Raw genomic sequence first — 57671 nt, forward strand, 5'->3', positions numbered from 1 at the left:
TATTCTTGATGGGGCTATTACATATACTTCGGACAGTTAACAGAATATGGATAGTGCATATTTAACAGGGTAGGCACTATGCATCTTAATGGCATTAGTTTGCTTTTAATTCAGCTTCAATATTGATCCACATTATTTTCCATGCTGCACTGTTAGAATCAATAGCTGTATAGAAAAGAAATTTATCATCTGCTGTGACGTAGGGATTGCCCTGACCTTTGTTATTTATTTTGTCGCTTAACTTTTTGGTGTTTGTCCATTTGCCAAAACCATCCTTAAAAGTCACAAAAAGGTCGAGTTCTTCACCAATAGAGGCAAATATTAAATAATCTTCAGTTGGAGAAATGTAGGGGGTACATTTTCCAATTGGGGTATCTAGTTCGATTAAGGCTTTTTGTGCCGCTTCAAAATTGCCGTCTACCTGTTTTGAAAAATAGATATCCATTTCACTGAAATCCAAGTTACTGGCGTGAAAGTACATGGTGCCAAAGCTCGAAATAGAAGGGTGAGAAACCAGTTTGTTTTCAACATTTGGAATATTTAAAAACACGGGCTTGCTCCATTTTCCATCGATTTTAATGCATGACCAGATATGCCAGGTTTCCGGAATCCCTTTCATGTTGGAGGGTCGGGTTGAACTAAAGAAAAGTACCTTGCCATCGGGAGAGAAACTCATTCCATGCTCACTGTATTTGCTGTTGAAAAAAGCTTGTTCTGGTTCTGACCAACTTCCATTCTCCTTTTTTTGCATAAATACATCGAACCGTTCAAACTGCTTGTCTGAGACGGTGAAGTAGTATTCATTTAAACCGGGATTAAATGTCCCTTTATGAATGAACTTGTCATTTGGTATTTCCCAGGGTTTAAACTCAATTGGGGTACCACCTGGAATACTGTTAGTTAAAAAATCCATTTAACGTGGAAATAGAAGCGAATACTATTTTTTATCATTTGAATTGAGCGAATGCTCATTGTAAGCTAAGAGGGAGTGCTTTTATAAGCCAATTTTATTTAGCTACTGGTCTTATCCCAAAAATCAATAAATATCCTATCATCCAAAATTCCCCGATTGTTGCGGGAAGAATTAAAATCCGATTGTATGGAAAGTCAATGCCCATGTAATTAATAACGGTACTAAGTAGGTATCCAATACCACCAAGGAAAATGACCCTACCTAGCCAAATAGGCATTCTTTGGGATTTGATTACTATGTACCCCATTGGGAATAGCCAAAGTCCAAAGAAAAGACCACCAACACCCCATGCGTTTGTGATGATACTTTGAAATATCTGTATTAATAAAATCTTGTCATCTAGAGCCTGCAAGGATGAATTTGCTATGCCTATAGCAGAAGCCATAGAAATTGCACTAATCATAATTGCTACTGAATTAACTACACCCCAAATACCAAGTGTCCAAGCAGCCCATTCATTGATTGTTTTAAATAGCCTATAAAACCATACAGCAGCCAGGGCCTGAGATACAACAATTAAAAACTCAAAAAGAAGTCGAAATCTTGCCGTGGATTCAAGAGTGCTTAAGTTTGTTAGGGTTTCTTCTGGGTTTCCGGCGATAAAAATTTGAGGATGAAACACCATAAATCCCAATATTCCAGAAATAGCCAGCATTAAATACCAAATTCCTGTAATTCTTGCTGTTTGGACAGACTGGTTTTGTGTGATATTCATAGGGCTAGTGTGAGTATTCTTTCAAGTTAAAAAATTATTCCAGAAAGGTCTGGCAATAAAAAAGTATTGACTGGGGTTTTGGATGGTTAAAGATTACTTATGGGATGGTAACGGTTTGGCTATGCGCAGTGTCCCGAAGGGCATTGCGTATAGGTTTTGTTGGCATTAGTTACAGTAATACTCAATAGCTCGGTCAAGAACATCTCGTTTTATATTGGTGAAGTTCTTGTGCGTAATAGGAACTAATAAATCCATAGGTGCTGGATTCCCCTGAAGCATCTTACCATGCTTATCTATAGTCTTCGCATAAGGGATATTAATTTTAAATAGCTCTTTTCCAGCAATGCTAGGTTTTTCCTGAGCATTTCCATAGTAGACTCTGTCTAGATTCCCCTTTTCATCAATGTAGTAAACCACGGAGATCAAGGAATAGGTTAAGTCCGCACCTTGAGGTTGTCCAGCTACCAATGCTCCTCCAAATTCTTTAAAACGAAAAACAAAATCATCTGCTGAACTTCCTGTACCGTCATTGGTGAGAATGATTATCTTCTCAAATTTAGAAGTCACATCATTGTTGGGCTGTATAGTTCCTAATCCACATTCATCGTCTGCCTGGCAAAAGTCACCTCTTGCAGGCAAGAAATCGCCATAATCAACTTTGTCATATACCCCATTCTCCCGAATTGAATTGTACCAATTTTCAGCGTTAGGATTGAAGTAATTAAGTGCGTCACGGGTTAAGGAATCTTCCATTAGTTCAGTTTTACGATACTGGACTCGTGTATCAGTAAATGGTGCGGGGCAGAACATTTTGACAAATGGCGTGTTTTCATTTCCTCCTAGGTTATCCTGCAAATCAAAGATCAGATAATTTGTTTTATCCTTAATAGACTCCAAACCTCTCATGAGAAGTTTAACATCTTTACACATTGTAGAATCACTTATTTCTTCTAGTGGTCCTGAACAGTTTATATCGCCCCCAAATCCTTGCAAATAGATGAAGTTCTTTATCTTGATCAGTGCTATATCATTTTTCTTTAGCAATGCTACTTTATACCCCTTTTCGACAGTTTCCCAGTCTTCGTAACCGTCAAGTTTTAAACCATCAAAAAAGATATCTTCATCAGATGGTTCTACAGTGATGTAATGAACAGAGTCAATTCCTTGATCTTCATATGATACCAAAAAAGGAATTTCGCCACTCACACGCAAGTAGCGCTGATTGAAATAGGAACTGAATTCTTTTAGTACAGCATTTGATTTAATCTTTGTTGTCTTATAATTCGAAAAGTCCCAAAATATTTCTTCTATTGGTTCATCATTAATTGAAACGATTCTGTTGCCATTTTCAACATTATAGAAGCTAATATCAGGGTAAGTATACCCAAGTTTAACATTGCTCTCATATTCGACATAAGGTTTTCCTGTCTTTTCTATTGGATATAAAAACTCTAAATGTGAATGTCCATTAAGATATCCGCGACTAAATTGTAAAAAGAGTTTTTTAAGCTCTTTTGGCGTGACACTCTTATTCCAGTTTTTTTTATGAAAGGCTTGGTAGTCTTCCCAGGAGACTTCTTTATTGTTATCTCGAGTAAGCCTCATCTCAGCATCAAAGTATTCAATATCTGAAATCATCATCTCAAATAGTGAATGGGTTTGCTTTTTGTTTAATAAAGGTTTATTTATTGGGCTAAAAGAGACAATTAGCATTAATAGGAATGTCGAAAGTAGTAGTCTTATCATTGTTTTATAAATATTTTGTCCAAAAAGTGAAAACAACCTCTATTTGAGAGTTTCCCCTTTTATGTTGTTTTAATTAATGCCAACGTTTAGTATATGAAAAGTAGCGGGTTTTAACGCACTAACTTTTCAGTTTTACATTGACCTTTGTTTTATGTTTATACTTTTGTTTTAGCACTTACACCGCTATTTTTTATATACGTTGTTATAGCCTTTTATTAAATCTTTTCTTCTGACATAGAAAATAATCATCATCATAATTGATAAATAGAATATAAAAACCCAAAAGGTGTTCATGCTTCCAGTAAACTCAGGTAAAATAAGCAGATAATTAAAAGCGGCGTTAGCACCGATATGAGCCAGTATAGATGTTAGTACGCTTTTTGTATAGTAATAAATCCAACTAATAAAAAGTGTTCCCAGAATAACCCATAATAAAAAAACCATAAAGTTCATTTGTAAGGGAACCCCTGTCCCGATCAGATATGCCGGAAAATGCCAGAAACCCCATATTAAACCAAGTATTATACTTGAATAGAACAGATTGAATTTATTCATCAATCTTGGAAGTAAAAACCCTCTCCAGCCATATTCCTCTCCAAGTGCTATTAATATGATAACAACAATTTGAGGCATCAGTTGATAAGTTCTTAAGCTAAACTTTGAAATATCAAAATTCAAGGATGTGAGCATAGCTAAAGATCCAACGAGAGGAATTCCAATCAAGGAAAGAAGAAGCCATTTGATTCTCGTTTTCTTAATTGTTTGTTTAATAAATAATTCATAAACACCTTTCTTTCCTTTATTGATTGCAGTAAAAACAAGAGCAAGAATTGATGGTGTAAAAACAGATAATATGGATAAGTTGGAATTATTTGTTTCGTAAGAGATATAACAAATTAATGAACTCAAGCCTATAGCAATTGTGGAGAATAAGATGATTTCTTTTTTTTCTTGCGTACTCATGCTTTATATAATTTTGACAGATGTGAAAATAGTCATATATTTTCTGTGATTTAATTTTTATTTACTTGTCAACTAACTCATTCAGTTTCTTCATAGTTTGAATTGGCTATAACTTACTTATTTACGCCATAAAATGGCGGATAGCGTTCTGTTTTGGGTGGCTAAGCGCCATAAAGCGCTAAGGATTATGGCGTTTATTTTTTTATAAATCATTAAATGGAGATTTCGTTGATAAATGTGTATCGGCTAATCTGTCACAGGCAGTTCTTCTGTCGTTTTACTCTAGTTATATCTGAATCGCTTCTATATTAATCGAGGCTTATTTTCACTTTTCACAAATGCAGTTTCACCAAAGTAAAAATCGACCACAATCAATTTATTAAAAAAATCTCCAAAAATCGCCCTTATTTAATAAAAATGATCAGGGTTATACCAATCAAAAAAGCTCCGAGGTTTCCCCCGGAGCTTTCCTGATTTCAGAATTTTTCAATTTACCATTCAGTATGAAATATTCCCTCTCGATCAGTGCGCTCGTAGGTATGCGAGCCGAAATGGTCTCGCTGAGCTTGGATCAAATTAAGCGGAAGGCGTCCGCTACTAAAGGCATCAAAGTAGCTGATAGTCGTGAGCAGGCCCGGCATAGCAATACCTCCTGCGATAGCTAGTTGAGCGGTCTTTCGTACTGCATCCAAGGTTCCTTGTACTTTCTCCACAAAGCCCGGAGCCAGCAAGAGGTTTTCCAATTCAGGCTTAGCTTCAAAGGCTTCGGCAATATCCGCCAATAAACCTGCCCGAATGATACAGCCTGCACGCCAGATTTTCGCAATCTGGGATAGATTCAACTCATAGCCATATTCTTTGGATGCTACCGCCAGTTGGTGCAAGCCCTGGGTGTAAGAAATGATGAAGGCGAAATAAAGGGCTTGTTCGCTCAAGCTGATCAATTCTTCCTTATCCAAAGCAGGCATTTCCGGATGAGAATAGAGTGCATCTGCCTTTTCACGATCTGCTTTCAATGCGGAAATCTCCCGCATACTGACAGCCATATCAATGGTTGGTACCGGAATCCCTAGGTCCATGGCATTTTGAGAAGTCCATTTTCCAGTTCCCTTTTGCTTGGCCTTGTCCAAAATCATATCCACCAAGCGACCATTTCCCAATTCGTCTTCTTTGAGGAAAATCTCAGCTGTGATTTCTACCAAGAAGGACTGCAGCCTTCCCTTATTCCAGGAATCAAATACCTGATGCAATTCATCATTGGAAAGTCCAGCTCCCCGATGAAGAAGGTCATAAACTTCCGAGGTCAATTGCATCATGGCATATTCGATCCCATTGTGAACCATTTTCACATAGTTACCGGCAGACTTAGGCCCCAAATAAGCCACGCAAGGCTCGCCTTGGAACTTGGCAGCAACGGCTTCGAAGATGGGACGCACATGCTCATAAGCTTCCCGGTTTCCTCCGGGCATGATACTCGGTCCACGTCGAGCTCCTTTGGCGCCGCCGGATACACCCGAACCGAAGAAATGAATGCCTTTTTCACTCAAATAGGCATCCCGACGGTCCGTATCCGTGAAAAATGAATTTCCTCCATCGATGATAATATCTCCTTGATCCAAGTGAGGGAGTAGTTGATCAATGACTTGGTCAACGATTTTTCCGGCAGGTACCAGCAACATGATCTTACGGGGACTGCCAAGGGCTTGCACAAAAGTGGCCAAATCCTGCGTGGCATCGACCCGATTCAGGTCTCCTCCTTCCTCCTTTAGCGCATCCACTTTTTCACGGTCCAGGTCATAGCCAAATGCCGAAAAACCATGGTCTGCGACATTCAGAATAAAATTCCGCCCCATGACACCTAATCCGATCAAACCAAAATCATATTGCGTGTTTTGCATGATTGTCAATTTTCTGTTTTAAAATATTTGGCACTCTTATTCCCTACTGCCTCAGATTCTCACAAATACACTTATTTTTGTACACGGATCCAAAATTAACCGATTGATTGATGTCTTGCTGGATTTTGGAAAAAAACCTTGATTCTTGCTCTTTTCCATGTGCCACTTCGCTAAAATAGTCTGCTCCCGATGAAAAAAATACCCAATCAGATGCTGATAATCTTCGGGGCATCCGGTGACCTGACAACCCGTAAGCTCATTCCTGCTATTTTTGATCTTTACAAAGATGGACACCTTCCTGAATCATTTGCCGTGCTAGGGGTGAGCCGAAGTCATCTTTCCAATAAGGAGTTTCGGGATAAATCCATCTGGAAAAGTCCTTTTCTGCAAAAAGCCATTGCAAAGCAGGAAGATGATTTCATTAAAACCTTTGCTGAAAAGTTTCACTACCATGATTTGGGAAGTGATTACGATAGAAGTTATGATGACTTAGCTCAAAAGATTGCCGAGCTGAATGAACAATACCAAACGCAGGGCAATTATATTTTTTACCTTTCCACTCCTCCCAGTTTGTATGGGACCATCGCCAAAAACCTCAATGAGGCAAACCTAAGCCAAGAAAATGGTGGCTTCAGGAGATTGATTGTGGAAAAGCCTTTTGGCTATGATCTGGAATCTGCCAAGAAACTGAACGAAACCCTGCATCATTATTTTGAAGAAAAGCAGGTCTATCGAATCGATCATTATTTAGGAAAGGAGACGGTGCAGAATCTGCTCGTTACCCGTTTTTCAAATTCCATTTTTGAGCCGCTTTGGAATCGCCGCTACATTCACCATGTAGAAATCACCAATGCCGAGACCGTTGGTGTGGAAAAGCGTGGAGGCTATTATGACAAGTCTGGGGCTCTACGGGATATGTTCCAAAGCCACTTGCTTCAGATTGTTTCCCTTATCGTGATGGAGCCGCCGATCAGTGCTGATGCGGAGGAAATCCGGGATGAAAAAGTGAAGGCTTTGAAATCTCTCCGAATCATGAAATCCGATGAAGAAATCATCAAGAATACTTTGCGAGGGCAATATGTGACTACTCAGATTGAGGGGAGAACACACAAAGGATATCGGGAAGAGGAAGGAGTCAATCCGGAATCGACTACGGAAACCTTCGCTGCAATCAAGTTTTATGTGGATAACTGGCGCTGGAAGGGTGTTCCCTTCTATGTTCGTACTGGTAAGGCCATGCCAACTAAGGTGACGGAAGCGGTCATTCACTTCAAAACTCCTCCTCATGAGGTATTTATGAGTCAGGATGCTTTCCGCAAGGACAACAAGCTCATTATCCGTATTCAACCAAATGAGGGAATTCTGATCAAATTTGGTGTGAAAGTTCCGGGTTTAGGCTTCCATGTGGATCAGGCAAATATGGAATTCTACTATTCAGATCTTGAGTCCGCTCAGGTCATGGATGCTTATGAGCGCCTGCTTTTGGATGCCATGCAGGGTGATACCACGCTTTATGCTCGGGCTGATGAAGTGGAGGCGGCCTGGCGATTTGTGGATCCTATCTTGAAATGCTGGGAAAATAATCCTGCCGTCAATACCTATGGATATTCCGTGGGTACTTGGGGTCCGCGCAACTCCGATGAGATGATTGAGGATAGTTTTGGTTGGAGAAATCCAGGAGACCATCTGACCGATGAGACCGGATTCTGTATTCTTTGTTAATTGAAAATAGAATTTAATGGAAACCCGAATTTTTGAATCCAAGGAATCAGTAGCCAAAGCTTTTTGCGAGTATTTGGTAGACTTGATCGCATCAAAGTCCAAGGCCCATATTGCCCTATCAGGAGGCAGCACGCCTAAAATCGTTTTTGACGAATTGGCCGCACATTATTCAGATCAGATTGAATGGAATAAGGTTTTCCTGTATTGGGGAGATGAGCGCTGTGTGGAGCCGACTGACTCCGAAAGCAATTACAAAATGACTAGGGACCATCTTTTGTCTAAGGTCCGAATTCCTGAGGTCAATATTTTTAGAATTCAGGGAGAAAGTAACCCCGAGTCTGAAGCGGTTCGCTATGGAAGAGTTTTGGATGAGCAATTGTCTATGGTAGGCGGTTTGCCTCAATTTGACTTGGTGATATTAGGAATGGGTGACGATGGCCATACGGCGTCAATTTTTCCTGATTCCATTTCTAAATGGGATGAACCTACTAATTGTGTGGCGGTAGCTCATCCTGTTTCGGGACAGATTCGCGTTTCGCTGACTGGCCGAATTATCAACCATGCCAAAGAGGTGGCTTTCTTAGTGACAGGAAAAGGGAAAGCCGAAAAGGTACAGGAAATCCTTCAAAACCAGCCTTCGGCAAAAGCTTATCCTGCCAGTTTGGTACAACCAGAGAGCGGAAAATTGATTTGGTTTTTAGATCAAGAAGCAGCGAGTTTGCTTTAATCCCCAAACAAGGATCCCATTCCGGGATTAGGTTTGATTTTCAGGTGCTTATATGCCAATTCTGTGGCGACTCGACCCCGGGCCGTGCGCTTCATATATCCTTCTTGAATTAAAAAGGGCTCATACACTTCTTCGATGGTCTCGGCTTCTTCCCCACAAGCCGTGGCGATGGTTCCCAATCCTACCGGTCCACCTTTGAACTTTTCAATGATGGTGAGCAAGATGCGGTTGTCCATTTCATCCAATCCATGCTCATCCACGTCGAGTGCATTGAGTGCTAGTTTGGCGATATCTAAAGTGATTTTTCCATTCCCTTTCACCTCTGCAAAATCTCGAGTCCTACGTAAAAGCATATTGGCAATACGTGGTGTGCCACGGCTTCTTCGGGCGATTTCGAAGGCGGCAACTTCCTCTATGGGAGTTTCCAAAATTCCAGCTGAGCGACTCACGATGTCTGTTAATAATTTGGCATCGTAGTATTCCAATCGGGAATTGATACCAAAACGCGCACGAAGCGGTGAAGTAAGCAAACCGGAACGGGTGGTGGCCCCGATCAGGGTAAAAGGATTGAGGGAAATCTGAACGGAACGGGCATTCGGACCACTATCCAGCATAATATCGATTCGAAAATCCTCCATAGCAGAATACAGGTATTCTTCCACGATGGGATTGAGTCGGTGGATTTCATCGATAAAAAGTACATCCCCTTCTTCCAAATTAGTGAGGAGTCCAGCCAAGTCTGAAGGTTTGTCCAAAACAGGCCCCGAAGTGATTTTGATGCCAGCCTCCAATTCATTGGCGATTATATGGCTGAGAGTGGTTTTTCCCAATCCGGGAGGGCCATGAAGCAAGACATGATCGAGTGGTTCGCTTCGCTTTTTGGCAGCGAGAACAAAGACTTTGAGGTTTTCCACGATTTTGGCTTGTCCTGTGAAATCATCAAAATTCAGCGGCCTCAGTGCCCGCTCAAATTCCCGGTCTTTTGGACTCAGGCTTTCTTCATCACCACTTAGATAGTCTTCTCTCATGAGTTTGCTTTGTCACAAATATAGAAAATAACACATGCGAGCGATTAGATTTTCCAAGGCTTCAAGGAGAGGCAAGCTAAAAAATGCCCTAAATTTGAAGCAGATATTCCTACAAGCTATGCGATCCAACCAACAAAAAAACATTATTTATTCGCTTGTCCTTTTGCTTATGGTTTTGGCCGTGTACCTCTGGCGAAACCAAGGGCAAGAACCCAACGACTTCCAACAGCAGCAGGTAGCTTCTGAACAGAAGATTACCATCACCGGGCAAACGATGGGCACAACCTATCAAATTACCTATTTGGATTCGGAAGTAAGAAATTTGAAAAACTCGGTGGATTCCTTGCTGCAAATCTTTAATCAAAGTCTCTCTACCTACATTCCGGATTCGGAGATTAGCAGATTCAATCGAGAGGATAGTTTGGTATTTGAACTACCCTATTTTTCACAAGTCCTGAAAGCCTCCAAAGAAATTTATCAAAAAACTGGAGGGGCTTTTGACCCGACGGTAGGCCCTTTGGTGAATGTTTGGGGTTTTGGACCAGGTGGACCTGAATTGAAGGACTCGGTTGATATCCAGAATTTGTTGAGCAAGGTAGGTTTTGAAAAAGTGCAGTTTAATGATACGCTGGTTTATAAATTAGTAGAGGGGATCTATTTGGATTTTTCAGCTATCGCCAAAGGACAAGGGGTGGATGTGGTAGCCCAGTTTCTTGCTTCAAAAGGGCTGGAAAATTACTTGGTTGAGATTGGAGGAGAGTTGGTTGCGAGAGGAATGAATGACAAAGGTGAAATTTGGAAAGTGGGAGTCAACCGCCCAGATGAAAATTCATCTTCGTCGGATCTTTATTCCATCATTGCCCTTGATAACAAAGCGATGGCGACCTCAGGGAATTACCGCAATTTTTATGTGCGGGATTCGGTAAAGATTTCTCATACCATTAATCCCAAAACAGGCTTTCCTGTTCGACATAATTTGCTTTCTGCTACGGTGCTCGGGCCGGATTGTATGACTGCGGATGCTTTTGCCACCGCCATGATGGTAATGGGGCTTGAAAAAGCTATTGCCTTGGATGAGGAATTGGATGAGATTGAGATCTTTTTGATCTATAGCGATGAGGCAGGCAATTATCAGAGCTATGTGAGTGAAAGCTTGAAGCCTTATCTCTCCTTTATGACGGATTAAAGGAAGGGGGTTAAATAAATGCAACATTATTGAATTTTCTTACCTTTGCGGTGGTTTACAAGCAAGGCCGAAATCATAGCGGTCCTGTCAAAGCATGGTAATTAATTTCATTCTTCTCTTTTTCACAGTACTTCTGGCCGGTTCCTTGGTGTTTTTTGCGCCGGCATTTAAGGAAAGATATTTCAAGCTTTTTCTGGTTTTTGCGGGATCATACCTTTTCTCTATTACCATTTTGCATATTATTCCGGAGCTTTTTGACAATGCCTTCGATAGTGGCAAAATGGGGTTGTACATCTTGATTGGTTTCTTGCTCCAACAGCTTCTCGAATACCTATCAAGTGGGATTGAGCATGGACATATTCACTTGCCACATGGTCCCAAATCCAAGGGGGTTTTGACGGTGATGTTGGGTTTGTTTATTCATGCTTTTTTGGAGGGAACCTTGCTTTCTCATAGCTCTCTGATGGGGGAAACAGGTGGGCATGTACACAATGAAAACACCCTGCTTTTAGGAATTATATTGCACAAAGGTCCAGCTGCATTTGCCTTGGCGGCAGTTCTTTCTCAGGTACTTTCCAAGCGTTGGACTTTCATTCTTTTGGTGGTTTTTGCCCTAGCTTCTCCTTTGGGGATGATTTTGAGTACTTATATCTTCCAAAGTGGATTGTTGGAAACCAAATGGATTGGAGTGCTCTTTGGCTTAGTTTCCGGTGGCTTTTTACATATTTCCACCACCATCTTTTTTGAAAGTAGTCCCCACCATAAACTTCAGTTGAACAAGCTTTTGGTGAGTTTCTTAGCTGCTGGATTGGCTATACTTTCTGAGTTTTTACTTTAAGGAGTAGGATGAAATTTTTTTAAAAGTCCTCCTAAAATTTCAAATTTTTATATAAAAGCGGTTGGAAATCCCTAGAAGTACCTGCTACTTTATAGGATAAATGATGTTCTGACCAAATAAGCTATGCCCATCGATCCCAAACAGAAAACAAAAGTTTACTGGAAGAAGAATTTACAAACCTTGGTAGTCCTGCTATTGATCTGGTTTTTAGTCTCTTTTGGCTGTGGAATTTTGTGGGTAGAAGAGCTCAATTCCATTCAACTCGGAGGGTTTAAATTGGGCTTTTGGTTTGCTCAGCAAGGGTCAATTTATGTCTTTGTTCTGCTGATTTTTGCCTATGTGTATTGGATGAATCGGCTCGATCGGAAGTTTGATGTGGATGAAGAATAAAGCTGATTGAAATGGAAATTCTAACCTGGACATACATACTGGTAGGCCTGACATTCGCCCTTTACATTGGAATTGCGATTTGGTCTCGTGCCGGCTCAACGAAGGAATTTTACGTAGCGGGTGGAGGCGTTTCTCCCCTCGCCAATGGAATGGCAACTGCGGCAGACTGGATGTCGGCAGCTTCTTTCATTTCTATGGCGGGTTTAATCGCTTTTGCAGGATATGATGGTTCTGTCTATTTGATGGGTTGGACCGGAGGCTATGTGCTTCTAGCTCTTTTATTGGCTCCTTACCTTAGGAAATTCGGAAAATTCACCGTCCCTGACTTTGTGGGAGATCGCTACTATTCCAACACTGCACGGGTGGTAGCGGTGATTTGTGCCTTATTTATCTCCTTTGTCTATGTCGCTGGTCAAATGCGCGGAGTGGGAATTGTCTTCTCCCGTTATTTGGAAGTCCCTATCGAGTGGGGCGTGGTGATTGGGATGATCATCGTGTTTTTCTATGCGGTTTTGGGTGGAATGAAAGGAATTACTTATACCCAAGTTGCCCAATATTGTGTACTCATTTTCGCTTACATGGTTCCTGCCATTTTCATTTCCATGCAATTAACCGGGAATCCTATTCCACAATTGGGCTTTGGGGGCGAAGTGGAGGCAGGAGTATCCTTGCTGGACAAATTAGATGGAGTGCTGGATGATTCGGGATTTGCTGCCTACACAGATGGACGAAAAAGCATGACCGATATGTTCATGATCACCTTGGCATTGATGGTAGGGACTGCTGGTCTTCCTCATGTGATTGTTAGATTTTTTACTGTTCCACGGGTGAAAGATGCTCGGCTTTCTGCGGGATATGCCTTGGTATTCATTGCTATTTTGTACACAACTGCCCCGGCGGTCGCGGCTTTTGGAATCTACAATGCAATCAATAGTACCTCTGAAAAGCCTGTTTCAGAATTACCTACTTGGGTTCAAACCTGGCAGAAAACCAACCTGATCCAAGTGGATGATAAAAATGGAGATGGAATCGTTCAATACCTTCCTGACCCTAGTCAAAATGAGTTGCAGATTGACAAGGATATTATGGTTTTGGCTAGTCCTGAAATCGCCGAGCTTCCAAATTGGGTGGTCGGTCTTGTGGCTGCAGGTGCAATGGCAGCGGCCTTATCCACAGCGGCAGGATTGCTTTTGGTAATTTCGACCTCTGTCTCCCGGGATTTATTTAAGACTTTCCGGCCGGAAATCACCGAGAAGAAAGAGTTGATGATTGCACGAATAGCCGCGGCCGGTGCGGTGATTTTGGCGGGCTATTTCGGGGTTAACCCACCTGGATTTGTGGCTCAAGTCGTGGCATTTGCTTTTGGATTGGCGGCAGCATCCTTTTTTCCTGTTATCCTATTGGGTATCTTTTCTTCTCGAATAAATAAGGAAGGCGCAATTTCCGGCATGTTGGTCGGATTGGTCTTTACCTTAGGCTATATTACCTATTTCAAATTCATCAGCCCCGAGCTGAATACCGCCGAATATTGGTGGTTTGGTGTATCACCAGAAGGAATTGGCTCGATTGGGATGATTTTGAATTTTATCGTTTGTGTGGTGGTGTCCCGGTTTACGCCTGCACCGCCGGCTTCCATTCAGGAAATGATCGAAGAAATTCGAATTCCTCGGGGAGCAGGCAAAGCGATTGACCATTGATTGATTTCTATTTTAATAATAATAAACCATTTGAACCATGAGTGACCGATTACATACCCTAAGCGGCTATTTATACGAGTACCAAAAAAGCGTGAGCCAGCCAGAGGAATTTTGGGCACGAATTGCTGATTCCTTCTTTTGGAGAAAACGCTGGAATAAAACCCTGGATTGGAACTTCGAAAAACCAGATGTCAAGTGGTTTGTAAACGGTAAGCTGAACATCACCGAGAATATCTTCGAACGGCAGCTTTTTACCCATGCGAATCAGGCAGCTATCATCTGGGAGCCCAATGATCCAGAAGAAGCTACTCGTACACTGACTTATCGGGAATTGTATAAAGAAGTGAATCGATTTGCCAATGCTCTCAAATCCAAGGGTATCCAAAAAGGTGACCGGGTGATTATCTACATGCCGATGGTACCCGAAGCAGCTGTGGCTATGCTGGCCTGCGCTCGAATCGGAGCTATACATTCTGTCGTTTTTGCCGGCTTCAGCGCATCCGCCTTGGCAGATCGAATTCAAGATTGTAAAGCAAAAGCTGTTTTGACTTCAGATGGAAATTTCAGGGGAAATAAGAAAATTCCTGTAAAAGCCGTTGTGGATGAAGCCCTAGAAAAAGTAAGTGTCGAGACGGTAATCGTCTACCAAAGAACCCAACAGGAAGTGACCATGAAAGCAGGTCGAGACTTCTGGTGGCACGATGTGGTTGCCAACGAATCTACCGAAAACAAAGCCGAGGAGATGGATTCTGAGGATATGCTCTTTATTCTTTACACATCCGGATCTACAGGCAAGCCAAAAGGAGTGGTTCATACAACTGGAGGTTATATGGTTTACACCAAGTATTCCTTCGAAAATGTCTTCCAATATTCTCCAGGTGATATTTATTGGTGTACTGCTGATATTGGCTGGATTACCGGTCATTCCTACATTGTTTATGGGCCCTTATTAGCTGGCGCTACCACCCTCATGTTTGAGGGCGTGCCTACCTATCCTAATCCGGGAAGATTCTGGCAGATTGTGGAAAAGCATAAAGTCAATCAGTTTTATACTGCCCCAACAGCAATTCGAGCACTTCAGGCCTTTGGAACTGAGCCGGTAGAAGGTTATGATTTGAGTTCCTTGAAAGTCTTGGGTTCTGTAGGAGAACCGATTAATGAGGAAGCTTGGCATTGGTATCATACCCATATCGGGAAAGGACATTGTCCAATTGTAGATACTTGGTGGCAGACTGAAACAGGTGGAATTATGGTTTCCCCTTTAGCGGGAATTACACCCACCAAACCTGCCTATGCTACACTACCGCTTCCTGGTATTCAGCTTTGCATCGTGGATGCTGATGGAAAGGAGTTAACCGGAAATGGTGTGGAGGGAAATCTTTGCATCAAATTCCCTTGGCCATCCATGATTCGTACAACCTATGGAGATCATGAGCGATGCAGGAATACCTATTTCTCTACCTATAAGGGCATGTATTTTACAGGAGATGGTGTGAAGCGGGATCATGATGGCTATTACCGTATCCTCGGACGTGTAGATGATGTGATTAATGTTTCTGGTCATAGAATGGGAACTGCTGAGGTTGAAAATGCCATCAACGAGCATCCATTGGTGATTGAATCTGCAGTGGTGGGCTATCCCCACGAAGTCAAAGGTCAAGGAATCTATGCCTATGTGATCTGCGATATGAAAAATCGAACGGAGGAAAATCTGGTCAATGAGATTAAGGATACGGTTTCTAAGATTATTGGTCCAATCGCCAAACCGGATAAGATTCAGATTGTACCGGGATTGCCAAAAACCCGTTCAGGAAAAATCATGCGTAGAATTCTTCGCAAAGTTGCAGAAGGAATCACCGAAAATATGGGTGATACCAGTACGTTGCTTGATCCGGAAGTAGTCAATCAGATTATTCAGGGAAGGAAATAAAATATAAAGGGGCTGGATTTCTAGCTCCTTTTCTAGTCTTTGGGAGAGGAGTCCTCTTCCTCTGCATCAAGTTCAATGGAAGAAACAATTGAAACCGGAGAATCCATTTCCTGCTTGTAGAAATTATGAACACCAACCATAAAAGCGACAATCAAGGCCCATAGGAGCCTTCTAATTGGTCGGATGAATTGGGAAAATGATTTCATTTAAATAATTTGAAGCAAGTCAAGTACAAAAAGTTAACCAAATAAATTTTTGCCAGTTTGGCAGAAAAAATTCCAAAATACCCTCTTTCCTTTTCCAATGAGTAATGTCATCATCAATCGCGTGGCAGAGTTTCTTCGGAGACATCCTCCTTTTTCCTTTTTGGAAGAAGAGGATTTGTTGGGAATTGCCAGGGCGGTTGTAATCAGTTATTTGGCGAAGGATGAAGTTCTTTTCCGCAAAGGAGATCCGGCAAATCCCCATTTTTTTATTCTAAAAGAAGGACAGATTCTTTTACAGGAAGATGGAGAAATCCGTGAATACTGTGATGTAGGGGACCTTTTTGGGGTATTGGCATTGCTTGGTAAAAGGCCTTATGTTTTGGATGCTGTGGCGGGAGAAAACTCCCTCGTTTATGCAGTTCCTGTAGAGGAATTTGAAAAACTTCTCCAAAAGAATCCAAAGGTTTCCTTGTATTTCGCTGCTGGTTTTGCAGCGGGGCAGGTAGTTTTTCGTACGGATTTGGGCCAGGGGCAAAAAGCTAGAGAAGTTTTCAGCCGAAATGAACAGGATCATTCTTTATTGATTTTTTCCGGCCAAAGTACCATTCAAATCACCAAGAATGTCCTCACTTGCTCTCCTTCGGATTCAGTCCAAGAAGCAGCTAAGCGAATGGATAAACAGCAGGTGAGTAGCATTGTCATTTGCGATGAGTCGGACTTTCCAATCGGTATACTAACGGATAAAGATTTGCGCAGTAAGGTTTTGGCAAAGGGGCTTTCTCCTAGTCAGCCTGTTTCGGAGATCATGTCCTCTCCGGTCATCACCAAGAAACCTGATAGTGATTTTTCAGAGCTGTATCTCAGCATGATTAAGAATCGGCTTCATCACTTGGTCCTGACAGAAGATGGAACACCCAAAAGTCGGGTCTGTGGGATTTTTTCGGATCATGATGTGCTGCTTTCCATGGGGAATTCACCGGCAGTATTGATCCATGCTCTAATCAATGCAAAAAGCAGTGAAGAAATGGGGCAGATTCGTGATCGAGCCGAAACCATGCTTCGATACTACTTAGAGAATGAAGTCTCTATGGATTTTGTGGCGGGAGTTATGACCGAAATCAATGATGTGATCATTCAGCAGGCCATTGATGAAGGACAAAAGCAATTGCTTCCGGATTTTCCGGAATTTGAAGTTGTTCCATTTGCTTTTTTATCTATGGGTTCAGAAGGTAGAGAAGAGCAGCTATTGCGAACCGATCAGGACAATGCTTTAGTCTATGGGGACGTTCCCGATAAACTGAAGGAAAAAGCGAAAGATTATTTCTTGCACCTGGGGACCTACGTTGTAGAGACCCTTTTGACCTGCGGCTTTGCTTCCTGTCCGGGAGAAATCATGGCTTCCAATCCCAAATGGGTTTTGCCAATATCGTCTTGGAAGGCACAATTTTCTGAGTGGATTCTTCATCCAAACCCAGAAGCCTTGATGAAATCCTCCATCTTTTTTGATTTCCGGGTAGTGAAAGGGAGCCGATCTTTGGGTGATGAGTTGAGTAATCACATCTTCGATGAGATCAAGAAGAAACCTATTTTTCTCAATTTCTTAGCCCAGAATGCCTTGCAAAACCCGCCTCCTTTGGGCTTCTTCCGCAATTTTTTGGTGGAGAAATCGGGTGAGCATCGCGATCAGTTTGACATCAAAGCCAGAGCCATGTTGCCTTTGACGGACTTAGCTCGCTTGCTTATTTTATACCATGGAATTCCAGGAGTCAACAATACCTTCAAGCGCTTTGAAAAATTGGCGGAGATTGAACCCAACTATACGGAATTGTTCACTCAGGCAGGAAAAGCCTATGAAATATTGATGCGTATGCGGGCCTTGGAAGGCTTGCAGCAAAATTCCAGCGGGAGATTTATCGCCCCTGAAAAATTGGGAAAAATCCAGCGGCATTTGCTTAAAAACTCCTTTGCTCCAATTCAGGAGCTCCAAGAAATCGTTCAGGTTCGTTTTCAATTGGATTATTTTCGATCATGAGTTGGTGGCCCTTTCGATCTGAATCCAAAAAGCAGGATTTTGTAGAAGAATACCTTAGCCTTTTTGAAAAATCTATTCCGGGTATTCGGAAGATTTCCCAATTGGGTTTTGTGGTTTTGGATACGGAAACAACTGGTCTAGATCCCAAAAATGATTATGTGATTTCTTTTGGAGCAATCAAGATCCAAAAGGGGAAAATCCTTGTTGAAACCGCTATCGAATGCTACCCTGAGTCCCCAAAGGAAGGTGGAGAAACGGCCAATATTCATGGATTGGTTCAAAGGGAAAACCTGCTTAAGCCAAAAGCATTTTCTCAAAAGCTATTAGAATACATAGGCCCTTCGATTTTGGTGGGACATCATTTGAATTTTGACTTGGAAATGCTTCAAAAGATTTGTAGCTCCTCAGGACTTAAGAACTTTCTGAATCAAAGCCTCGATACCTTAGAATTAGCAGTTAGACTGGAGCATGGACCTCATGTGAATTGGCAGCAGATTCCTATGAAGGAATACAGTTTGGATGCTCTCTGTGAGCGCTATCAAATTCCAAGCGATGATCGTCATACGGCAGGAGGAGACGCTTTTTTGACCGCTCAGCTTTTATTGAAATTGTTGAAAGTGGCTGAGAAAAAAGGAATAAGCAACTATCAGCAATTGTTTCGCTGACTATTTCCAAATCACTTCAATTTCACCATCAGCTTGGATATGAATTCGCAATTGGTCTTTCAAAGGATAAAACCCGTTTGGACTTAATGTCAAATTTTTGACTTTTAAATCTGCTAAGGGAGTTTGTAAGCTCAGTCTATCGGAAAAGGACTCGGAAGTAGAAAGAAGTAATTCTTCAAGAGGGAAAACCGCCTCTGCTTCTATTCTGCGGATTATTTTACGCTTTTTCACAGCAACAGCCCATTTGGCTTTGGCATTATCACTGATCAGTTTAAAGTTGAGATCGGATACTTTTAGCTCTTGTGATCGTGCATCGAATTCCGGCTTCCCCACCACAAATAGCTCTCCCTCAATTTCTTCCCCGTTGTTTCGTATAGCCTTGAAGTCCATTTCGATTTTGAGCAATTCTCCAAATCCACCTGTCTTAAAATTTGAAAGTTCCATCAAGGTCTTTCTATCCACCCGAACGGATTTGTTTCCCAAAAAACTTTCCAGCTCCTGATCGATGGTGGAATAGTCAATACTCAAAGGAAGTAAAGCCTGAAGTAGGTTTTCATCTGAGGGATTGGGACTCAAATCGGGTAGCGGAAAAGCTCGGGATGGCATTGCATCCGACGGGTGGGATTGGATTATTCCTTGAAGGCCTAGACGCAAGCCAAGTTGGTTTTCACCAGCTAAAATCTCTTCGAAATTGACTTCTTGAGGTTGAATTGAAAATCCAAGTTCCTGCCCTTCCCAACTTACGGTAAAGGGTTTGCCCACCTGCTCCCAAAGTAAATTGACCCAAGGTTTCAACGGAGCCAATTCATTTTCAGGGCCTAGGTTTTGGGCAGCCCATTGATTGATCTGTTTTTCAAGGGTGCCAGATAAATCTACCCCCATTCCAAGCACCTCCAATTTCAATTCGCCCCCAAGGTCCAAAAGCTCAAAATCCTCTAGGTATAGAGCCCAATTTTCCTTGACTTCTGGATTTATCAAAAAGGAAGGCGCTAGTTCTCGATTAATGGGAACTCTTCGACGAAATAAGTTACCCAATCCTCCCTGCTGCAATCCAAATTCCCCTTCAATTTGTAAAGGAACTGTTAATTTCAAGCGCTCATCATCCAAAGAAGCCCATTGGATTTTTCCATTTCGACGTATTTCCAAGTCTCCTTCTATTCCATTTCCAAACTGCATATTTTCCTCTTGAACCAGGGTTTGGGGAACTTGAGAATTGATCAGCCTATCCAAGGTTTTTGCAGGCATTTGTGTGGCTAGGTTCACTTGAGAATTTGCCTTAGGAACGACCGGACTTGGACCGGGAGAAGTAATATCCAGGCTTTTGCAGGAATAAAACAAAAACAGGGAACTAAATAAGTAAAGGGTGTATTTTTGCAAATGAATTGCGTTTGAATTATTCATGAATCAAATCTAGGCTGATTAGAAAAGCTGAGGCTAAAATTAAGATCATAACGTATGAATTGGCAAAAACTGACCCAAGTTGAGCAAATTGAGGAAATAAAGAGGCAAAGTATGGATCGGCCTGTCCTGATTTTTAAGCATAGTACGCGTTGCTCTATAAGCAGTATGTCTTTGGATCGGCTTACTCGGAATTGGCAAAGTGAGGATGATGAAAAAGTGACTGCCTTTTTTTTGGATCTGATTTCATATCGAGACCTATCCAATCAAGTAGCTCGAGAGTTTGGAGTGCCTCACCAATCTCCGCAGGTGATTTTGGTGAAAGAAGGGCAAGTGGTTTATGAGGACAGTCATTTTGGAATCTCTTATCAGGGAATTATGAGTAGGATTTGAGGGAAAATCAAATTAGAATTTTGCCATTTATCCTTCAAATTCTCCATTCTTATTTTTTAGTAAATCCGAATTAAACCTTCCCCTTTGTCAATGAGTCAAAGAAGCTGAACTTTGTCTTTCTATGAAAAATTATTCAGTATTCTTTTTATTGGTTTTCAGCTTATTAGCAGCGCAACCTGTTTTAGCGCAACGAAACCAAAGTGGAGACCGTCCTGAGCGAAAACTTACCGGTATCGTTATGGATGGTACGATCAATAAGCCCATGGTGGGGGCCAATGTACAAATCAAGACCCTTGCGGATTCCCTACTTCGTGGAACAGTCACAGACGGTCAGGGAAAATTTGAACTTGTGCGGCCTGACATCCCACAAGTGAAAATCGAAATCACCTTCATTGGCTATCAGAAAATTTCCAAAGTACACAGCCTTCGTGATCCAAGTGATCTGGGAACCTTCGTGCTTCTCGAAGACACCAAGGAACTTGGAGAAGTTTTGATTGAGGGCCAAGTTCCAGTAGGTGAGCAGCGAGGTGATACGACTTCCTTCAATGCCAATGCTTTCAAAACCATGGAAAATGCACAGGCGGAGGATTTGATTCGAAAAATGCCGGGCATTACCATGCAGGGAGGTCAGTTGCAGGCGCAAGGTGAGGCTGTTCAACGAGTCCTGGTGGATGGAAGAGAATTCTTCGGTTCGGACCCAAGTATTGCTTTGCGAAACTTGCCTGCCGATGCGATCGAGCGAGTGGAAGTTTTGGATCAACGTTCAGATCAAAGCCGATTGACAGGATTTGACGACGGAAATTATACCAAGACGATTAATATCATTTTGAGAGAGGATCGAAAAAATGGTCAATTCGGAAGGGTCTATGCGGGCTATGGTACCGATGACCGCTATTCGGCTGGAGGAAGCTTAAACTTCTTCAGTGGAGATAGGCGCTTTTCGATTTTAGGTCTGACCAATAATGTCAATCAGCAAAACTTCTCCTCTCAGGACTTAGCGGGAGTTACTGCCAATTCCTCAGGAGGAGGTAGAGGTGGATTCCGTGGAGGCGGTGGTCGATGGGGAGGCGGAGGAAACAACTTCTTCGTCGGAAATGATATTGGTATCATTCAGACCAATGCCATTGGTCTTAATTACAGTGATAAATGGGGTAAAAAAGTCAATGTAACCGGAAGTTATTTCTTCAATAATACCAATAATACCCTACAGCAAATTACGAATGAGGAGCGGATTATTTCTGAGACGCAAAGCCAGTTTTATCAAGAAAACCTGATCAATAGTGTAGATAATTACAACCACCGAGCTAATGCTCGAATCGAGGCTGATTTGAATGAAAAGAACAGCATCATTATCACACCAAGTCTTTCATTCCAAACCAACAAAACCTTTAGTGACCGGGATGCATTGACTTTGGGAAATGCAGGTGATTCGCTTTCTGCCCTAAGATCCATTTCGGATGCAGAAACCAAGGCATTTAATGTGTCAAACAATATCACTTATCGCTATAAATTCGACAAACCAAGAAGAACACTTTCTACAGATATCTCTACCACTTGGAATAATCGTGACCAATTATCCGATTTGACGGCAGCGAGTAGGGATTACAATAGAAATTTATTGGATACCACCATTCAGAGGACAGACGCCTTGAATGACGGATTTAATTATCGGGTGAACGTCACCTTGACCGAACCATTGGGTGAGAAAGCCATGGGTACCTTTGGTTACCAAGTCTCCAACAATAAGACCATGGCGGATCAAAAAACCCGGGTTTTCAATGATGAAAACCTGCCTGTTTTGGATACCGCATTGAGTAATGAGTTTAATAACAAATTCATCACACAGCGTCTTCGAAGTGGCTATGCTTACAATAACAACGGATATAGCATCAATCTAAACTTGGATTATCAGTTTGCCCGTTTGGACAATGAGGCATTCTTCCCAACTGAGGGTGTTTTCAAGCGTGATTTCAACAATATCCTTCCTAGTGCGAACATCAATTACAGAAATCGGGAGACAGGATTTTCTTGGAGAATTCGTTACCGCACAGATACAGATGAGCCTAGTGTAAGTGAGCTTCAAAATGTGATCAATAACCAAAACCCGCTAAACTTAAGGGTAGGTAATCCAAACCTTGGGCAGAGTTATAATCACAATATCTTCGCGAATATCGCTAAGGTGAACCTGGAGAAATCTAAGACCTTCTTCACCTTTATCAACTATTCGGCAACAAGCAATTTTATCGGTAATAGCACTTTCGTCGCAACACAGGATACACTGATCAATGGAGAAGTGCTTCTTCGTCCGGGTGGACAGATTTCTCAGCCGGTCAACTTGGATGGAAACTGGAGAGTTCGAGCTTTTGCAACCTACGGAATGCCAATTCCTAAGTTGAAGTTACAGTTCAATACAAATACCAGATTAGGCTTTAATCGTACTCCAGGTATGATCAATGGTGAGAAAAACCTCAACGATAATATTGACATTAGTCAAGGAATCACCCTTAGCTCCAACATCAGTAAGAATGTGGATTTCTCGGTAAGTACGACTGGTACTTATACTATCGTAAACTCCAGCTTGCAAGCCAATTTGGATCAAAACTATTACATCCAAGAATCTAACATTCGCCTGTATTTCTCTCCAAACAATGGAAAGCTCTTCGTAGGAAATAACATCAACAACATGTTGTATAGTGGACTTTCAGAAGGGTTTGACCAGTCAGTTTGGCTTTGGAATATAGAGGGTGGCTTCCGTTTTGCGAAAAATAACAAAGCCGAGTTGAAGGTCGTGATCTTTGATTTGCTGAACCAAAATAACAGCATCAGCAGAACGATTTCTGATGTGGCGATTACTGACGTGTTTACTAATGTCTTGACCCGCTATGGCATGCTGACCTTCACTTATATCATTGGTAACTTCAAGGAGCCAGAACCAGATGATAGTCCATGGAGAAGAATGCGTCCAGGAGGAGGAAGAACCTGGTAATAATCCAAAAAACCATTAAAATAGAAGTAGCCTAGGTTGAAAAATCTGGGCTATTTTCTTTTTCAAGAGTAACTTCTGCCATTTACACCTCTTCAAAAACTTAAAAATTGTAGCTTTGTGGCTTTAGAAAGGAAATATCCATGCATCAGGAAAAAATTGAAGCGATAAAAGCTGCCATCGCGGCGGCTGATGCCCAAAATGCAGATGAGTTAGAGGCCTATCGAATGAAGTTCATCTCCAAAAAAAGTGTGGTAGGTGAACTTTTTGCTGCCATGGGTCAAATCCCCAATGAAGAGAAACGTGCTTACGGCCAATTGGTCAACAGCGTAAAGCAACTCGCAGAAGCTAAGTTCCAGGAGCTTATTGAGAAGGTAAATACTGCCAATAAAAAAGCAAAATCAGCTGATCTGGATTTGACACTTCCTCCTTCCAATCATGCGATTGGGGGAATCCATCCATTGACTGCTACCCGTCAGCGCATCATTGAGATTTTTGAACGCATCGGATTCAATCTTTCTGAAGGCCCGGAAATCGAAGACGACTGGCATAATTTCACGGCTTTGAATTTCCCAGAAAATCACCCTGCGCGAGAAATGCAGGATACCTTCTTTATCGAGAAGAATCCGGATATCGCGCTTCGGACACACACCTCATCTGTGCAGGTTCGAGTGATGGAAAATCAAAAACCACCGATCCGAACGCTTTCCCCGGGTAGAGTGTACCGGAATGAAGCTATCTCTGCCCGTGCTCACTGTATTTTCCACCAAGTGGAAGGATTATATGTGGATGAAAATGTAGGTTTTGCGGATTTGAAGAACACGCTTTATCACTTCGCCAAGGAAATGTTTGGTAAAGGTACCAAAGTGCGTTTCCGTCCTTCTTTCTTCCCTTTCACCGAACCAAGTGCAGAGATTGATATTTCCTGTCTGCTATGTGGAGGAGCAGGCTGTAATGTTTGTAAAGGAACAGGCTGGGTTGAAATCGGAGGTTCTGGAATGGTAGATCCTCATGTCCTAGAAAATTGTGGTATCGATTCCAAAAAGTTTACGGGCTTTGCTTTCGGAATGGGTATTGAACGAATTGCCATGCTGAAGTATCAGATCAAGGATTTACGCTTGTTTACCGAAAATGATGTCCGGTTTTTAAAGCAGTTTCGATCGATTCTTTAGAGCTTAAATTCAGCATAAACTATCAATCCCCGCTTGATTCAAACAGGCGGGGATTTTTCTTTTTTGGTTTTTGAATATGGTTTATCCTAAGTTGATCAGCTAGGATTTTTCCTAAAATCGTCTATTTTGCATTAGGGTTAATTATTTGAAACCTACTGAAAAATAACCTTCTAGCGCTATGAAAAAGATTTTTTTGATGGCATTGATCGGCAGCGTACTTCTAAGCTGCAGCCAGAAAAATCAAGAAGTTGAAGAGCAGGAAAACCCTGCTGAAATTGTCGCTGAATCACCTGATGAGTCGCAATCATCTGTTTTTGGAAACTATGTCGATGAGGGCTATGCACAACGCGATCAAGGGTATGATTGGGTATCAGTAGCAGTCAAGCCCGGAAAGGATGGTAGCATTTCCATTTCCGTACGATCTAGAGCCGATCGAAAAAAACCAACCTGTACCTATGACACCAAAGCCTACCCCTTATCCGAAAATCAATACCCAAGCTATCAGGATGGGAAGCAGATTGTTTTTTCTTTTCAGGATGGAAGCCTTCAAATATCCACAGAGAATGCAGCAGATAATGGAATTTTATCCTTCTTCTGTAGTGGAGGAGCTACGCTGGAAGGAACGTATCAAAAGATTGATGGAGAATTGGATACGGAACAAATTGACCCTACGCTTTTTTCCAAAGTGTTAAATCTTCAAGGAATAGGCTTCAATGTGACTTCAGTAAAGGAGGAAGATGCGACCAAGTTAACGGTCTTTACTTTTGGCTTGAAAGAGCAGGAATACAATGAATCCTTTGACCTGGTTGGCGAACAAGTTGTGGATGCAGAAGTAGAAGACCTAGATTCGGATGGCTCCCCGGAATTGATGGTTTACACGGTTTCAGATGGAAGCGGTAGCTATGGGAATGTGTATGGTTTCTCAGTAAACAATCTAAAATCCATGAGTCAGGTGTATTTTCCCCCCACTTCTGAAAACCCAGATATCAGTCAGGGCTATATGGGACATGATGAATTTGCTTTGGTTGAAACTCGCCTTGTTCAGCGATTTCCTATCTATTTGGAAGGCGATTCCAATGCAAATCCTACAGGTGGGATACGACAAGTTTCATACAAACTGATTCCCGGTGAGGCTATGAAAAAGTTTGATGTTGATCAGGTTAATGAATTTGAAAAATAAACAATGAAATCACTATTTAATGACCGCTATTCTCTTCTTGTCATATTCTTAGGAATAATCGCCGCAGGCTTTGTTCATTGGCCAATTCCTTATAAGGAGGTCATTATGTCTAGCCAGCCATATATTTTGAAGATGGGGATTGCTGGTATTGTTGTTGGAGTGATTGGTGGAATATTAAAAAAGAAAGCACCTCTCAACACTGCTGTACTAGTTTCCCTTGGTTTTGCACTTGCAATCTTTTTCCGAGTGGTTTATGATTCTTTTGCATTAGGACCTACCTATCATAACCTTTGGCCCTTTGAGATTTTATTTATTGAAATAATTGCCTTCCCTTCTTCCTTATTGGGAGCTGGAGTAATGAGCTTGATTAACAAGTTCATCATTAAAAATTAGACCATCGTAAAACCTTGTTAAAGAAAAAAATAGCCTGTGGATCGATTAACCACAGGCTATTTTATTAACTCGGTTTTTGTGACGTCCACCTTCGAAATCTGTAGTAAGGAAGGTTTCCACCATATTTTCGGTATCTTGAAAATTGACAAATCTCGCAGGTATTGCGATTACATTGGCATTGTTGTGTCGTCTAGCCAAGGAAGCTAAAGCAGTATTCCAGCAAAGAGCAGCACGAATTCCCTGATGTTTGTTTGCTGTCATAGCTACGCCGTTTCCGCTTCCACAAATTACAATTCCTTGGTCAAACTCTCCCTTTTCGATCGCAGTACAAAGGGGATGAACATAATCTGGATAGTCTACCGAAGCATCAGAGAAAGGACCAAAATCCTTCACCTCATATCCCTGCTTTTTGAGCTTTTCGACTAACATTTCCTTGTACTCAAAGCCGGCATGGTCCCCGCCGATTGCAATTCTCTTCGCCATGTGTTTATAAGTTTTAATCGTTTTCTTCTTCTCTTTCCCGCTCGTATTCAGCTTCCTTCAATGCTCGTTTCTTTTCTAGTCGCTTTGCAATGTTGATTCCTGCTTCATAAAGCACCAAAATAGGCATTGCAATAAGCAATTGGCTGATCACGTCAGGAGGAGTAATGACTGCTGCCAAAACCAAAATCACGACAATCGCATGACGCCGGTAAGTTCGCAGCATTCCTGATGTTACCAATCCTGACATGGAGAGGAAATAAATGACCACAGGAAGTTGGAACATAATGGCCGAAGCCAAAACCAACATGGTCAATGTAGTAACATATGATGTAATGTCAAATTCATTCAGAATGGAAGGGTCCAACTGGTAGTTGGACAAGAAGTTGATAGAAAGCGGCGAAAGGATGTAATATCCGAATGCTGCTCCCAAGAAGAAAAGCAAACTCACAAAGAATACTGCTCCACGGGCAGCTTGCTTTTCCTGGTCATAGAGTCCCGGACTGATAAATCGCCAAACTTCCCAAAAAACATAAGGAAAGGCGACAATGAATCCCACCACAAAACTGGATGTCATGTGCATGGAAAACTGTCCGGTCATCTGACGGCTTTGTATGGTGAAGGGAAGTTCATCAATGCAAAGAGCCGGCATATTTACAAAGCTGGACAAATCACAAAGAACCCGATAGGTAAAGAAGTCTATCTTCGAAGGTCCTAGGATAACTATCCCGAATACAATACTCTTGGCTAAGAATGCAATGACTGAAAAGATCAAAATGGCAGCGATGGAGCGCAATAAATGCCAGCGCAAAGCTTCCAAATGATCCAGGAAGGACATACCTTCCTCTTCTTCTTGATATTGGTCTAATGCCACTTTACTAGTTTCAGATTAGTATAAAGGAAATTGAACCATCCATTCATTTACTTCGCCTCGGATTTGATTCAAGACAACCTCGTCGGAATGATTCATCAAGGCTTTGTCAATCAATCTTACAATTTTGCGCATATCGCCTTCTTTGAGGCCACGTGTCGTTACTGCCGCAGTACCTACGCGCATTCCGGAAGTCACAAATGGGGATTTGTTATCAAAAGGCACCATATTTTTATTGATGGTGATATCTACTTTACCTAGAGTCTCTTCGGCAAGCTTTCCAGTGATATCCTTGTTTCGGAGGTCAATCAGCATCAAGTGATTATCAGTTCCTCCTGAAATCAATTTGTATCCCAAGTTGACGAATTCTTCCGCCATCACAGCTGCATTCTTTTTCACCTGCACTATGTAATGCATGTATTCGTCAGAAAGAGCCTCTTGGAAAGCAACTGCTTTCGCTGCGATAATATGCTCCAATGGACCACCTTGTGTACCTGGGAAAACACCCATATCTAGTAGAGAAGACATTTTTCTAATTTCTCCTTTCGGAGTAGTCAAGCCCCATGGATTATCAAAATCTTCCCGCATCATAATCAAACCTCCGCGTGGTCCACGCAAGGTTTTGTGTGTGGTGGTGGTTACAATATGACAAAATTCCAAAGGATCATTCAAAAGACCTCTAGCAATCAATCCTGATGGATGGGAAATATCAGCAAGTAAAATGGCATCTACTTGGTCTGCTATGTCACGAAGTCGCTCATAATCCCAATCTCGTGAATAAGCAGAAGCTCCGCAGATAATCATTTTTGGCTTTACTTCCAGTGCTTTTGCTTCAACCTTGTCGTAATTGATGACTCCGGTATCTTCCTCTACACCATAAAAATGTGGATCATAAAGTTTTCCTGAGAAATTCACTGGAGAACCATGGGTCAAGTGACCACCATGAGCAAGATCAAAGCCCAAAATCGCATCACCTGGCTTGAGACACGCAAGCATCACGGCAGCATTAGCCTGAGCTCCTGAGTGAGGTTGTACGTTAGCCCAAGTTGCTCCGAAGAGCTCTTTAGCCCTATCAATAGCGATTTGCTCGATCTCATCTACTACTTCACAGCCACCATAGTAGCGCTTTTTAGGAAGACCTTCCGCATATTTATTGGTCAAGACACTTCCTGCAGCTTCCATGACTTGCTTGCTGGTGAAGTTTTCAGAAGCAATCAATTCGATTCCTCGCTTTTGTCTGTCTTCTTCTCTGTTGATGAGGTCAAATACAACCGTATCTCTTTTCATAATCAAGTGGTTTGAAAGCCTAGCTGTAGCAAAAAACAGAAAAGGCCTATGCTAAATGAAGTCCAAAAATAGCCCGAAAGTCCTTATTATCCAATGTGGATTGGAATTGAAATTTGAGGAAAGAAAAAGGTGAAATTTCCTAATTTCGGGAAATGATTGATTTCAAATTTCGACCTGACAATTACTTCTCGGAAGGCACCAATTCTGTCCTTTTGGTGCGCCTACACTATCCGGAGAGTCAATGGGGAGAACAAATCAGTATCTATGCTCATGAAATCGATCGGATGATTCACCTCGAGGCTGTCGATTTCTATGGAAATGACTACATGCTTTATCCTTCCAAAGTGGATGAGCCGATGAATTTGGAGGATTTAATCTATTTGATTGAAGGTATGCAGGTCAATCAAGATTCCTGGGAAGGAAAAATGGAATTGGTCTTGGATGGAATCCCGGAGGCGAGTAGTTCTTTTTATCCAGAACTTGAAAAATACTTTTCAGAAAAGCGGAAAAACTTCGGTTTGGATTAGAAATCCAAATGTTCCTGTCTCTGATTTCTCAACCCTTGATTCCGAAACCAGTATTCATAAGTTTCGAATTGTAGGCAATCCTTCAAAAGAATTCCTTGATAAGTGAGATTCTTCAATGAACCGGTTGGAAGCCAAGATTTCAACTTCTTGGCCTGCTCGCTTTGTAACTGGGATAATTGTATCCAGTACTTATTATCGATAAGGATAGGTATTAGTTTTTTCATAGGCCATTTTCCTTTTGGCAAAAGTATCCTGATTATCAGCCTGCTACAATGATGCCAAATTATTTTTATGTTAATAAAACCTGAGTTTTTATCTTTCCTCTATGATAGGAGCCATCCTTGCTTTTTTGTTTTTAATACTGGGACTGATCGGGCAGCGTAAGTCCGGATTTCCAGTTGAAAAAGCGATAAAATGGGTGAATAGTTACTTGTTCAATTTGGTGCTTCCTGCCATTGCTCTTTTATATATTCCTAGCATTGAACCTAGTTGGGGGCTACTGATTCCAGTATCGGCTTCTTGGTTGACCTTTTTCCTTTCTTGGTTGGTTTTTGGGATTTTGGGGCGAATCTTGGGTTGGAGCCCCCAGGTTACAGGTTGTCTATCAATTGTAGCCGGTTTAGCGAATACCTCATTTTTAGGCTTCCCTGTTGTGGAAGCACTTTATGGGATTGAAGGTTTGCCTATAGCCTTGTTGATGGATCAAGGGGGCTCATTCCTATTGGTTTCATCCATGGCGATCATCATTGGTTCCATCTATAGTCACCAGTCCGGAGATTACCGGCAAATACCTTGGAAGATATTGAAGTTCCCTCCCTTTGGATTTTTGATTGGAACCCTGATTATGAGTCTTGTGGGATTAAAAACGCCTGAATTCCTACTTCCATTCCTAACTTTAATTGGGAAGTCCATGGCTCCGATGGCCCTATTGGCTATTGGTTTGCGTTTTCGGGTGGAGCGAGCGGATTTGAAGTCTCTTTATTTTTGGGCAGGACTTGGATACCGATTGCTCCTGGCTCCGGCATTAATCTATTTCCTCTACCAAAACTTCATGGATGCAGATGGATTGACCTTCAAAGTCACCGTTTTGGAGTCTGCCATGGCACCGATGATTACAGGCTCGATCGTAGCAATCAATTATAATTTGGCGCCACGCTTGGCGGCTTTGCTTTCAGGTTTGGGGATGGTGGTTTCCCTCATCACCTTAGGGTGCTGGTATTTTTTCCTAGGCTGACCAAATTCGATCAAGTTCTTGTAAGAACTCTTGATGAATCATGGAATTGGTCGCTACAATCTGTCTTCCAAAAATGTAATCCGATCCACCTGAGAAATCTGTGACCTTTCCTCCAGCTTCTTTGACAATCAAAGAGCCCGCGGCAACATCATAGGAGTTCAAGTTGTATTCAAAAAATCCTTCGATTCTACCCATAGCTACATAGGCTAAATCAACAGCTGCAGAACCAAAGCGACGAAGTCCATGTGTGCTTTGCATTAGAGATTTCAATGCCGCCAGGTATTTATCTATCTGTTCAAAGTTATAATACGGGAACCCTGTTGCGATTAAAGAAGCTGCTAGGTTCGGCGCTTTGCTTACATGAATTGGGGTTTCATTGCAAAAAGCTCCTCCTCCTTTAATGGCATAGAAGCATTCGTGGAGGTTGATTTCATAAACCACGCCTAGAATGACTTCTTCCCGCTCCATCAAGGCAATGCTGACAGAGAATATCGGTAAACCATGGATGAAATTGGTGGTGCCATCCAAAGGATCAATAACCCAATTGTACACCTCAGCTCTAGTCGAGTTCGTTCCCTCTTCGGTAATAAAACCTGCCTCTGGAAATATTTGGCCTAGCTGCTCGACGATTCTTCGCTCAGCTTCTTTGTCCACATATGAAACCAAGTCATTGAATCCTTTGTGCTCGACTTTTTGTACATCGAAATGTTGTCGCTCTTTTCGGATAAAGGCACCGACAGACTTGGCTATTTCTTGGGTTTGCTCTAACAGTTGCTGAAGTTTTTCTTGACTGAGCATGGGTAATTTGTTTTTAAAAGTATTGGGGAAAAAAGGGTGAGGAGTATTTAATCCCTGTATTTTTTCGATCGTTTCTCCTGTTTTTCCTCTCTGGATTCTTTCTTTTCGACTTTTCCGGCAACAGTGAGTACTATTTCTCCTTTCAGGGGATTTGTTTCATAATAAGAGATCAATTCTTCCAAGGTTCCTCGAACATTTTCTTCATGGATTTTTGTAAGCTCCCTCGATACGCAAGCCTGTCTGTCTGCTCCAAAAGCTTCAGAAAGCTGCTCTAAGGTCTTGATTAAGCGATGAGGAGATTCATAGAAAATCATGGTTCTTGTTTCATCCACCAAGGAATCGATCCGGGTCTTTCTCCCCTTTTTATGAGGAAGAAATCCTTCAAATACAAAACGATCGTTTGGTAGGCCTGAATTGACCAATGCAGGCACAAAAGCCGTAGGACCTGGAAGGCTTTGAACCTCCAATCCAGCAGCAATTACTTCTCTTACCAGTAAGAATCCAGGATCTGAAATAGCCGGTGTTCCTGCATCAGAAACCAAAGCAAATACTTCTCCTCGCTTCATTCTTTCCACTAACTTTTCAACGGCTTTATGCTCGTTGAAAATATGGTATGATTGAAGGGAATTGGAAATTTCAAGATGCTTGAGTAGCATTCCCGTAGTTCGTGTATCCTCGGCTAAAATCACATCCACCGATTGGAGAATCTCTAAGGCTCGAAGTGTGATGTCTTTGAGATTTCCAATCGGTGTAGGAACCAGGTACAAACTGATGGGAAGTGATTCGCTCATGCTAGGATAGCATCGATGGCTTTTGCCAATTGATGATCTTTTTCAGTTACCGTATTTCCCGCATCATGCGTAGTCAGTTCAATCTCAACTGAATTGTACACATTGCTCCAATTAGGGTGATGCTGCTGAGCTTCTGCCAAAAAGGCCACTCGAGTCATGAAGGCAAATGCCTCTTGGAAATCCTTGAAGGTAAAGGTTTTTTTGAGTCGATTATTTTCTTCTTTCCACATCAGCTAGAAATTTTAAAGTGAAATTACTCCCTCTATGGAAGAGGCTTTTTCATAGTAATTGATGATTTCATCGGCACTGTGTACCATCACTTGAATCGTGGTGCTCACGTATTTTCCTCCAGAGCTTGCTTTTAGGCTCATCTCATTTTTTGGGAAGATCGCACCTATTTCATTTTCCCGTCCATTCGGGACAATGAATTTAAACATATAAAGCATGGGAAATTCTCCATGTGCCTCGAGCTTTTCTTTGAAAGTCTCTTTGCTAAAGGGCTTCTGTAACATTTTCTACCTTTCGAATTTTAATTCTAAAAAGAAACCCATGCCGAGTGACATGGGTTCCAATTTGGTTGTTTAGAAGTATTTGTATCGGTAGTCCTTGACATCTGCGAGATCTTCCAGTGCCATCATGACTTGATAAGAAACCCGCTGTGCACCGCTCTGTGCAAGCTGTGCTTGATATAAGGTGTAATCAGCAATATCAGCCGCTGGAGTCAGCGCATTCAATTTGCCGACAATGATTCCAATATCCTCTTGGATTGGCTTGGTAATTCCTCCTTCGGAAAGTCCAAAGATGGCTCCGACAGCCTTTGGTGCAAAACCGATTCCCGGAATTACTGAAGAGCTCAATTTCAAATCAGGAATTTCATTGAGTGAAGCATCATCACCATAGACAGATTTCATTTCTTCCAAAGTGCTCTTTCCAGCAAGTGCTTCCATAATCAAGGCAGCCTTCTTGTCATTTCTAACTTGACCTTCTACTTGATCTCTTACATCTGCCAAAGTAGTTTCTTCCTCTTCTTTCTTGCTTACCAAAGTCGCTACGATGTAAGCGTTTTCCAATTCGAATACTGGAGAAACCTCTCCTTCAGTAGCCTCTGCAAAAGCCCATCGGATGATTTCACGGGCATTTTGAAGATTGTTGAGGTTTCGGGAAGTAGCATCTACATTGTTAGCCTGAAGTACTCGGTAGTTTTGGTCTACTGCATTTTCAGTGAACTCATTTCTGTTACCGGACTCAGCTGCGAAAGAATCTGCATTTCTGAAAGCCTCATTTCTAGTTGCGTCAGAAGCGATCAATTCTTTCTGAAGAACAGCGATTTTAGTGTATTCAGTTTTAGGAAGTTCAGTTACTTCAATGATGTGATAACCATACTCGGTTTCTACCAAATTTGGCAGCAAACCTGTAGTTCTGCGAGCATAGGTTGCTTCTGCGAATTCGTCTACAAATTCTTCTTTAGCAAACCATCCCAAATCACCACCGGTTTGAGAAGTTCCATCCTGACCGTAAGTTCGAGCAGCAGTAGCAAAGTCACCACCGTTTTTCAAATCTTGAAGAACCTCTTCAGCCTGTGCTTTTACTTCAGCTTTAGCAGCATCGTCTAAGCCTTCAGTGCTGAACAAAATGTGAGAAGCTCTCATACGAGGAGTTCCTTCATATTTATCAGAAACCTTGAAGCTGATATATGTAGAGTTTGAGGTTACAAAAGGACCATAAGTTTCGCCTGCTACAAATTCAGAAACGTTTCGAGTCAAATCTTCTGGAAACTCATCTCCTGGGCGGAAAGTATAGAATGCAGGACGAAGGTCAGAGTTTCTGTTTACAAAAACAGAGTCATTATCAGCATTTCTTAATTCTTCCGTCAATTGAGTGATCTCCTCAATTACTGCAGCAGAGTCAGCGCTGCTAGGAAGAATAGAGAAGTTTACATACTCAATATTTGCAGTATTTCCGGTTTGGAATTTCTCTTTGTTATCTCGCAAGTATGCTTCCATTTCAGACTCGCTTACTGAAATAGCGGTATCTGGAATTGCATAGTAAGGCACGAAAAGAATGGAAGCTTCAGCGATAGTATTTGCTGCTTTGTATTCCATTTTGCCTTCTGCAGAAGTAGCATATTCAGAAGTAGCCAATAAGTTGTCATACTTGATTCTTAGGCGAGACTCAGCGAAAAGTTGCTCTTGCTGTGCCCAGAAAGCTTGCTGAGCCGGGTCAGCTGTTTCTAATGACTGAAGGAAAGCAATCAACTGGGTTTTGTCGAATTGACCAGTTTGTGGATTGACCAATTGCTGTCTGAGTTCAGGAACAATGTTTTTTCCCTGCACCATGTCCACCAATTCCTCTGGAGAAATGGTCATACCCAATTTTTCGTATTCTTCGTCGAATACTTTTTCAACGATCATGGCCTGCCAAGCCTGCTCCCTAACGGTAAACATTTCTACCTCAGAAGGAGCTCTTCCAGTTCGTTGCTGATAAGCAATGCGGAATTCTTCCACCTTATCAACATACTCTTGGTAGGTGATTTCTTCACCAGCAATTTCACCCACTACAGGGTTGTTTGATCCCAATAAAGTGGAGTTAGGACTTAGCAAATCCCCACCCAAAAGGAATAGAATCAACCCGCCGGCAATTACACCGATTGCGAGACCTGTCCGCTGTCTTATTTCTTTAATTAACGCCATTAGATTTAGTACACTTTTTTAGAAGAGACGCAAAATAATAGCATTGCGAACGATTTTCAAAATATATTCTGAATCAAAGCCTTATCTAAAAATTCGTGGAGGGGTTGATTTTCAGGCGAAGAGAGTCGATCCGGTGTTCTTGCTTGGACACGATTGTAAAAGTAAAAGGACCAATTGTCACTGACTCCCCTTTCTTGGGAAGGTTTTCTGTATAGGATAAAATCAACCCAGATAGCGTTTCATAGTCTCCAACAGGAAGATTCCACTCATATTTATCGTTCAGATAATCAATTTCATGGCGGGCACTCAGCAAATATTCCTGATCAGAGATTTTTTGCTCGATCAAATCATCGCTGTCATATTCATCTTCAATTTCCCCGAAGATTTCCTCAATAATATCTTCCATAGAGACAATTCCACTCGTGCCGCCAAACTCATCCACTACCAAAGCCAAGCTTTTTCGCTCTTGAATAAATTGGATCAATAATTCATTCGCCAAAGCGGATTCAGGCACAATGATGATTGGTGTGAGAATTTCTTCAATGGTTTTAGGCTTTTTGAAAAGCTCCAGTTGGTGGCAATAGCCGATCACATCATCAATCGTTTCTCTATAGACGATGATTTTGGAATGTCCACTTTCAGCAAACACTTCCTTTAATTCCTCCACTGTATCCTCTACCTCCACAGCAACAATATCAGTACGAGGAATCATACATTCCCGGACTCGGATGGTTTTGAATTCTACCGCATTGTCAAAAATCTTGGTGTCAATCTCGGCATTTCCCTCTGAGCGATCTTGATAAAGGTGATTTTGAATAAAGCTGTTTAAATCAGTTACTGTAAACACAGGCTTGTCTTCGCTGTATTCAAGTCGCAAAACCTTCGTGATGAAAAAACGGGATAGACCTACTACAGCCCAAACGACCGGGTACATTACATAGTAAATCATCAAAAATGGAATCGCAAAAAAGTGAAGCATGCTATTTGGATTAAGCATGAAAATACTTTTAGGCAAAAATTCTGCTGTTATTAATACAATTAAGGTGGAAATCAGAGTTTGTAAAATCAAAACAACACCCTCTTGATTAAAACCTTCCGGAAGCCAGTTTGCGAGAGGCTCTTCCAAAAGAAAGGCCATAAAAATCCCGTAAAGAACCAAAGAGATGGTGTTTCCCATCAGGGTGGTTCCGATGAATTGGCCAGGTCGTTGAACAAAGCTGCTCAGGATTTTTCCACTCAAGGCTCCCTGCTTGCTTTGCAGTTCGATTTGCAGTTTGTTGGAGGAGATGTAGGCGATTTCAATACCAGAAAAGAGGGCCGAAAACAGCAGGGTAATAATGACGTAAATCAAATAGCTCGTTTCCATGGCCTATCGCTTTTTCTTTTTGCTTTTTGGAGATGACTTTTCTTCCTCTTCTGCCTTCTTGGTTTTTCGATATTGAAACCAAAATAGCAAGGCTACCGCAAACATAAAAATGGTATAAGAGTAGCCGATGCCAACGGTAAGCGTTTGGTGGATGCCAATAATTACCAAAGCCAAAGCAAGGGAAAGGATTAATACGTCTGCAAGTTTCATAGACCTTCACCGGGTAGAAGCGTTCTGCTGTCCCGGACATTTTTTAGCGTGTAATTTGTGAAGCTTTCGTCAGCGGTCATTCCGGTACCGTTAAAGAGCGTCTGCTTATCTCTTACGGTTACAAATGTTTCCGTGTAAATAATTTTTTTGGTTGGATCCCAATACAATTCTTCTGCCTGAAGACTTTGATCTTCCAGCATATTGATGACTTGTACATCCCCAACTCCTCGATAGAGATTGTCCTTTTTATTAAAATAGCCTTTATCTGCTCGTAGGGTAGTGCTTAGGGTTCCGTCTTTTTCATAGAATTGGATTTCCACACCTTCAGGAAACTCCATATCTCCTTCCAAATATTCATACTGTTTGGGAGCACGGATTTCAGATCGAAGAAGAGCAGAATCAGATTGAACCACATGAATATTGGTGGCCATATTGACAGGACCTTCATAGACTTGCAAGGCAGCAGCATCCACATTTTCCCTGCAGGAGGTTACAGCCCAGCTAAAAAGAAGCAATCCGATGACAAGAATTCTATTCACAGCACAAAGATACGGGAATTGACTAGATGAGTTCCAACAAAAAAAGGCAGCCCGAAGACTGCCTTTAATTATTGCTATGTGATATTAATCTCTGGTCGCAAGGGTTACTGTTTCACCTATCCAGCATCCAGTGTTCATACTCTGACCAGCTTGTAGGCCTTCAGTAAATAGTTCTTCCTTGGAAGGGAATCGGGCTCTCGCTTGAGCCATACCCTGAGAATCTCCTGCTCGCTGATAAGCATTGTATGCTGCAATGTAGATTGAGTAGTCTTTTGCTCTAGACTGACCACCTCTACAATCGTTGAAGGAGTTCATATACAATTGTGCGATCAAGGTATAAGCATCTTTTACAACTTCTTCATTTAGAGAAGCAGCAGTTTTTGCAGCGTTTCTTGCATCTGATTTTCTACCTAAGTTACCGTAGATCTTTGCAAGTTCCATTTGCATTTCAGACCGCTGAACATCGTTTTCTGCCAACTCAAGAGCCTTTTGAACAACAGGGAGAGCCTTTTCGAAATCTTGCTCTTGCATGTAGCGCATTGCTCGGACTTGAGAGGTAGAGTATGTTGGGTTCTTGGAGTCGATTAGTTCCAATGCAGCCAAGAAGGCATTAGAAGAGAAACACTTGTATTGTACAGAGTATTTGAAAATCTGATTAGCCAAAGCCTCATTGGTAGGATCAGCCGCCAATTTTGGTCCCATGTTGTTTTCGATGAAGTCACAATCGATCAATTTCATCGCCACCAAGATGGTCTCTGTTGTGCTTTTTGGTCTGGAAACATCCTTTCCTGCTGCAGCTGCTTTGTCCAAATGCTCTTGGATTTTGTCATAAATAGCCAAAACCTCTTCAGGCTGATAGGCCTTGTTGTAAGCATTGTGTCTGTATACTGCATCGAAATAAGCAGAATAAAGGTCTACTAGAGACAGTTCTCCGTTCAATTCGATAGCTCTTTCGAAGTCAGCAACTACATCGCCTAATTTTTCCTTGGTTCCTTTATAGAAGCCATATCCGAAATAAGCTTTGTTTTCGATCCACTTATCAGCATTGTTGAAAATTTGATCGCGCTTATCGTAGATAGCCATTACAGAATCTTGGTATACTCGCTTTTGGGCTTCATCAGCAGTAGCATCAGCGGCACCTTTGTATACAGTCACACCATTGATATAGATTGACTCGTTAAGCTCAGGAACATTCACAAGCAGCCAGTTTAGAGGCTTAGTAGCTTCCACGAACTGCTCAGACTTCATGTAGTCTGTGTAAGCGGCGTTAAGTTCACGCGCTTTAGCTTCTTGCTCAGAATCTGCGGGCCAATTCCATCCATCCTGGGCCTGCACCATGCCTGCCAGGAGTAAGGCTGAAAGCCCCAGAAGGGTTGATTTAATTTTCATGGTTTCTGTTGGTTTTATTCGGTTTAATAGTAATCTCTATTCAAATACACGCTTGTAGAACCAAGTGTTATCGTTCAATGAGAACCCAAGCGAGAAATTCACATAGGTCTCTCTGACCAATCCTTGCTCCAAGGTACCTCGGCGTCCCACTTTGACAGCCAGGTTGAGTAAGGATAATTGATTAACACGAAACGAGGTTCCAAAGTTAATGCCAAGGTCATTGATTGTAGTTTGGTTCAGATAGTAGGGAGTCTGTTGGAACTCTACCCCCACCCTATAAGTGGATCGTTTAGCGAGATTGTCAACGGACAAATAATCCGGCACAATTTCAAAACCAAGGCCTACTTTTATTGCTTCTCGGAGACTCAAAGGGTCACCCAAGAAAGATCGGAATCCTGTAAAATCTTGGTACTGACCTTCCAGACCGATCACAAATTTATTCAATCTTTCAAAACTAACCCCAAATCCGTAACGATTTGGTATATAAACACTTCCCTTCTCGTCGTTAGCGAGAAGATCACCTGGCGTTTCGGGGTCGCTAGCTTGCCCAAATGCTGCCAGTTTGGCAAAAGCTTTTCCACGGACATCCCCTAAAGTCTGATAAATGGCACCAAGATGAAGGTTGCTGTTTTCATTCAGCCGGAAATAGTAGTGGGCACCGAATTTTAAGCCTACATCACTGATTGTTAATCTTTCATAAAATTCAGATGAGTTCCCTACTTGGGTCCCCAACGAGTCATAAATCGCCAATTGGTTGGTTCGTATGGTAGAGCCAAAAAGATAGGAACCGTGAACGCCAATACTTAGATTTTTTGCCAATAAAAATCCTGCACTTAGGTAAGCTTCGGAAATACCCCCATCTCCTGTGATGGTATTAAAGCTGTTAAGCTGTGTACCTGCTACCTGACTTGTAATCTCTAAATCATAGTTTACCGATGTAAGCTGATTCAAACCCATTCCCATAGTAAACTTGGTAGGCTTGAACGGCAAAGTCATAGCAATATATGAAAGGCCACCTCCATCTACATCTGAGGATTCACTTCCATTATTTGCGTTGATACGCTTGTAATTGAGGGCAGCTTGGAAATTAAAAATCGTATTCCTTGTCTGAAGGGCAGGGTTCACCACATTTGGATTCCATCCGGTTCCAAAACTGATCCCCAAACCTCCTGTTCCCTGATTATGGGTTAATCCGGAGTAATTGAATTCTCCGATTCCCAAAGCGGAATAGGTTGAAGCACTGGACTGAGCCTGTACCTCTCTAAACAAGAAAAGGGTGCAGCAAACACCCAGCAAATGCCATTTAAATCTGTTTAACATTGTGGTTTAGAATGCAATTTAATCCTCGCAGGACCAAATTTGGGACTACAAATATGTGGTCTTTTGCCAATGATTCAAAAGATTGTGCATCACCCCCACAAATAAATACCTGTAAATCGGAGAATTTCTGCTTGAGCTCGGCAATATAGCCCTCCATTTCATGGGCTATTCCATACCAAACCCCGGCTTTCATTCCTTCCAAGGTACTTGTACCAATGGGTGAATTCGGCTTTCCTTCTAGCTCAATCATAGGGAGTCTTGCGGTAAACTCATGCATGGCTCTCGCTCGCATCCGCAAACCCGGGCTGATCGCACCTCCTCTATACACACCCGTAGGGTTTACCAATTCGAAAGTCATGCAGCTGCCCAAGTCAATTGCTAAAACGGCTTTTCCTCCAGCCAAATTCCAAGCTCCAACAGCTGCTGCTATTCTATCCAATCCGAGGGTTTGTGGGGTGCTATAGCCATTGGTAATGGGAAGCGGAGTATTCCATTCCAAAAAATGAAATGGGAATGTCAGCTCTTTGTGAAGCTCATCTTTTGACCATCGAACGGAAGAAATCAGGCAAGCATCAAAGGCTGTTTCTTCCCATAGGGACTTTCCTTCAGCGAGTTCCTGAAAGGATTTTTCCCAAATCAATTCATCCTCTTCGAAAAAAGCCGATTTGATCCGAGAGTTACCGATGTCGATGATTAAGTTTTTCATATGACAAAAGGCCTGCAAAATAACCAATTCAAAAAAGCCTACTTTTTATCTTTTCTAAAATTATCTTTAATCCTCGTTTAACTTAACAAACATTAACCCATGGAGAATTCTGCTGAATTAATCGGTTTGATGTCCGGTACTTCAGGTGATGGATTGGATATCGCTTATTGCCGATTTGAAAAAGGAGATCAATGGTCCTTCAAAATTCTCCACGCGTTGACTAAACCCTTTCCAAAAGAGCTAGGAACATTACTTCAAAATTCCCATCTCCTTTCTTCTGAGCAATTGACACAATTGGATGTGGATTTTGGGGCTTGGATGGGAACGCAGGTTCGGAGCTTTTGTGAGGAAAAAAATCTAAATCCTCTGGCAGTTTGTTCTCATGGGCATACCGTTTTTCATCAACCTGCAAAAGGATACAGTCTCCAAATCGGTAATGGTTGGGCTTTGCATAGACAGAGTGGATTCCGGGTGGTAAATGATTTCCGAATGCTGGATGTTCAGCTTGGAGGTCAGGGAGCTCCTTTGGTGCCAATTGGGGATAAATTACTTTTCGGAGAAATGGATTTTTGCCTGAATCTTGGTGGTATTGCCAATATCTCCATGGAAGAAAAAGGGAAGCGTTTAGCCTTCGATACTTGTCCGTTTAACCTCTTACTTAATCCTTTTGCAGAAAAATTGGGTGCTGCCTATGATGACGGAGGGGAGTGGGCTTCCGAAGGTAAAGTGAATAGTGATTTACTAAGCCAACTCAATAATTTACCTTATTACGAACGAGTTGGAGCCAAATCCTTGGGGAGAGAAGATATGGAAAAGGATTTTTTTCCATTACTGGAAAACTCGGATTTAGATGAAAAAGATATTTTGGCGACCCTCGTTGAGCATTATGCCATCCAAATCAGTCAAGTCATTCTTCAATATACAGGTGATTCAGCCCCACGCGTATTGATTACAGGAGGGGGAGCTTATCATGAATTTTTTATTTCCAGGTTAGATTTTTACCTAGAGTCTAATTGGGAAAAGGCAGAGGTTTCTTCTACACTCATTGAATTTAAGGAAGCATTGGTTTTCGCCTTTTTGGGTTATCTGCGGATTTTAGGAATCAACAATGTGCTTTCCGATGTAACTGGTGCCGGAAAAGATTCCTGTTCAGGGGTAATTTATGGCTGATTTTGAGTTTTGAAGGGTGAGAAATCCCCTCATGGATTTTTTCTGGGCTAGGCTGGATAATTTTCTATTTTTGCGCCACAGATATAAACCCAAAGAAACATGCAAGAGCTACTTAAAAGGTTTGAAAATAAAAAACCTGAAATCATTTTTGAATGGTCCGACTCAGAATCTGAAGCTGAGGGCTGGGTAGTGATCAATTCCCTTCGAGGAGGGGCTGCTGGAGGAGGAACCCGAATGCGAAAAGGACTTGATAAGCGAGAAGTAGAATCCCTTGCCAAGACCATGGAGGTGAAATTTACAGTTTCCGGTCCAGCCATCGGAGGAGCCAAATCAGGAATCAATTTTGACCCTAATGATCCTAGAAAAGCGGAAGTTTTGGAGCGGTGGTACAAGGCTGTTACTCCATTATTGAAAAATTATTACGGAACGGGTGGAGACCTCAATGTGGATGAAATTCATGAAGTAATTCCTATCACGGAATCTTATGGTATCTGGCATCCGCAAGAAGGTATCGTGAATGGGCATTTTCATGCAACTGAACCCGAAAAAATCCGGAAAATCGGTCAGCTTCGTCAAGGGGTTTCCAAAGTTCTAGAGGATCCAAAATACACACCAAATGGTCCTAAAAAGTACACCGTAGCCGATATGATTACCGGATATGGAGTAGCTGAAGCAGTTCGACATTACTATGAAATCTGGGGTGGAGATATCAAAGGAAAACGTGCTGTCATCCAAGGATGGGGGAATGTAGGCTCAGCTGCTGCTTGCTTTTTGGCGGTGGAAGGCGTGAAAATCGTCGGTATTATTGATAAAAATGGTGGATTGATCAATCCAGATGGGTATACCTTGGATGAGGTTAGAGAATTATTTGTTAACCGAAAAGGCAATCAGCTGGTAGCGGATAATTTGATGTCTTTCGAAGAAATCAATGAAAAAATATGGGATTTGGAGAGTGAAATTTTCATTCCGGCAGCAGCTTCCCGATTGATCACCAAAGACCAATCAGATCGAATGATCAAAGCAGGTTTGGAGGTGATTTCTTGCGGAGCAAATGTTCCTTTCGCCGATCCGGAAATATTCTTCGGACCTATTGCAGCTTGGACAGATGGACAAGTTTCAGTAATTCCTGATTTCATCGCCAACTGTGGCATGGCTAGAGTATTTGCTTATTTAATGAGTGAGAAGGCGGAAGTAACTGATGAGGCGATTTTCTCCGATGTCAGTCAGACAATTGGGAATGCGCTTCGTAAGACATATCAAGAAAACCCAGAAAAAACCAAACTAGCTGAAAGCTCCTTTAAAATAGCTTTGGCTCAACTCGTGTAAAAGTATGCATTCAGAAAGCTCGGTTGGCATTAATTTTTGATTAATTCCGTCGAGCTTTCTCAATTCTGCATTGGGCGAATTCCGGCAAAATCTGTAGCTTAGCAAAGCTCAGGAGGATAGATTAGTCAATAAATATTTTGCTTAATTTTATCCGAAATCGAACGCAGCACACCTAGAAGCAAAAAATGAAGAATTTTATACCAGTAGTCACCCTACTTTTCGGAATATTATTTTTTCAAGGATTCATGGCCGTGGAAAGCTATGCAAAGGAGCCTATTGCCATGGAAATGCTCGCTGACCAAGATCATCAGGAATCTGGTGAGGCGCATCTTTCTCAAGATGCTTCCCATGGAGAAAATGCAGAAGGGGAGCATGGAGGAGATGAAGCTCATCATTCCCCTCCAGGTTGGTTGGTCATTCCATTTGTGGCTTTATTGCTGATGATTGCCACAGGACCACTATTCTATGAGCATTTTTGGCATCACAACTATCCCAAGATCGCCGTAGCCTTAGCCCTGCTCGTGGTTTTGTATTACCTCTTTGTCCTAGATAATGTGCATGGACCAGTTCATGCCCTAGCAGAATATGTGCAGTTTATCGCGCTTTTGGCTTCCCTCTACATTGCTTCAGGGGGGATTCTGATCGAAATTGACAAAAAAGCAACTCCGCTCGCTAATGTGAGTTTGCTATTAATTGGTGCTTTGATTTCCAATTTGATCGGTACGACAGGAGCTTCTATGCTTTTAATTCGTCCTTTTATCAGACTGAACAAAGGAAACATCCAAGCCTATCACATTATCTTCTTCATTTTCATGGTAAGTAATGTGGGTGGTTCTTTGACTCCGATTGGAGATCCACCGCTGTTCCTAGGTTTCTTGAAGGGAATTCCATTCTTCTGGACATTGACTCATAACTGGCCAGCTTGGGTATTTGCTTTACTAATACTTGCTGCAGTCTTTTATTTGATTGATCGTAAGTTTGGTAGAGCTGGAGATGATTCCGAATTGGAGACAGCAACTTATACCAACAAGTTCTCTTTGATTGGTTCCAAAAATTTTGGTTGGTTATTTATTGTCATCTGTTCTGTATTCCTAGATCCAAATGTGATTGAATGGGTTCCAGCAATTGAATATGATGGACAGAAATTTTCCTTCATTCGGGAAATCATCATGCTATCGGTAGCCTTCTTTTCTTACAAGTTTGCAGATCAAAGAGCTATCAAAGGAAATGAATTCAACTTCGAACCAATTCGGGAAGTTGCCTTTATTTTCATTGGAATCTTTGGTACAATGATGCCAGCATTGGAGCTGGTTGGAAATTTTGCCAAGTCTCCAGAAGGAGCAGCTTTGATTACTCACAATACGCTGTACTGGGGAACAGGAACCTTGTCAGGTTTCTTAGATAATGCACCCACATACCTGAACTTCCTAGCTGCTGCGATGGCATCCAAAGGCGCCTCTATCAACAATATTGAGCAAGTCAGACAGTTTGCCGCTGATGGATTCCATGATTCTGCTTTCGAATTGATGGCAATTGCTATTGCATCGGTTTTCTTCGGAGCAATGACCTACATCGGGAATGGTCCAAACTTCATGGTAAAATCCATCGCTGAGCAAAGTGGAATCAAAATGCCGTCCTTCTTTGGATACATCATCCGATTCTCCTTGCCGATATTGCTTCCCTTGCTATTTATCGTTTGGCTAGTCTTTTTTGCTTTCGCCTAATTTCTTGACTGTTTCATATCGGTGACATCCTATCAGATGATCATTCACCAGGCCAGTAGCCTGCATGTGAGCGTAAATGGTTGTGCTTCCCAAAAATTTGAAGCCTCTCTTTTTTAAATCTTTGGCTAAGCGATCAGATTCTGGACTTGTAGCAGGAGCTTCTTTCATGCTTTGGATTTGATTTTGGATCGGCTTTCCACCCACAAATCCCCAGATATAGTTGGAAAAAGAACCGAATTCTTCCTGAATTTCCATAAACCGCTTTGCATTATTGATAGCAGCTCGGATTTTTAAGGCATTTCGAATAATACTAGGTTCCTGCAATAGTTCTTGCACATAGCTTTCAGGAAATTCTGCTACGATTTTGTAGTCTAAATCCGCAAAAGCCTTTCGATAGCCTTCTCGCTTTTTGAGGATAGTCGCCCAACTCAAACCTGCTTGAGCGCTTTCCAAAACCAAAAATTCAAAGTGTACTCGGTCGTCATACACCGGCACGCCCCATTCATCATCATGGTATCTCACGTACTCGTCAAACGATAGGCACCAAGGACATCGAGTTAGGGTTTTTTCAGGATTCATAGGGCTCTGTTTTGAATAAAAGTAGAAAAGGTTTGCGATTTCTTCCTGTTTGCCCTTACTTTTTGACATGCAAAATTTCCCAACGGCTGTCCCAACCTCCCGACTTGAAATCAGTGCTAAGGCCTATCGGCAAAATATCCGCTATATCCGTTCGGAAATAGGCCCCAAACCAACCATTTCTGCGGTTGTTAAAGGGAATGCTTACGGCCATGGAATCGCTCAAATGGTTCAATTAGCTGAAAAATCGGGAGTTCGGCATTTTAGCACCTTTAGTTCGGATGAGGCTTGGATGGTGAAAAGGCATTCTACCAAAAATTCTGAAATCATGATCATGGGAATGCTTTATGAGGAAGAATTGGAGGATTTGATCCGGGCAAATATAAATTTTTATGTTTTTGATTTTCAGCGATTGGAAAAGGCCATAGAAGTTTCCAACCGGATCGGAATTCCTGCTAAAATCCATGTGGAATTAGAGACTGGATTTCACCGGACAGGCTTTGAATGGGAAGATCGAGAAAAGTTGGTGGAGCTGCTGCAAAAGGGAAAAGATCAGGTGATTTTAGAAGGACTTTGTACGCATTATGCAGGAGCTGAAAGCGTCAGCAATTATGTCCGGGTAAAAAATCAGATTTCTGTTTATTATGACTTCAAAAACTATCTCTCAGAGAATAACCTTTTTTTCAACCGCTATCACACTGCTTGTTCGGCCGCTACGTTGATTTTTCCTGAAACCATCATGGACATGGTTCGGATTGGAATTGCGGGCTATGGTTTTTGGCCAACTAAAGAGACCTATTTTGCCAAGCTGAAAGACCTTCCCAAAAACAATAAAAATCCATTGAAGCGATTAATTACTTGGAAAAGCCAGGTAATGAGTTTGAAAAAAGTGGAAATGGGAGAATTTGTGGGTTATGGCAATAGCTTCATGGCCTTAAAGGATATGATGCTGGCCATTGTTCCGGTGGGCTATGGTCATGGCTATAGTCGGCTTTTAAGCAATTCTGGCCAAGTTTTGATTGGTGGGAAATATTGCCAAGTTGTGGGAACAGTTACCATGAACGCCATTGCTGTGGATATTTCTAGCCTGAAAAAGGGCCAAGTTGGAGATGAGGTAGTGATGATCGGTAAGCAGGGAAGACAGGAAATAACAGTAGCCAGTTTCTCTGAATCGACCCAACAAGTCAACTACGAATTACTAACGCGACTACCACGGGATATTCCCCGCAAGATCATCGATTGATACCATTAGGAGTTCCAAATTTTCCAGGCAGCTTCTGCTTGTCTTTCCAGCATTTCCAACCCGTTTTTGGCTTTTCCTCCTCGGTCTAGGCAAGCTTGCATGAGTTTGGTAATACTTGGATTATACACCAAATCATAAACAAGGTTTTTGGAGCTTAGCCTGTCAATAGGGATATCAGGCATGGCATCCGTTTTTGGGAAAGTACCCAAAGGGGTGCAATTAATGATAAGGGGATTTTGTGCCAAAAGATCAGGTTCTTTCTTCAAGTCTTCATAGGAAATAGAGTCTGAAGAAGCTGATCTGGAAACGAAATGAAAGGGTATTTCTAAATCCTCTAGGGCCTTCTTAACAGCTTTTGATGCTCCCCCAGTTCCTAAAATCAAGGCTCCTGAAGGTTTTTCTTCCAGCCATTCTTCTAATGATTCCTTGAAGCCAATGTAATCCGTATTGTAGCCTTTCAGCTTTCCTTTTTTGATTTGGATGCAATTGACAGCACCGATCGCTTCGCAGGCGGGGTCTAATTCATCGAGCATAGGAATCACGGCTTGCTTATGAGGAATGGTGACTGAAAGACCTTCCAATTCTGGGTTTTTCTTTAAAATTTCTGGTAGTTGTTCTGCCTGCTCGATTTCATACATGTCGAAACTACAATCCGGAATCTTTTCCTTTTCGAATTTTTCTGTGAAATACTTTTTGGAAAAAGAATGTCCCAGAGGGAAGCCGATCAAACCAAACTTTCTCATGATTTCTTCCAGATAGCTGCCAAGTAATCAATCCCAAATACCAAGATGATTCCACCTAGGAATCCAGCAATCGCCAAGCTCAAATTCGGTTCTTGTCCCACTCGATCAAGATATTCAGCTGGCCAAAGGTTTTCGGTCAAGAATGGTTTTTCCTCTCCTGAGGAAGAAATGCGGTATTGAGTCACCATTTTCCAAGGCCAAAGTTTGTTGATAGAGCCTAGCATAAAGCCGGAAAGCAATCCAATGGTAGTGGAGTAAAACTTCCGAAGCAACCAAGAAATCAGACGGCTAAAAGATAAAATCCCAACAAGGCAACCCATCGCAAAAACAGCAAGGGTTAAAAAGTCCCGCTCAGAGACAGCATCTAGGATATTTTCATATTTCCCTAAAATCAGAAGAATAAAACTTCCACTGATTCCCGGAAGAATCATGGCACAGATAGCAATAGCACCAGCTACAAAAGTAAACCAGATTGCATCTGGGGAACTAGTAGGAGGGAGTTCAGTTACCCACCATGCGAGAATAGTTCCGATTAAAAGTGCCAGTACAATTCCCAGATGCCATCGCTTGATTTCTTTCAGGATGATAAAAGCACTAACCAATATCAATCCGCAGAAAAAGGACCAAAGGGGAATGGGATGCTCATCCATTAAGTATGTGATTAGCTTGGAAAGGGTGAAAATTGAGGTGAGAATCCCCAAAAGCAAGCTAAGAAGGAAAGTTCCGTTGACGGATTTATAGAATTTTTTCAGTTCCCATTTGAGTAGTAGGGAAAGATTTTCTCTATTGAAAGAATTGATGCTGTCGAGCAATCGCTGATAAATCCCTGTGATTAGAGCAATGGACCCACCGGATACTCCTGGGACGATGTCCGCCGCTCCCATGGCCATTCCTTTTAAATAGGTAAGCAAATATTTTCTAAGAGTTCGCATAGAAAAATAAAGGCTGACCGATTTGATCGACCAGCCTATTCTTTATTGAGAATGATTAAAGTTTGATTTCTCCCAGGAAATGGTCAAATGTATCTCCTCTCAATCCTAGGCGAATTGTTTCCAAAGGAATCACTTCAGAAGGGCTGATATTACCCAAGTTGACATTAGCGCCTAGGAGTTTGATAAACCAAACCTGCTGGGATTTAATAGGAGCTTCCCAGATGATTTTTTCTTCAGGAATTTGAGTTAGGATCTCCTCAACCAATCCTTGCCGAACTTCCCCTGAATCACGGAACAAACCTACATTTCCTCCTTCACGAGCTTCTCCGATCACCTTCCAAGCACCTGCATCCAATTCGGTCTGCATTTGCTCGATCCATTTGTAAGGAGGGATGATTTTCGCAGCATCCTTAGAACCTACTTCAGAAAGAACCGTCACCTGTTTGGAAAGTGTAGAAATGTACTCACACTTTTTATCATGGTTAAGGGAGATGGATCCGTCAGAAACTTCACAATGCTCGAGGTTGTATTTATCCAAAACCCTTCGGTAATCCTCAAATTGATCCCGAACGATAAAAGCCTCAAAGAGGGTTCCACCGAAATAAACAGGAACTCCTGCATCGCGATATATCTGGATTTTTTCTTTAAGATTTTTGGTCACGTAGGAGGTCGCCCAACCTAACTTGACGATATCTACATAATCTGAGCAGCAACTCATAAAATCCTCAACTGCTCGCAGGCTAAGACCTTTGTCCATGGCCATAGTAAATCCCGATACACGTGGCTTTTCAGTCCGTACCGGAAGATTCTTTAGCACATAATTCATTGATTGAAAGTTTAAAATGATTAGCTAGGGTTGTCTTCTTTATACTGGGCAATGAGTTTGTAGATGGCCTTTTGTTGCTTGAGTTCAGGCATTAATTCATACAAAATCGTATGCCGGTCAAAGTCCAAAGTTAAAGCATTTTCCAAATATGAAAACGCTTCTTTGTATTTACCCATTTTAATCAGATAAACGACCAAGCGATAATACAATTCAGCTGATTCCGGAAGTTCCTCGATTCCCTCTCGAATAACATCGATAGCTTCCTCAAATCGGTTTTGGTCAAAATAGATAACGGATAGATTAACATAGGTCTCCATTATCCCCGGTTCGAGGTTGATGGCTTCTTCGTAGGCCTCTGAACTTGCCTGAAGATTTCCCAAGTTAAATTCGGCATCAGCCAGGCCCACCCAATAATTCGGGTTTTCTTTACTGAGGTTGAGAGCTTTTTTGAAATAGTGAATTGCTTCAAAAAACTTTTCCTTTTTCAGCATGCACATTCCCAATCCAAACCAGGCATCATCGTATTCTTCATCCAGTTTGGCTGACTTTTTAAAATACTTGAATGCCTCGTCGATTTGCCCCAACTTTTCATATGCAGCACCCAAATAGCAGCAATTTTCTGCATTGGCACCTTCGCAATTGATGGTATTTTGGTAAGCTTCACGGGCTTGTTCATACTGTCCCGTGTTCATTAGGGCATTTCCCAAATTGAAATAAGCAGATGCAAATGCGTCGTCTATTAGAAGGGCGTAATCATAGGCTTTGATAGCTTCTTCAAATCTTCCAAGTCTATTGTAAACGACTCCCAGATTGTACCAAGCTCCTGCTGAATAGGGATCTTGATCGATGAATTCCTGATAAAAGTGAAGAATTTCATCAAAAGATCCTTCCTCTTCGGTAATCATCGCCAACTGAAAAAGGGCATCCTCATGATTGATGCGGATTTTTACAGCTTCTTTGAAATAGTCGCTTGCCTTTTTGTTGTCGCCTTTGGCACGGTAGAGATTGCCTAAGGAATAAAAAACTTCCGCCTTGTCCTCTGCAAGTGGAAGAAATCGCTCCAATAGATCAATTCCTTCTTGAGGATTCCCGGCAATAATATGGGCATTCGCCAAGGCTAGAACAACCTCTTCATTATTCGGGGAAATGTTATTGATGTTTTCCAAGAGCGAAAGCCCTTCCTCAACTTCATCCATAAAGATGAGACTTTGGGCTTTGAGCAGCTTGATTTCCATCGAGAAAGGGAATTTTTCCAATGCAAATTCGGAAGCTTTGAGAGCTTTCATGAATCGCTGTTGGTCAAAATAAAACCGGATGATGTCTTCCAGTTCTTCCTCGTCAAAATATAGGTCCAGGTTTGATTTTAGGGATTTTTCAAAGCGTTCGACAAGTTTTCTGTCGTTTTCCCAATCATGATCGTGATCTCCGGTCATTCGTATCGCATAAGGTTTTTATAAGTTACCAAAATAATTGGTCACTCAATACACTGAATTGTGAATTTTTTTGGTCAAAAATTTAGGCTATTGAGGGCAGTGATGGATAACGGCCAAATCCGAAAATAAGTTTATTTGGCCCAGTTAAATGTTTCTAAGAGTGGCCTGAATTCATAATCCAGTACTTTTTTGACTTTGCTGTTGTCAAAATTCACCTTTGATTGCGAAATCCGAGCAGTGCTTCGGTTTAATGGAATTTTGGATGCCCCCATCCATCGAGCAATTCCTGAATACCACACGGCTAGATTTAGTAGGAAAGGAGTAACAGGCTTTTGTGGCCCTTTTTTTCCAAAAGATGTAGCCATTTGGTTGAAAAATTCTTTGTAGGAAATACTCTCGGAATTCAGGATAAATCGCTCACCCCAAGCTTCTTTTTCAACTACCAGGCGAGTGACTTTTGCAGCATCCCGTGCATCGATATAATTAACGTCTCCTTTTGGATAATAGCTTTTTTCCTCCAAAACATAACTGTAAATCGAGGTACTGCTCCGATCATCGGAGATTTTGCCGAGAATAATGGACGGATTGACTACAATGACATCCAATCCTTCCTGTTCTCCTCGCCAAACTTCCAATTCACCCTCGTACTTTGAGCGGGCATAGTCTGTGAGGAGAGGAGATTCCGTCCATTTGAATTTTTCATCGATATTGGTGATCTCTGTAGACCTTCCAATGGCAGCTACCGATGAAACATGGATCAGCTTTTTGACTCCTTTTTCCAACATGGCATTCACCAAGTTTCGAGTGCCTTTGACATTGGTTTTATAAAGTAGATCCGAATCAGAAGGAGAAAAAGAAACCAATCCAGCAGCATGAATCACCAAATCCACATCTTCTAAGGCCGATTCCAGTTGGGAAGGATCTCTCAAATCCGCTTCTCTCCAGGTAATATCCAAGTTCTTCTCATCCAAAAGTCTGGTGGAGGAATTGGCCCTTCGGATACCAAAGATTTTCCCTAGCGTAGCGAATTCAGCAGCTAAGTAACTTCCAAAAAGACCTGTAATTCCGGTGATCAGAATGTTCATGGAGAAATGATCAAAGTGTGGTGTTTAGCCAATCCATTTCCTTGATTTTAGGATAAAATTTGGCAGCCGATAGAGTCTTGAGCATTTCCAAGTAGCGGGCATTGTGGCAATCAGAACCCAAAAACCTGACATTCCCCGTATCGATCAGATATTCTGCAAAATCCTTGACTGGCTTAGAATAAAACCCAGTTAGGGACAGCATGTTTACCTGAAGTAAAATTCCTCGATCCAGGATTTCCTGTTGAAGGTTTTTATCCGCTAATAAATATTGATAGCGCTCGGGGTGTGCAAAAACCGGTTTGTAGCCGGCCATTTCCAGTTGAAAAAATGATTCCAGCAACATCTGAGGCTTATTGATAAAGCCTGTTTCTACTAGAATATAATTGTCTCCAAATGTCAGTAGTGTTTCTCCAGATTTAACTTTTTCCAGGAAAATTTCATCCAGATAATATTCAGCAGCAGCCTCGATTTCGATGGAGATTCCTTCTTGACTAACAGCCTTGCGAAGATCTTCAAGCCCCATCTGAATGATTTCGGGAGTATTCCGATAGTATTCGGACATGACGTGCGGAGTGGTCACCAGTTTTTTAAGACCCAGTTCCGACATTTCCCGAATCAGCGAGATAGATTCCTCCATTGTTTTGGATCCATCATCTATTCCAGGAATCAGGTGGGAATGCATATCTGCTTTCAACCAACTTAGGTCCAGGTCTTCAACTTCTACAGGTTTTCGCTTGAAAATATCGAGTAGTCCCACGACTTAAAATCCTCCTTCGCTTTCTGATGTAAATGCGGCCAAAGTTGGCCATTTTTGATCTTTTTCGGAAATAATCGGGTCATCTACCATCCAATCAATCTGAAGTTCAGGATCATTCCAGCTAATTCCTCCTTCACTTGGGTAATTATAATATTCAGAGCACTTGTACAGAAAAACCGCGTCTTCCAATACCGAAAATCCATGAGCAAACCCAGCAGGAACGTATAGTAAGTTGTGCTGATCGGCATCTAACACGACCGAATGAGATTGTCCATATGTAGGCGAACCTTTTCGGAGATCGACCACAACATCTAAAACTTTTCCCTGAATCACTCGAACCAATTTAGCTTGAGCGTGTGGTGGTCGCTGATAATGCAGCCCGCGAATAGTTCCTTTTACCGAAAAAGACTGATTGTCCTGTTTCCAATGAATATCAATCCCTAACTCCTGAAACCAGTCCTGCCGAAAGGATTCAAAGAAATAACCCCGCTCATCTCGAAAGACTTTAGGATAAATTTCTACGACACCTTGGAGCTTACTTTTTCGAAATTCTGGCATAGTTGAAGGATTATTGGTCAAAATAAATATTCCCTGATAGAGTATCCTAATCAATTTCATGGAATTATCACGACCTTTGTCATGAAAGCATGAATTTTTCAGGAAGTCTAATCGGGTTCCGGGTGAACTAAAGATAGAAGGTTCTGCTTATCTATCTAAGAAAATACAAGAATGAGTAAATATTCCAGAAAACTCCAAAAATTAATTGATACAGCTCCCAAGCAAGAGAAGGCCGTTTTGGTTTCCTTGATCCGTCAAAACCAATCTGACCAGGAAGTGGAGGAACATTTGGAGGAGTTGGCATTTTTGACTGAGACACTTGGTGTAAAAGCTGTCTATCGCTTTACCCAACGTATGGAAAAGCCGGATATCCGAACTTTCATTGGGAAGGGAAAATTGGAGGAAGTGGCTGCTTATATCACCCACTTTGGAGTAGATATGGTCATTTTTGATGATGATTTGAGTCCTTCTCAAATGAAAAATCTTGAGAATGAACTGAAGGTGAAAGTCTATGACCGCTCCTTACTAATTTTGGATATTTTCTTAAAAAGAGCTCAAACGGCTCAGGCCAAAACGCAGGTAGAATTAGCTCGCTATCAATATCTGCTCCCACGATTGACCCGGATGTGGACTCACTTAGAGCGTCAGCGAGGGGGAACATCTACTCGAGGTGGTGCAGGTGAAAAGGAAATTGAAACGGATAAGCGAGACATCCGAAATAAGATTTCCCTGCTCAAAGGCAAGTTGAAGCAAATCGAAAAGCAAGGTGTTACCCAACGGAAAGGCCGAAAAGGAATCGTTCGGGTAGCTTTGGTTGGTTATACCAATGTGGGGAAAAGTACCCTCATGAATTTGATCACTAAAACTGATATTCTTGCTGAAAACAAACTTTTTGCTACGGTCGATGCAACTGTCCGAAAGGTGGTGTTGGATCAGATTCCTTTCCTGCTTTCAGACACAGTTGGATTTATCCGGAAATTGCCCACTCACTTGATTGAGTCTTTCAAATCCACCTTGGATGAGATTCGAGAAGCGGATTTATTGGTGCATGTGGTAGATATTTCCCACCCTAATTTTGAAGATCATATCGCTGTAGTCAATCAGACCCTCCGGGAAATAAATGCTGGTGATAAGCCCATTTTATTGGTTTTCAATAAAATCGATTTGGTACAAACCATGCCTTCGGAAGAAGAAATTATGGAAATGTCCGAAATGGATCGAGAAGAAGCGGATTTTAAGGATTTCAATGCTTTATCAGAAGCATACAAGAAAAAGACAGGGATTGAGCCGGTATTCATGGCAGCAGGAACAGGAGAGCATGTGGAAGAATTCCGCAAGCGACTAACTGAAGAGGTCAAAAAGATTCACCAAAAAATATATCCTCACTATCTGGAGGATCAAACAGTTGTCTGGGAAGAGAATCAAAATTCAGAAAGTTGAATTTCTTAATTCATTCATCGAAGAATTCGGTCCAATGATCGAGAGTATTTGATTATCTATCTTTTTCAAATTTTTAGGGAATGGGCTTGAGATACTTTTGGGAAACTAAAAACCAAAAGATCTCATGAAAACTGTTCTAATTATCGAAAAGCATCAGTTTATGCGGCTTTTCCTATTGAATTTTCTAAGTAAAAACTATGTAGTATTCGCCGTTGATTCCCTAGAAGAAGCAAGAGCTTGGCTAAATGAAAATAGCGCTGACCTGATTCTTGCAGACTTTTCATCTTCAGGAAATATTCAAGCCATAAAAAATCAACCTTCTATTCAGTCCATTCCTTGGCTTGTATTGACAGATCAGGATAAAAGTCAAGAAAGGATTCAAGCATTTCAGATGGGGGCTAAAGATTGTATCAGTAAACCATTTAACCCTATTGAGCTTCAATTCCGGATTCAATCCAATTTACCACAGTATTCCTTGGGAAGCACCTTATCCTCAGTTGCATAATCAGATGTATCGCTTCTTTATTATCCTCGTATTAGTCCTGGCATCCTGTGTTAGAGTTCCAGATTTTGAACCTACTCCGGCAGTTGAGAAAATCAATGAATATGGAACATTTAACTTTTCTACTGTCAATGAAAATCTGATTGACTTTAAGTTTTCTGATGCGAAAGATAACCCACTGGCCGGTCTCAAATTCGAGTTGATTCATCCGGAAAGTGGTGTGATTTTATTGAAAGGGCTGACAGATGCTTCTGGAGTATATAAGCAAAAACACTCCTTGCCTATCTACCTTGATCAGGTGATAATCGAAGCTCATTTTATAGGAATTCCAAACAGGATTTTGGTTCCTGTCCGACTTGGTAACGTCACATTTAACTATCGAGGAGCATGTGATCCAAACGAGGTGATTTCGTATGAAATAGATCCCAATGCGCTTACTTCAGATACCGGTGCCCGATTATCAGTTGTTAATTTAGATTATGCGGCCACTTATAATTCATCAGGAGTTCCAGCCAATTTGGAAGCGCAGCGGGATTATATCTCCTCTACCTTGTTGAATTACATAAATGCCTCTTTGCCGGAGAGTCAGCCTGTGCCTACTTATCATCCCACTTATTTAGCTGAGGGAAAAAAGACCACACTAGATGTAATAGAAGAAGCAGATGTTTGGGTCACTTTTGTCCATGAGGGAGCAGGTTGGAGAAATTCTATTGGATATTACCTCTATCCTACCAATCAACCTCCCACATCCATTGATCAAATTGAAAAGGTGACAGTAATCTTTCCAAACTTGTCAATGGTAGGAAGTGGGGGAGCTCTTCGATCCGGGGATAAGATAAAACTGGGGAGGTTTCCAGCTGGGATGACAATTGGGTTGGTACTATTTGCGAATGGTTGGTCAGGTAGTAGAGTGGAGAATTTTTATTACCCTGTTTTTGCTGATAAAAATCTCAACCCTGAAGCTTCTCCTTCGCTGAAACAACACAACGTATTGCTTTGGGATGAGGAAAATAAACTCTTCTTGCTTGGCTTTGAAGATGTCCGAAGAGATAATGCTGGCTGTGATCAGGATTTTAACGATGCAATTTTATTTGTATCCAGCAATCCCGTGAGAGCTATCAGCAACCAAGAAGTGAGTCCCATTGATAGGCCAGGGACTTTGGATCAGGATGGGGATGGAATCAATGATATTTTTGATGAATATCCATATGATCCTTCCAAAGCCTATGATAGTTATTATCCTTCCGCATCTACCTATGGAAGCTTTGCTTTCGAAGATAATTGGCCGGAAATGGGAGATTATGACTTCAATGATCTGGTGGTAGATTATCAAATCAAGCAGGTCCTGAATAGCTCCAATCAGGTGACTTCCTTGGAACCAAAGTTTAAATTCCGAGCTGCAGGTGCAGGATTTAGAAACGGGTTTGGATTTCAGTTGAACGTACCATCTTCATCGGTATTTTCGGTTGATGGTTCAGTGGTAAATGAAAGATTTATCACAAAAAACGGCAACGGAACCGAAGCTGGTCAAAGCAAAGCCGTCATTATTGTCACGGATAATGTTCATTTCTTGATGAATCAAACTGGATTTATCAATACCCAAGACTCAGATGGGACTGTAAACCCAAAAGAAGTCTCGCTTGAGATTAGGTTCAACAGTCCCAAAACGGTAGCTGAATTGGGAAATGCTCCTTATAACCCCTTCCTTATTGTGAACCAAAATAGGGGTAGAGAAATCCATCTTCCCAGCTATTCCCCTACAGATTTGGCAGACTTACAATATTTTGGGATCTCTGATGATGCAAGTATTCCTGGTCAGCCAAGTTCTTTTTACAAATCAAAAACTGCTCTTCCTTGGGCGATACATCTTCCTGAATCATTTGATTATCCAAAGGAAAAGCAAGATGTCCGGAGAGCCCATTTGATGTTTGATCCTTGGGCAAAAAGTAATGGGTACTCCTATATGGATTGGTTTAGAGGTCAAACAGGGTATAGGGATGAGCAAAAGCTTTATCTGAAATAAACGGGATAGATTTAACATTATAAATGCAAACCGGCTTAAGCCTTTACAAAGGTTCGAGCCGGTTTATTTTTTTCCTGTCTAGCTCCTTAGATAAAGTGCTTTTTGGCTATTCCAAACTTGATCGAAGCAAAAGCACCAATCATCGAAAATGCACTACCATTCACCGTATTGGCTGATTTAAGGGGTTGGGCTGTCGTAAATTTGACTTATTAAAAGCTTCAAATTATGAAAAGTACAAATCGAATTCCCCTTGCAAAGAGAGCCTTTGATATTCTAGTTTCTTCATTGTTGTTGATAGTGCTAGCGCCTCTTTTTCTACTGGTTGCTATCCTCATCAAATTAGAATCTAAAGGACCTGTGTTCTATTATTCATACCGGGTTGGGATGAATTACAGAATATTCAAATTCTACAAGTTTAGATCGATGCGAACTGATGCAGATCAGCTCTTAGATCAGTTGAAACATTTGAATGCCTATCACCAAGCCAATGAAAAGAAATCAAATTTAATTCCTTTCGATAGGGAAAGAATTTTACTTGCCGGTAAGGAAAATTTAAGGATAGGTTCAGAAGGCTTAATCCGTGAGGAGGTTTATGAGTCAGATAAAAACCAATCTTCTCAAGGAGCTTTTGTTAAGCTGCAAAATGACCCTCGGATTACCCGGATTGGTAGACTTATACGAAATAGCAGTATCGATGAATTACCGCAACTAATCAATATTCTGATTGGTGATATGTCACTGGTTGGTAATCGACCTCTTCCACTCTATGAAGCGGAGCAACTAACTTCAGATGAGGCTATTGGTAGATTTTTGGGTCCGGCAGGACTTACTGGTCTTTGGCAAGTGACCGAAAGAGGAAAAAAATCAATTGGGAAGAATTCGAGATGTCA

At 41.7% G+C, this 57671-nt stretch carries 55 protein-coding genes (1 of these 55 running past the window's edge); 24 read left to right on the forward strand and 31 right to left on the reverse strand.

The genetic code is table 11. The features are described from left to right. Window positions 1-94: 94 nt before the first annotated feature. The 5 genes from NY014_RS11395 to gnd form a co-directional block, all read right to left on the reverse strand. The gene (locus NY014_RS11395) at window positions 95-913 is read right to left on the reverse strand and encodes a TolB-like translocation protein (RefSeq protein ID WP_259414708.1); all 819 of its coding nucleotides are present in this window, start codon (window positions 911-913) and stop codon (window positions 95-97) included. 94 nt (window positions 914-1007) lie between these two features. After that, the gene (locus NY014_RS11400; RefSeq protein WP_259414709.1) at window positions 1008-1688 is read right to left on the reverse strand and encodes a DUF4386 domain-containing protein; all 681 of its coding nucleotides are present in this window, start codon (window positions 1686-1688) and stop codon (window positions 1008-1010) included. A gap of 165 nt (window positions 1689-1853) precedes the next feature. After that, the gene (locus NY014_RS11405; protein WP_259414710.1) at window positions 1854-3434 is read right to left on the reverse strand and encodes a S41 family peptidase; all 1581 of its coding nucleotides are present in this window, start codon (window positions 3432-3434) and stop codon (window positions 1854-1856) included. 183 nt (window positions 3435-3617) lie between these two features. Next, window positions 3618-4397 (reverse strand): type II CAAX endopeptidase family protein, encoded by a 780-nt coding sequence (locus NY014_RS11410; RefSeq protein ID WP_259414711.1) that lies wholly within the window; start codon window positions 4395-4397, stop codon window positions 3618-3620. A 491-nt stretch (window positions 4398-4888) separates the two neighbouring features. After that, the gene (gnd, locus tag NY014_RS11415; RefSeq protein WP_259414712.1) at window positions 4889-6295 is read right to left on the reverse strand and encodes an NADP-dependent phosphogluconate dehydrogenase; all 1407 of its coding nucleotides are present in this window, start codon (window positions 6293-6295) and stop codon (window positions 4889-4891) included. 189 nt (window positions 6296-6484) lie between these two features. On the opposite strand from gnd, the gene zwf reads away from it, so the two are divergent. Together zwf and pgl are read left to right on the forward strand one after the other, a co-directional pair. Further along, window positions 6485-8017, forward strand: coding sequence for a glucose-6-phosphate dehydrogenase (gene zwf / locus NY014_RS11420; protein ID WP_259414713.1), 1533 nt, complete (start codon window positions 6485-6487; stop codon window positions 8015-8017). 16 nt (window positions 8018-8033) lie between these two features. Then, on the forward strand, window positions 8034-8744 hold the full coding sequence (gene pgl, locus NY014_RS11425; protein ID WP_259414714.1) for a 6-phosphogluconolactonase: 711 nt from the start codon (window positions 8034-8036) through the stop codon (window positions 8742-8744). Here the strand turns inward: pgl and ruvB are convergent. Then, window positions 8741-9772, reverse strand: coding sequence for a Holliday junction branch migration DNA helicase RuvB (ruvB, locus tag NY014_RS11430; RefSeq protein ID WP_135071918.1), 1032 nt, complete (start codon window positions 9770-9772; stop codon window positions 8741-8743). The genes pgl and ruvB overlap by 4 nt on opposite strands. 118 nt (window positions 9773-9890) lie before the next feature. Here ruvB and NY014_RS11435 point away from each other — a divergent pair, with 118 nt between their 5' ends. From NY014_RS11435 to acs, 5 genes are all read left to right on the forward strand, one after another. Further along, the gene (locus NY014_RS11435) at window positions 9891-10958 is read left to right on the forward strand and encodes an FAD:protein FMN transferase (RefSeq protein WP_259414884.1); all 1068 of its coding nucleotides are present in this window, start codon (window positions 9891-9893) and stop codon (window positions 10956-10958) included. 94 nt (window positions 10959-11052) lie between these two features. Further along, the gene (locus NY014_RS11440; RefSeq protein WP_135071916.1) at window positions 11053-11796 is read left to right on the forward strand and encodes a ZIP family metal transporter; all 744 of its coding nucleotides are present in this window, start codon (window positions 11053-11055) and stop codon (window positions 11794-11796) included. A gap of 123 nt (window positions 11797-11919) precedes the next feature. After that, window positions 11920-12186 (forward strand): DUF4212 domain-containing protein, encoded by a 267-nt coding sequence (locus NY014_RS11445; protein ID WP_135071914.1) that lies wholly within the window; start codon window positions 11920-11922, stop codon window positions 12184-12186. An 11-nt stretch (window positions 12187-12197) separates the two neighbouring features. Next, entirely contained in the window at window positions 12198-13883 is a 1686-nt protein-coding gene (locus NY014_RS11450; RefSeq protein ID WP_259414715.1) for a sodium:solute symporter family protein, read from the forward strand. Window positions 13884-13920: 37 nt separating this feature from the next. Next, window positions 13921-15813 carry an acetate--CoA ligase gene (gene acs, locus NY014_RS11455; protein WP_259414716.1) on the forward strand — a complete coding sequence of 631 codons (1893 nt, stop codon included), beginning with the start codon at window positions 13921-13923 and terminating at the stop codon, window positions 15811-15813. A 32-nt stretch (window positions 15814-15845) separates the two neighbouring features. Here acs and NY014_RS11460 read toward each other — a convergent pair whose 3' ends face one another. Next, on the reverse strand, window positions 15846-16019 hold the full coding sequence (locus tag NY014_RS11460; RefSeq protein ID WP_259414717.1) for a hypothetical protein: 174 nt from the start codon (window positions 16017-16019) through the stop codon (window positions 15846-15848). Between the two features lie 97 nt (window positions 16020-16116). Here NY014_RS11460 and NY014_RS11465 point away from each other — a divergent pair, with 97 nt between their 5' ends. Further along, on the forward strand, window positions 16117-18051 hold the full coding sequence (locus NY014_RS11465) for a DUF294 nucleotidyltransferase-like domain-containing protein (RefSeq protein WP_259414718.1): 1935 nt from the start codon (window positions 16117-16119) through the stop codon (window positions 18049-18051). After that, on the forward strand, window positions 18048-18716 hold the full coding sequence (locus tag NY014_RS11470; RefSeq protein ID WP_259414719.1) for a 3'-5' exonuclease: 669 nt from the start codon (window positions 18048-18050) through the stop codon (window positions 18714-18716). The genes NY014_RS11465 and NY014_RS11470 overlap by 4 nt, the downstream gene beginning before the upstream one ends. On the opposite strand, the gene NY014_RS11475 is transcribed toward NY014_RS11470, so the two are convergent. Continuing rightward, window positions 18717-20117, reverse strand: a complete 1401-nt coding sequence (locus NY014_RS11475) for a DUF4403 family protein (protein WP_259414720.1) — start codon at window positions 20115-20117, stop codon at window positions 18717-18719. A gap of 54 nt (window positions 20118-20171) precedes the next feature. Here NY014_RS11475 and ytxJ point away from each other — a divergent pair, with 54 nt between their 5' ends. The 5 genes from ytxJ (at window position 20172) to NY014_RS11500 (ending at window position 26235) form a co-directional block, all read left to right on the forward strand. Continuing rightward, window positions 20172-20507 (forward strand): bacillithiol system redox-active protein YtxJ, encoded by a 336-nt coding sequence (gene ytxJ, locus NY014_RS11480; protein WP_259414721.1) that lies wholly within the window; start codon window positions 20172-20174, stop codon window positions 20505-20507. A 121-nt stretch (window positions 20508-20628) separates the two neighbouring features. After that, a complete protein-coding gene (locus NY014_RS11485) occupies window positions 20629-23493 on the forward strand; it encodes an outer membrane beta-barrel protein (RefSeq protein ID WP_259414722.1) in 2865 nt (954 codons plus the stop codon). Between the two features lie 140 nt (window positions 23494-23633). Next, window positions 23634-24662 carry a phenylalanine--tRNA ligase subunit alpha gene (pheS, locus tag NY014_RS11490; protein WP_259414723.1) on the forward strand — a complete coding sequence of 343 codons (1029 nt, stop codon included), beginning with the start codon at window positions 23634-23636 and terminating at the stop codon, window positions 24660-24662. A 178-nt stretch (window positions 24663-24840) separates the two neighbouring features. Next, entirely contained in the window at window positions 24841-25842 is a 1002-nt protein-coding gene (locus NY014_RS11495; RefSeq protein ID WP_259414724.1) for a hypothetical protein, read from the forward strand. A gap of 3 nt (window positions 25843-25845) precedes the next feature. Beyond that, the gene (locus NY014_RS11500) at window positions 25846-26235 is read left to right on the forward strand and encodes a hypothetical protein (RefSeq protein WP_259414725.1); all 390 of its coding nucleotides are present in this window, start codon (window positions 25846-25848) and stop codon (window positions 26233-26235) included. A gap of 45 nt (window positions 26236-26280) precedes the next feature. On the opposite strand, the gene rpiB is transcribed toward NY014_RS11500, so the two are convergent. The 3 genes from rpiB to glyA are packed head-to-tail and all read right to left on the reverse strand — an operon-like array spanning window position 26281 to window position 28873. Next, window positions 26281-26718: a ribose 5-phosphate isomerase B gene (gene rpiB / locus NY014_RS11505; protein WP_135071892.1), complete on the reverse strand. Its 438-nt coding sequence runs from the start codon at window positions 26716-26718 to the stop codon at window positions 26281-26283. A gap of 13 nt (window positions 26719-26731) precedes the next feature. Then, window positions 26732-27589, reverse strand: a complete 858-nt coding sequence (gene tatC, locus NY014_RS11510; protein WP_259414726.1) for a twin-arginine translocase subunit TatC — start codon at window positions 27587-27589, stop codon at window positions 26732-26734. A gap of 15 nt (window positions 27590-27604) precedes the next feature. After that, window positions 27605-28873 carry a serine hydroxymethyltransferase gene (glyA, locus tag NY014_RS11515; protein ID WP_259414727.1) on the reverse strand — a complete coding sequence of 423 codons (1269 nt, stop codon included), beginning with the start codon at window positions 28871-28873 and terminating at the stop codon, window positions 27605-27607. Between the two features lie 152 nt (window positions 28874-29025). Here glyA and NY014_RS11520 point away from each other — a divergent pair, with 152 nt between their 5' ends. Continuing rightward, a complete protein-coding gene (locus NY014_RS11520; RefSeq protein ID WP_259414728.1) occupies window positions 29026-29400 on the forward strand; it encodes a UDP-glucuronosyltransferase in 375 nt (124 codons plus the stop codon). Here NY014_RS11520 and NY014_RS11525 read toward each other — a convergent pair. Then, entirely contained in the window at window positions 29397-29624 is a 228-nt protein-coding gene (locus NY014_RS11525; protein ID WP_259414729.1) for a hypothetical protein, read from the reverse strand. The two genes, NY014_RS11520 and NY014_RS11525, sit on opposite strands and share 4 nt — an antisense overlap. 101 nt (window positions 29625-29725) lie before the next feature. Here NY014_RS11525 and NY014_RS11530 point away from each other — a divergent pair, with 101 nt between their 5' ends. Further along, entirely contained in the window at window positions 29726-30634 is a 909-nt protein-coding gene (locus tag NY014_RS11530) for an AEC family transporter (protein WP_259414730.1), read from the forward strand. Here NY014_RS11530 and NY014_RS11535 read toward each other — a convergent pair. The 11 genes from NY014_RS11535 to NY014_RS11585 form a co-directional block, all read right to left on the reverse strand. Then, the gene (locus tag NY014_RS11535; protein ID WP_259414731.1) at window positions 30626-31432 is read right to left on the reverse strand and encodes an inositol monophosphatase family protein; all 807 of its coding nucleotides are present in this window, start codon (window positions 31430-31432) and stop codon (window positions 30626-30628) included. The two genes, NY014_RS11530 and NY014_RS11535, sit on opposite strands and share 9 nt — an antisense overlap. Before the next feature lie 47 nt (window positions 31433-31479). Next, the gene (rsmI, locus tag NY014_RS11540) at window positions 31480-32223 is read right to left on the reverse strand and encodes a 16S rRNA (cytidine(1402)-2'-O)-methyltransferase (protein WP_259414732.1); all 744 of its coding nucleotides are present in this window, start codon (window positions 32221-32223) and stop codon (window positions 31480-31482) included. Continuing rightward, a complete protein-coding gene (locus tag NY014_RS11545) occupies window positions 32220-32453 on the reverse strand; it encodes a 4a-hydroxytetrahydrobiopterin dehydratase (protein ID WP_259414733.1) in 234 nt (77 codons plus the stop codon). Before NY014_RS11545 ends, rsmI begins: the two co-directional genes overlap by 4 nt. A 12-nt stretch (window positions 32454-32465) precedes the next feature. Beyond that, complete coding sequence (locus NY014_RS11550; RefSeq protein WP_135071874.1) at window positions 32466-32735, reverse strand: DUF493 domain-containing protein; 270 nt, start codon at window positions 32733-32735, stop codon at window positions 32466-32468. 69 nt (window positions 32736-32804) lie between these two features. After that, window positions 32805-34913 (reverse strand): peptidylprolyl isomerase, encoded by a 2109-nt coding sequence (locus NY014_RS11555; RefSeq protein WP_259414734.1) that lies wholly within the window; start codon window positions 34911-34913, stop codon window positions 32805-32807. An 85-nt stretch (window positions 34914-34998) separates the two neighbouring features. After that, window positions 34999-36279: a hemolysin family protein gene (locus NY014_RS11560; RefSeq protein WP_259414735.1), complete on the reverse strand. Its 1281-nt coding sequence runs from the start codon at window positions 36277-36279 to the stop codon at window positions 34999-35001. Between the two features lie 3 nt (window positions 36280-36282). Beyond that, entirely contained in the window at window positions 36283-36489 is a 207-nt protein-coding gene (locus tag NY014_RS11565; protein ID WP_259414736.1) for a hypothetical protein, read from the reverse strand. Beyond that, a complete protein-coding gene (gene lptC / locus NY014_RS11570) occupies window positions 36486-37028 on the reverse strand; it encodes an LPS export ABC transporter periplasmic protein LptC (protein ID WP_259414737.1) in 543 nt (180 codons plus the stop codon). The genes NY014_RS11565 and lptC overlap by 4 nt, the downstream gene beginning before the upstream one ends. A gap of 84 nt (window positions 37029-37112) precedes the next feature. Then, window positions 37113-38417 (reverse strand): tetratricopeptide repeat protein, encoded by a 1305-nt coding sequence (locus tag NY014_RS11575; protein WP_259414738.1) that lies wholly within the window; start codon window positions 38415-38417, stop codon window positions 37113-37115. A 36-nt stretch (window positions 38418-38453) separates the two neighbouring features. Continuing rightward, window positions 38454-39737 carry a BamG family beta-barrel-assembly machinery protein gene (gene bamG, locus NY014_RS11580; protein WP_259414739.1) on the reverse strand — a complete coding sequence of 428 codons (1284 nt, stop codon included), beginning with the start codon at window positions 39735-39737 and terminating at the stop codon, window positions 38454-38456. Further along, a complete protein-coding gene (locus tag NY014_RS11585; RefSeq protein WP_259414740.1) occupies window positions 39721-40443 on the reverse strand; it encodes a type III pantothenate kinase in 723 nt (240 codons plus the stop codon). The genes bamG and NY014_RS11585 overlap by 17 nt, the downstream gene beginning before the upstream one ends. 99 nt (window positions 40444-40542) lie before the next feature. On the opposite strand from NY014_RS11585, the gene NY014_RS11590 reads away from it, so the two are divergent. From NY014_RS11590 to NY014_RS11600, 3 genes are all read left to right on the forward strand, one after another. Continuing rightward, window positions 40543-41613 (forward strand): anhydro-N-acetylmuramic acid kinase, encoded by a 1071-nt coding sequence (locus tag NY014_RS11590; protein WP_259414741.1) that lies wholly within the window; start codon window positions 40543-40545, stop codon window positions 41611-41613. A gap of 99 nt (window positions 41614-41712) precedes the next feature. Continuing rightward, the gene (locus NY014_RS11595; RefSeq protein ID WP_259414742.1) at window positions 41713-42939 is read left to right on the forward strand and encodes a Glu/Leu/Phe/Val dehydrogenase dimerization domain-containing protein; all 1227 of its coding nucleotides are present in this window, start codon (window positions 41713-41715) and stop codon (window positions 42937-42939) included. Window positions 42940-43124: 185 nt separating this feature from the next. Beyond that, on the forward strand, window positions 43125-44663 hold the full coding sequence (locus NY014_RS11600) for a sodium:proton antiporter (RefSeq protein WP_259414743.1): 1539 nt from the start codon (window positions 43125-43127) through the stop codon (window positions 44661-44663). Here NY014_RS11600 and NY014_RS11605 read toward each other — a convergent pair. Then, window positions 44640-45242, reverse strand: a complete 603-nt coding sequence (locus NY014_RS11605) for a DNA-3-methyladenine glycosylase I (protein WP_259414744.1) — start codon at window positions 45240-45242, stop codon at window positions 44640-44642. The two genes, NY014_RS11600 and NY014_RS11605, sit on opposite strands and share 24 nt — an antisense overlap. A gap of 67 nt (window positions 45243-45309) precedes the next feature. Here NY014_RS11605 and alr point away from each other — a divergent pair, with 67 nt between their 5' ends. Beyond that, window positions 45310-46482: an alanine racemase gene (gene alr / locus NY014_RS11610; protein WP_259414745.1), complete on the forward strand. Its 1173-nt coding sequence runs from the start codon at window positions 45310-45312 to the stop codon at window positions 46480-46482. Window positions 46483-46487: 5 nt separating this feature from the next. On the opposite strand, the gene NY014_RS11615 is transcribed toward alr, so the two are convergent. From NY014_RS11615 to rfbC, 7 genes are all read right to left on the reverse strand, one after another. After that, on the reverse strand, window positions 46488-47225 hold the full coding sequence (locus NY014_RS11615; RefSeq protein WP_259414746.1) for a shikimate dehydrogenase family protein: 738 nt from the start codon (window positions 47223-47225) through the stop codon (window positions 46488-46490). Continuing rightward, on the reverse strand, window positions 47222-48157 hold the full coding sequence (locus NY014_RS11620) for a polyprenyl-phosphate transporter (RefSeq protein WP_259414747.1): 936 nt from the start codon (window positions 48155-48157) through the stop codon (window positions 47222-47224). The genes NY014_RS11615 and NY014_RS11620 overlap by 4 nt, the downstream gene beginning before the upstream one ends. A gap of 55 nt (window positions 48158-48212) precedes the next feature. Then, complete coding sequence (locus NY014_RS11625) at window positions 48213-48983, reverse strand: phosphosulfolactate synthase (RefSeq protein ID WP_259414748.1); 771 nt, start codon at window positions 48981-48983, stop codon at window positions 48213-48215. A 20-nt stretch (window positions 48984-49003) separates the two neighbouring features. Beyond that, entirely contained in the window at window positions 49004-50416 is a 1413-nt protein-coding gene (locus NY014_RS11630; RefSeq protein WP_259414749.1) for a tetratricopeptide repeat protein, read from the reverse strand. 131 nt (window positions 50417-50547) lie between these two features. Next, window positions 50548-51501, reverse strand: coding sequence for an NAD-dependent epimerase/dehydratase family protein (locus NY014_RS11635; RefSeq protein WP_259414750.1), 954 nt, complete (start codon window positions 51499-51501; stop codon window positions 50548-50550). Window positions 51502-51511: 10 nt separating this feature from the next. After that, window positions 51512-52258 carry a tyrosine-protein phosphatase gene (locus tag NY014_RS11640; RefSeq protein WP_259414751.1) on the reverse strand — a complete coding sequence of 249 codons (747 nt, stop codon included), beginning with the start codon at window positions 52256-52258 and terminating at the stop codon, window positions 51512-51514. A gap of 3 nt (window positions 52259-52261) precedes the next feature. Then, window positions 52262-52816, reverse strand: a complete 555-nt coding sequence (rfbC, locus tag NY014_RS11645) for a dTDP-4-dehydrorhamnose 3,5-epimerase (RefSeq protein WP_259414752.1) — start codon at window positions 52814-52816, stop codon at window positions 52262-52264. A gap of 171 nt (window positions 52817-52987) precedes the next feature. On the opposite strand from rfbC, the gene hflX reads away from it, so the two are divergent. The 4 genes from hflX to NY014_RS11665 form a co-directional block, all read left to right on the forward strand. Further along, on the forward strand, window positions 52988-54256 hold the full coding sequence (gene hflX / locus NY014_RS11650) for a GTPase HflX (protein WP_259414753.1): 1269 nt from the start codon (window positions 52988-52990) through the stop codon (window positions 54254-54256). A 124-nt stretch (window positions 54257-54380) separates the two neighbouring features. Next, window positions 54381-54761, forward strand: a complete 381-nt coding sequence (locus NY014_RS11655; protein ID WP_259414754.1) for a response regulator — start codon at window positions 54381-54383, stop codon at window positions 54759-54761. Next, complete coding sequence (locus tag NY014_RS11660; protein WP_259414755.1) at window positions 54688-56781, forward strand: LruC domain-containing protein; 2094 nt, start codon at window positions 54688-54690, stop codon at window positions 56779-56781. Before NY014_RS11655 ends, NY014_RS11660 begins: the two co-directional genes overlap by 74 nt. Before the next feature lie 225 nt (window positions 56782-57006). After that, on the forward strand, window positions 57007-57671 hold the 5' portion of the coding sequence (locus NY014_RS11665; RefSeq protein WP_259414756.1) for a sugar transferase. It continues 97 nt past the right edge of the window; only the first 665 of its 762 coding nucleotides appear in the window; it begins with the start codon at window positions 57007-57009; its stop codon lies beyond the right edge, outside the window.

Origin of the sequence: Algoriphagus limi (assembly GCF_024919275.1) — a bacterium.
In the GTDB taxonomy this organism is placed as follows: Bacteria; Bacteroidota; Bacteroidia; order Cytophagales; family Cyclobacteriaceae; genus Algoriphagus; species Algoriphagus limi.

What these genes read in the sequence shown, in the direction of transcription:
- NY014_RS11395 (WP_259414708.1), bottom strand. Translation starts at nt 913, where the DNA reads ATGGATTTTTTAACTAACAGTATTCCAGGTGGTACCCCAATTGAGTTT.
- NY014_RS11400 (WP_259414709.1), bottom strand. Translation starts at nt 1,688, where the DNA reads ATGAATATCACACAAAACCAGTCTGTCCAAACAGCAAGAATTACAGGA.
- NY014_RS11405 (WP_259414710.1), bottom strand. Translation starts at nt 3,434, where the DNA reads ATGATAAGACTACTACTTTCGACATTCCTATTAATGCTAATTGTCTCT.
- NY014_RS11410 (WP_259414711.1), bottom strand. Translation starts at nt 4,397, where the DNA reads ATGAGTACGCAAGAAAAAAAAGAAATCATCTTATTCTCCACAATTGCT.
- gnd (WP_259414712.1), bottom strand. Translation starts at nt 6,295, where the DNA reads ATGCAAAACACGCAATATGATTTTGGTTTGATCGGATTAGGTGTCATG.
- zwf (WP_259414713.1), top strand. Translation starts at nt 6,485, where the DNA reads ATGAAAAAAATACCCAATCAGATGCTGATAATCTTCGGGGCATCCGGT.
- pgl (WP_259414714.1), top strand. Translation starts at nt 8,034, where the DNA reads ATGGAAACCCGAATTTTTGAATCCAAGGAATCAGTAGCCAAAGCTTTT.
- ruvB (WP_135071918.1), bottom strand. Translation starts at nt 9,772, where the DNA reads ATGAGAGAAGACTATCTAAGTGGTGATGAAGAAAGCCTGAGTCCAAAA.
- NY014_RS11435 (WP_259414884.1), top strand. Translation starts at nt 9,891, where the DNA reads ATGCGATCCAACCAACAAAAAAACATTATTTATTCGCTTGTCCTTTTG.
- NY014_RS11440 (WP_135071916.1), top strand. Translation starts at nt 11,053, where the DNA reads ATGGTAATTAATTTCATTCTTCTCTTTTTCACAGTACTTCTGGCCGGT.
- NY014_RS11445 (WP_135071914.1), top strand. Translation starts at nt 11,920, where the DNA reads ATGCCCATCGATCCCAAACAGAAAACAAAAGTTTACTGGAAGAAGAAT.
- NY014_RS11450 (WP_259414715.1), top strand. Translation starts at nt 12,198, where the DNA reads ATGGAAATTCTAACCTGGACATACATACTGGTAGGCCTGACATTCGCC.
- acs (WP_259414716.1), top strand. Translation starts at nt 13,921, where the DNA reads ATGAGTGACCGATTACATACCCTAAGCGGCTATTTATACGAGTACCAA.
- NY014_RS11460 (WP_259414717.1), bottom strand. Translation starts at nt 16,019, where the DNA reads ATGAAATCATTTTCCCAATTCATCCGACCAATTAGAAGGCTCCTATGG.
- NY014_RS11465 (WP_259414718.1), top strand. Translation starts at nt 16,117, where the DNA reads ATGAGTAATGTCATCATCAATCGCGTGGCAGAGTTTCTTCGGAGACAT.
- NY014_RS11470 (WP_259414719.1), top strand. Translation starts at nt 18,048, where the DNA reads ATGAGTTGGTGGCCCTTTCGATCTGAATCCAAAAAGCAGGATTTTGTA.
- NY014_RS11475 (WP_259414720.1), bottom strand. Translation starts at nt 20,117, where the DNA reads ATGAATAATTCAAACGCAATTCATTTGCAAAAATACACCCTTTACTTA.
- ytxJ (WP_259414721.1), top strand. Translation starts at nt 20,172, where the DNA reads ATGAATTGGCAAAAACTGACCCAAGTTGAGCAAATTGAGGAAATAAAG.
- NY014_RS11485 (WP_259414722.1), top strand. Translation starts at nt 20,629, where the DNA reads ATGAAAAATTATTCAGTATTCTTTTTATTGGTTTTCAGCTTATTAGCA.
- pheS (WP_259414723.1), top strand. Translation starts at nt 23,634, where the DNA reads ATGCATCAGGAAAAAATTGAAGCGATAAAAGCTGCCATCGCGGCGGCT.
- NY014_RS11495 (WP_259414724.1), top strand. Translation starts at nt 24,841, where the DNA reads ATGAAAAAGATTTTTTTGATGGCATTGATCGGCAGCGTACTTCTAAGC.
- NY014_RS11500 (WP_259414725.1), top strand. Translation starts at nt 25,846, where the DNA reads ATGAAATCACTATTTAATGACCGCTATTCTCTTCTTGTCATATTCTTA.
- rpiB (WP_135071892.1), bottom strand. Translation starts at nt 26,718, where the DNA reads ATGGCGAAGAGAATTGCAATCGGCGGGGACCATGCCGGCTTTGAGTAC.
- glyA (WP_259414727.1), bottom strand. Translation starts at nt 28,873, where the DNA reads ATGAAAAGAGATACGGTTGTATTTGACCTCATCAACAGAGAAGAAGAC.
- NY014_RS11520 (WP_259414728.1), top strand. Translation starts at nt 29,026, where the DNA reads ATGATTGATTTCAAATTTCGACCTGACAATTACTTCTCGGAAGGCACC.
- NY014_RS11525 (WP_259414729.1), bottom strand. Translation starts at nt 29,624, where the DNA reads ATGAAAAAACTAATACCTATCCTTATCGATAATAAGTACTGGATACAA.
- NY014_RS11530 (WP_259414730.1), top strand. Translation starts at nt 29,726, where the DNA reads ATGATAGGAGCCATCCTTGCTTTTTTGTTTTTAATACTGGGACTGATC.
- NY014_RS11535 (WP_259414731.1), bottom strand. Translation starts at nt 31,432, where the DNA reads ATGCTCAGTCAAGAAAAACTTCAGCAACTGTTAGAGCAAACCCAAGAA.
- rsmI (WP_259414732.1), bottom strand. Translation starts at nt 32,223, where the DNA reads ATGAGCGAATCACTTCCCATCAGTTTGTACCTGGTTCCTACACCGATT.
- NY014_RS11545 (WP_259414733.1), bottom strand. Translation starts at nt 32,453, where the DNA reads ATGTGGAAAGAAGAAAATAATCGACTCAAAAAAACCTTTACCTTCAAG.
- NY014_RS11550 (WP_135071874.1), bottom strand. Translation starts at nt 32,735, where the DNA reads ATGTTACAGAAGCCCTTTAGCAAAGAGACTTTCAAAGAAAAGCTCGAG.
- NY014_RS11555 (WP_259414734.1), bottom strand. Translation starts at nt 34,913, where the DNA reads ATGGCGTTAATTAAAGAAATAAGACAGCGGACAGGTCTCGCAATCGGT.
- NY014_RS11560 (WP_259414735.1), bottom strand. Translation starts at nt 36,279, where the DNA reads ATGGAAACGAGCTATTTGATTTACGTCATTATTACCCTGCTGTTTTCG.
- NY014_RS11565 (WP_259414736.1), bottom strand. Translation starts at nt 36,489, where the DNA reads ATGAAACTTGCAGACGTATTAATCCTTTCCCTTGCTTTGGCTTTGGTA.
- NY014_RS11575 (WP_259414738.1), bottom strand. Translation starts at nt 38,417, where the DNA reads ATGAAAATTAAATCAACCCTTCTGGGGCTTTCAGCCTTACTCCTGGCA.
- bamG (WP_259414739.1), bottom strand. Translation starts at nt 39,737, where the DNA reads ATGTTAAACAGATTTAAATGGCATTTGCTGGGTGTTTGCTGCACCCTT.
- NY014_RS11585 (WP_259414740.1), bottom strand. Translation starts at nt 40,443, where the DNA reads ATGAAAAACTTAATCATCGACATCGGTAACTCTCGGATCAAATCGGCT.
- NY014_RS11590 (WP_259414741.1), top strand. Translation starts at nt 40,543, where the DNA reads ATGGAGAATTCTGCTGAATTAATCGGTTTGATGTCCGGTACTTCAGGT.
- NY014_RS11595 (WP_259414742.1), top strand. Translation starts at nt 41,713, where the DNA reads ATGCAAGAGCTACTTAAAAGGTTTGAAAATAAAAAACCTGAAATCATT.
- NY014_RS11600 (WP_259414743.1), top strand. Translation starts at nt 43,125, where the DNA reads ATGAAGAATTTTATACCAGTAGTCACCCTACTTTTCGGAATATTATTT.
- NY014_RS11605 (WP_259414744.1), bottom strand. Translation starts at nt 45,242, where the DNA reads ATGAATCCTGAAAAAACCCTAACTCGATGTCCTTGGTGCCTATCGTTT.
- alr (WP_259414745.1), top strand. Translation starts at nt 45,310, where the DNA reads ATGCAAAATTTCCCAACGGCTGTCCCAACCTCCCGACTTGAAATCAGT.
- NY014_RS11615 (WP_259414746.1), bottom strand. Translation starts at nt 47,225, where the DNA reads ATGAGAAAGTTTGGTTTGATCGGCTTCCCTCTGGGACATTCTTTTTCC.
- NY014_RS11620 (WP_259414747.1), bottom strand. Translation starts at nt 48,157, where the DNA reads ATGCGAACTCTTAGAAAATATTTGCTTACCTATTTAAAAGGAATGGCC.
- NY014_RS11625 (WP_259414748.1), bottom strand. Translation starts at nt 48,983, where the DNA reads ATGAATTATGTGCTAAAGAATCTTCCGGTACGGACTGAAAAGCCACGT.
- NY014_RS11630 (WP_259414749.1), bottom strand. Translation starts at nt 50,416, where the DNA reads ATGACCGGAGATCACGATCATGATTGGGAAAACGACAGAAAACTTGTC.
- NY014_RS11635 (WP_259414750.1), bottom strand. Translation starts at nt 51,501, where the DNA reads ATGAACATTCTGATCACCGGAATTACAGGTCTTTTTGGAAGTTACTTA.
- rfbC (WP_259414752.1), bottom strand. Translation starts at nt 52,816, where the DNA reads ATGCCAGAATTTCGAAAAAGTAAGCTCCAAGGTGTCGTAGAAATTTAT.
- hflX (WP_259414753.1), top strand. Translation starts at nt 52,988, where the DNA reads ATGAGTAAATATTCCAGAAAACTCCAAAAATTAATTGATACAGCTCCC.
- NY014_RS11655 (WP_259414754.1), top strand. Translation starts at nt 54,381, where the DNA reads ATGAAAACTGTTCTAATTATCGAAAAGCATCAGTTTATGCGGCTTTTC.